A 56042-nucleotide genomic window follows, 5' to 3' on the forward strand; every position below is an offset into this window, starting at 1 on the left:
TGCCAACGCATCTGCGCCCTCAACGCCGCGATCTGGCACAACTGGCTGACCCACGCCCCGATCAAACGATCACTGACCGCCTACGACCACTGACCAGACCACACCACAACCCCCATCAACGATCTAGGCGGAGCCACCGGAAGCTGCCGGTCCGGTTACGCTTCGCGGCATCCCGGCGCGGGGACGGTCCTGCTGCGGGGGTGGGCCATGGACGTCACCGCGCTCTTCCTGACCGGCGCCGGAACGGGGCTGCTGGCCGGAGGGACGACCTGCGCCGCCGTGCAGCTCGGGCTCCTCACGGGCGCGGTCACCGGCGCCCGCCCCACCGGCCCCCCGCCCCCCGGTTGCGCGGCCTCCCCCGCCCGCGCCGGCACCGACGCGCGGGCCGTGGTGACGTTCCTGTCGGCGAAGCTCGTCGCGCACGTCCTGCTCGGCGCCTCGCTGGGGTTGGCGGGCGGCGCCGTCCAGCCGGGCCCGCGTGTGCGGGGCGTCCTGCTCGCGGCCGCCGCGCTGTCCCTCGCACTGTTCGCGCTCGACCTGCTGGGCTTCCGCCCTGCCCGACGCCTCCTGCGCCGCGACCGGCACCGCGGGGCGCCGGAGGCGACGCGCGGCGGGTGGCGGCGGGCCGCCGGGCTGGGCGCGGCCACCGTGGTCGTGCCGTGCGGGCTGACGCTGTCGGCGGAGCTGCTGGCCGTCACGTCCCGGTCGGCGGTGGGCGGCGCCGCGGTGATGGGCGGGTTCGTGCTCGGCACCGCGCCGCTGTTCGGCGCGGTCGGGGTCACGGTCGGGCGGGTCCTCGCGGTGGTGCGGGGGCGCGCCGCCGTCCTGCTGGCCGCCGGGCTGCTCGCCGCCGCCGGCTGGACGCTGCTGTCGGGCCTGCGGCTCGGCGGCTGGCTGCCCGAGCGGGGCGGGACGGCGACGGCGGCCGGCTCGGCGCGGTTCGTCCGGACCGACACCTCCGGCACGCAGCTGGTGACCGTGTGGGCGCTCGACCGGGGGTACCGGCCCTCGCGCGTCACCGCGCGGGCGGGCGTGCACACCGTCCTCGTGCTGCGGACGGACGGCACGCGCGGCCACACGCGGGCGTTCACGATCCCGCAGCGCGGCGAGGACGTGATCCTTCCCGAACACGGCGAGACGCGGATCGACCTGGGCGTCCCCGGGGCGGGCCGGATGCGCTTCGTCTGCGCGTCCGGCCACTACCCCGGCGCGATCACCTTCCGCTAGCCGGCGGTCGCGGCGAGGCGGGCGCAGGCGGCGGCGATGCGGGCGAGCGTGCGGTCGCGGCCGAGGATCTCCAGGGACTCGAACAGCGGCAGGCCGACGGTGCGCCCGGTGACGGCGACGCGGACGGGCGCCTGCGTCTTGCCGAGCTTCAGGCCGTGCTCGGTACCGATCCGCTCCAGCCGGGTCTTCAGCTCCTCGGCGTTCCAGGGCGCGTCGCGGTAGGACTCCTCGGCGGCGGCGAGGATCCGCTCGGCGGGCTCCTTCATGGCCTTGTTCCACGACTGCTCGTCGGCGGGCGGCTCGTCCAGGAACGCGAAGTCGATCATCGGGACGATCTCCGACAGCAGCGCCACCCGGGTCTGGGCCAGCGGCGCCAGCTCGGCGAAGACGGCCACGTCCACGTCGAAGGGGGCCTCCTGCAGGAACGGCAGGCACTCGGCGACGAACTTCTCGGCGGGCAGCGCGCGGATGTACTCGCCGTTGATCGCGCGGAGCTTCTTGACGTCGAAGAAGGCGGGCGAGGTGTTGACGTCCTCGACGCGGAACTCCTCGACGACCACCTCCCACGGGACGATCTCGCGGTCGCCGGAGGGCGCCCAGCCGAGCAGCATCAGGTAGTTGCGCATCGCCTCGGCGAGGTAGCCCTCGGCGCGGTAGTCCTCCAGGGCGACCTTGTCGCGCCGCTTGGACAGCTTCTGCCGCTTCTCGTTCACGACCACCGGCAGGTGCGCCCAGACGGGCGGCTCGGCGCCGAGCGCCTCCCACAGAAGCTGCTGCTTGGGCGCGTTGGACAGGTGCTCCTCGGCGCGCACGACGTGGGTGATCTGCTGGCTCATGTCGTCCACGACGTTGGCCAGTAGGAAGGTCACCGACCCGTCGGCGCGGGCGATGACGAAGTCCTCCAGGACGGCGTTCTCGAAGACGGGCTTGCCGCGCAGCAGGTCGACGACGGTGGTCTGGCCCTCGTCGGGGGTGCGGAAGCGCAGGGCGCGGCCGGGGCCGGGCTCCAGGCTGCGGTCACGGCAGAACCCGTCGTAGCCCTTGTGCTGGTCGCCGGTGCGGGCGGTCACGGCCTCGCGGGAGCAGTCGCAGTAGTAGGCGCGGCCCCGGTCCTTCAGCGTCTGGACGGCGGCGGCGTGCCGGTCGGCGTTGGCGGACTGGAAGTAGGGGCCCTCGTACTGCTCGCCGTCCATGCCGAGCCAGGCCAGCGCGCGGATGATGCCCTCGGTCCACTCGGGGCTGTTGCGCGAGGCGTCGGTGTCCTCGATCCGCAGCACGAGCGTGCCGCCGGACTGCACGGCCATCACCCAGTTGAACAGCGCCGAGCGGGCGCCCCCGACATGGAACATGCCGGTCGGTGACGGAGCGAAGCGTACGCGGATCGAAGAACTCGAAGACATGCCTCAAGGGTAGAGCGCGCGGGGCCCTCCCGCGTCCGGCCCCACGCGCTTCACCCTCATCGGCGCGTCATGGAGGCGGCGGGCTCAGGGCGTCCAGCGCGGGTCGCGGCCCGAGAGGCCGACGACGCGGTCGAGCAGCGGCGCGTCGGCGGCGACCGGCACCTCCTCCCCGAACACCTTGTACCGGCGGCCGAGCTCCACCGTCGTGACCAGGTAGTCCCACTCCGCCTGGACGGTCTCGGCCGCGAACCCCGGCTCGCGGCCGGTGGCGGCGGCGAGGTCCCAGCCGTGCAGGACGAGTTCGCTGAGCAGGAGCCCGCCGACGAACGGCGCGGGCATGCCCTCCGAGAGGCCGCTGAGGCTGGTCTTGCCCTCCCAGGCCGCCGGGTCGTCCCATGCCTCGGCGGTGCCGCGCGCCTGCTCGGCGAACCGGTCGGCCCAGTCCGGCTCGGCGGTGAAGTCGTGGTCCTCCCCGGGCCCGCCCGGGGGCTGGCGGCGCGCGGCCGTCTCGCCCCGCGCGTTCCACAGGCACAGGTGGTTGACCAGGTCGCGGACGCTCCAGCCGGGACAGGGGGACGGGTCGTCCAGCCGGTCCGCCGGGGTCTCGCGCATGATCCGCGCCGCGGCCTCGGCGGCGGGAAGCATCTGGTCCTGGACGCTCATGGCCCCTCCTTCGCTCATATGTTCGAACCAAGCCTAGGGGGAAGCACCCTCCCCTGTCTGCGATACCCGGCTGCGCCTCGTCTGCAATTGCCGGCCACGCCTCGGCGAGCGGCCCGGCGGCCACCTCCAGCCCGGCGGGAACGTCGTACGGGATGCCGCTGGACCCCGGGGCGGACCGCAGGATCGCGGCGAGCAGCGAGCCGTCGCCGCCGCCTAGGTGGGCGACCGCCCCGTAGCGGGCGACGTCGTGCGCGGCGCCGAGGCCGGGCGCGACGGCGCGGGTGCGCTCGGCCATCGCCCGATTGAAAATAACCGAGAATTATTCATTTGCGGCAAAGCACTCAAACAGCCTTATACCGGTCATCCGATGCCACGCGTACTCGCCCGTGGGAAGCGTCTCGGCCATATCGCCCCGGGTCCGCCAATCGTCCGGCGCGTCCGCGCGCGGCACCTGCCCGTGCCCGGTCAGCGCGAACAGGTCGGGGACGCCCTACTCGACGACGCCGAGGCAGGTCGGCGCCCGCAGCGGGCGCGGCAGTGACGGCGCGTGAGCACCGGCCTCCTTCGCCATCTCCGCGCTCGACAGCGGGCCGGGCGCCAGGGCGTCGCCGGCCCCAGTTCGACGGCCACGTAAACGATCTACGCCGGCATGGAACCGAAGGCCGGGTCCATCGGCGGTGATCTCGTCATCGGCCTGCTTCTCCCACCGCCGCCGACGCCAGGTGGCCCTCTCAGCGGCCGTCTTGGACGAATGACACCTGCTCCAAGGGAATGTCGTGACCTGATCGTGATGTCCGCTAACCAAATAGACATTTCTGGTTTATCTAACTATTTGAGACTGGCGGTATCTGCTCCCGATCGAAACGGAGTTATCCGTGAAAATCACGGGAATCACCGCCGTCACCATCTCCGCTCTCAGCGCGGCCGCCTCGCTGGTGGCACCGCTCGCGTCCGCCGCACTCGCCGCTCCGCCGCCCCCGCCCGGGGCGAGCGAGGCGGCCCAGCACCTCGCGGGGCTCACGGTGGAGGCGGAGGGCTCGCTCACCGGCTACAGCCGCGAGAAGTTCCCGCACTGGATCACGCAGTCCGGGACCTGCAACACCCGCGAGGTCGTCCTCAAGCGCGACGGGGAGAACGTGCAGACCGACGCGTCCTGCGCCGCGGTCTCCGGGACGTGGAAGAGCCCCTACGACGGGGCGACCTGGACCCAGGCGTCCGACATCGACATCGACCACATGGTGCCGCTCGCCGAGGCGTGGCGCTCGGGCGCCTCGGCCTGGACGACCTCGCGCCGCCAGGCGTTCGCCAACGACCTGACCAGCTCGCAGCTGTGGGCGGTCACCGACAACGTCAACCAGGCCAAGGGCGACAAGGACCCGGCGAAGTGGTCGCCGCCGCTGTCCTCGTTCCGCTGCATGTACGCGCGGTCCTGGATCGACGTGAAGTACCGGTACGACCTCGCGATCGACTCGGCGGAGAAGACGGCGCTGAACGGCATGCTCGGCAGCTGCTGATCCGTCCGCCGCGTCCCGGCCGGCCGGGGGTCAGAGATCGAGGGCCCTCAGCCAGGCCGCGGCGGCGGAAATGTGCTCGCCGGTGAGTCCGGTCAGCGGGTCGACCTCCACGAGGAGGTGGTCGGCCACGTCCGGCTCGCCGGCGAGGCAGGCGGTGGCGTCCGGCTCGTCCTCGAACCAGACGAACGGGCGCCCCCGCGTCCACGCGGCGACGTGCCGGGCCTTCCACGCGCCGAGCGTCCGCCCCTCCGCGGCGCCGGGGAAGCGCGGGATCGGGACGAACGGCAGCCTCGGCAGCCCCACGCGCGGCGCGATCCACTCGTTGGCGTTGTCGCACCAGTAGCTCGCCCACGCCAGTTCGGCGCCGGTCGACTCGGCCAGCTCCAGCAGTGAGGGGCCGTGCCCCGGGTCGAGCCAGAGCTGGAACGTGATCCCGTTCGGCGAGCACGCGTGCCGCCCGTACCCCTGGTGGGGCCTCTCGAAGGGATTGAGCACACCGTCAACGTCCAGCAGAACCACCGGCGACCCCATACCGGGACCGTACGTCATCGGCGGCCCCGGCGTCGAAGGTCCGGGTGCCGCGAGAACCGGGTGGGATGAGGGGCACCGGAGCGGGCATCGTCCCCGCATGTGCCGACTCTTCGGGATGACCACCGGCGGCCCCCGCGTGCACGCCACGTTCTGGCTGCTGGACGCGCCGGACAGCCTCTCCTCCCAGAGCCGCCGCATGCCCGACGGCACGGGCCTCGGCTGGTTCTCGCTGGGCGAGGAGCCCGTGCGCGACCGCGCCCCGATCGCCGCGTTCCGGGACGCCGACTTCAACGCCGAGGCCCGGCGCGTCGTGTCGCACACGTTCGTCTCCCACGTCCGGTACGCCTCGACCGGCGGGGCCGACGTCCACAACTCGCACCCGTTCGTGATGGACGACCGGCTGTTCGCCCACAACGGCGTGGTCCGCGGGCTGGACACGCTCGGGTCGTGGCTCACCGACGTGGACCGCGCGCCCGTCCAGGGGCAGACCGACTCCGAGCTGGTCTGTGCCTACGTCACCGCGGAGATCCGGCGCCGGGGCGACACGACGGCGGGGCTGGTCGCGGCCGTCCGGCGGATCGCCGCCGAGCTGCCGGTCTTCGCCCTCAACCTGCTGCTGGCCGAGTCGCGGCGGCTGTGGGCGCTGCGCTACCCGGCCACCCACCCGCTCTGGGTGCTGACGCCGGAGCTGGCCGGGCCCGGCGAGCCGGGCGCCGCCCGCCGCCTGGCCGCGGGCCGCGAGCAGGGCGGCATGGAGGTGGCCGCGCACCGCGAGTCGACGCCCGCGTGCGTCCTCGCCAGCGAGCGGCTCGACGACGACCCCGGCTGGCGGGCCCTCTCCCCCGGCGAACTGCTCGTCGTGGACGGCCCCGCCGCGACCTCGCACTTCCCGTTCGAGGCGCCCGCGCACCCGCTCACCGTGGCGGATCTGTCCGAGACCGAGTCCTCGTCGCAAACCTGATCGGCTCCACCCGGACCACGTAGAGTGGACGGCCGGACGAGCGGCCCGAGGAGTCCCGGAGCGATGGAGCACGAACTCACACTGATGGCGGTGCACGCCCATCCCGACGACGAGGTCCTCGGTACCGGCGGGCTGCTGGCGCGCTGCGCCGCGGAGGGCATCCGCACCGTACTGGTCACCTGCACCAACGGCGAGCAGGGCGACGACACCGGCGGCGCCAAGCCCGGCGACCCCGGCCACGACGCCGCCGGGGTGGCGCGGCGGCGCCTCGCCGAGCTGGCCGAGTCGGCCGCGCACCTGCGCATCGACGAGGTGGAGCTGCTCGGCTACCGCGACTCCGGGATGGTCGGCTGGGACACCAACGACGACCCGGCGGCCTTCGCGAACATCCCGCTGGAGGAGTCCGCCGGGCGCCTGGCGGAGCTGATGGAGCGCTACCGCCCCCAGGTCGTCGTCACCTACGACGAGGACGGCGGCTACGGCCACCCCGACCACATCCAGGCGCACCGCATCACCGTCGCCGCCGCGGAGAAGACCGGCGTGCCCGCCAAGCTGTACTACACGGCCATGCCCCGCTCCGGCATCAAGCGGATGTTCGAGTTCGTCAAGGAGGCCGGCATCGAGATCGACTTCGAGCCGCCGGAGGACTTCGGCACCCCCGACGAGCTGATCACCAGCGTCGTGGACGTCTCCGCGCACGTCGAGGCCAAGGTCAAGGCGCTCCAGGCGCACGCCAGCCAGGGCGAGAACATCTTCTTCCTGCGGATGCCCGAGAAGGTGCAGGCCACGATCTTCTCCTCCGAGACGTTCGTCCGGCAGTGGTCGCGCGTCGAGGCGCCCGCCCACGAGGACGACCTGTTCGCCGGCCTCAGGTGACCTTCCGGCGGGCCCGCGCCCGGTAGTGGTCCAGGACGTCCTGGCGCAGCGGGTAGCCGAACCCGGAGCGTTCGAGCCGCAGCGCCAGGGTGTCCTCGCCGACGCCGAGCGAGGCGGCGGCGAGCCGCCGGCCGTACCGCGCGAGCCGCTTGAGCAGGTCGCCGCGCTTGACCTGGCCCGTCCGAGAGCCGGAACGTCTTCAGGTAGGCGATCCGGCCGTCCCGGTCGGCGACGCACTCGCCGATGTGGTTCTCCGAGCGCGGGTCGAAGAGGGCAGGAAGCAGGTCACCTCGAACCCGTCGAGCTACTGGACGGTGCGCGTCCACGTCGTGCCGGATCCCCCCGGGCCATGACCTCGTCGTAGAACCCGGCCCACTCCTCCTCCGCCCGCGTCGCGGCGGCGCGCGGGTCGGCCAGGGTGGAGATCCCGTCGCCGTCCAGGACGGCGGCGCCCCTCCCCCATGAGCCGCGCAGGAGGTCCGGCGAGAGGCGCTGGTCGCCCTCGTCATGGTGGAACTCCCGCTGGCCGGTGGAGGTGATCGCCGCGTTGACGAACATCTGCGCGTCCTCGCACGCGATCGGGGGCGCGAACGGCGAGACCATCGCATTACGAGCGCGTATCGGAAGTCGTGCCGGAGTCCCGCGGCCGGCTCCCGAACCGGTAGCACCGGGAACCGCCGCGAGGCCCTCCGGTTTCGCGCCTCAGGGGCGGTAGGTTCCGAAGTACCATTCGTTGCCGTCCAGGTCGCGGGCCGCGTAGTCGCGGGACCCGTAGTCCTGGTCGGCCAGTTCCCGGAAGATCTCGGCGCCCGCCGCCCGGGCCACGTCGTGGTGCGCGTCGGGATCCTCGACCGCGACGTACACGGCGCTCGTGCCCGGCTTTCCGGTGCCGAACATGAACATTCCGGTGCCGTAGACCATCTCCGCGTGGACGACCTTGCCGGTGTCGTCCTTGTGCACCGAATGCGTCGTGAATCCGAACGCCTTCTCCAGGAATTCCATCGACGCGGCGGGATCGGCGCAATTGATCAGTGGGTAGATGGTCCGGCGGCTCTCGCTGGTCATCTCGTCCTCCCCGTGGATCGTCCTCGGCTGACCCTTCCCATCCTGATCCCGGCGAGACACGCCCGTCTTGGACGAATGTGACCTCCCGGACGCGCGGGCGCGTCCGCCCGGCGTGGAGCCGGGACACGGGGTAGACCTTCAACGACGCCGCGTGCGGCGCCCACGACCAGTCGGAACACGGGCCGGAGGGACGGACGTGCAGCCTGAGCAGATCGACCCCGCGCTGGTGGACTTCGCCGTCCTGGCCCGGTGGATGGACGGGCGGGGCCTGCCGCCCGGCCCGTTCGAGGACGTCGAGCCGCTGACCGGCGGGACGCAGAACACGCTGGTCCGCTTCCGGCGGGGCGGGCGCGGCTACGTGCTGCGGCGCGGCCCGGCCCACCTGCGCGCGCGGACGAACGACGTGCTGCGCCGCGAGGCCCGCGTGCTGGCGGCGCTGGAGGGCACCGACGTCCCGGCGCCGCGCCTGCTGGCCGCCTGCACCGACGAGAGCGTCATGGGCGGCGCCGTCTTCTACCTGATGACGCCGGTCGAGGGCTTCAACGCCACGGTGACCCTCCCCCGCCCGCACGCCCGCGACGCGGCCGTCCGGCGCGAGATGGGGCTCAACGCCGCGCGCGCCCTGGCCGCGCTCGGGGCGGTGGACCACCGCGCCGTCGGCCTCGCCGGCTTCGGCAGGCCGGAGGGGTTCCTGGAGCGGCAGGTGAGCCGCTGGATGTCGGAGCTGGCGTCCTACGGCGCGCTGCCCGGCTACCCCGGCCCCGACATCCCCGGCCTGGACGAGGTCGCCGCCTGGCTCGACGCGCACCGTCCCGCGACGTGGCGCCCGGGGATCATGCACGGCGACTACCACCTCGCCAACCTCATGTACTCCCCGCACGGCCCCGAGGTCGCCGCGATCGTCGACTGGGAGATGTGCACGATCGGCGACCCGCTGCTGGACCTCGGCTGGCTGCTGGCCACCTGGCCGTCCGGCGACGGAGAGGGCGACGGCGACGCGCTCGCCGGGCCGCTCGGCGCCGCGGGCGGGCTGCCCGCCGCGGGCGAGCTGGTCGACGCCTACGCCGGACGGCCCGACGCCGTCGCCGGGCGCGAGCTGTCGGCCATGCCCTGGTACGCGGTGCTCGCCTGTTTCAAGCTCGGCATCGTCCTGGAGGGCACCCACGCCCGCGCGTGCGCGGGGCAGGCACCGAGGCGGACCGGTGACATGCTGCACGGCCTCACGCTCGGGTTCTTCCGCCGCGCCCAGGCCATCATCGCCTCCTGACCGCTTCCGAGGACGGCCGCCTCGCGGCAATGATCATGGTTCTGCGAGGATCGGCGCGCGAAGGAGGCGACATGGAGATCCGCAGGGGCGGCATGCGGGACGTGCCGACGATCATGGTGATGTTCGACGCCGCCGTGGCGTGGCTCGTGGCGAACGGGCGGCCGGACCAGTGGGGCACCGAGCCCTGGTCCGCCGACCCGGCGAAGGTGGAGCGGATCACCGGCATCGTCCGCACCAACGACGTCTGGATGGCGGAGCTGGACGGGCGGCCCGCCGGGGTCATCGCCGTCGGGAAGGAGCCGCCGTCCTACGTCGACGCGGCCGACGAGCCGGAGCTGTACATCAACCTGCTGCTCACCGACCGCGAGTTCACCGGGCGCGGGGTGGGCGGCGCGCTGATCGCCAAGGCCGGCGAGGAGGCCCGCGCCTGGGGCGTCGGGCTGATGCGCGTGGACTGCTACGCGGGCGGGGGCGGTCCGCTGGTCGACTACTACCGGCGGCACGGGTTCGAGCCCGTCCGCACGGTCAAGGTCAAGGAGGCCCCGGTCCAGGTGCTCTCCCAGCGCATCACCGGTTGAGGTCCGTCCTGGGGCGCCGGCGGCGTCACAGCATGGCCCGCACCCCGGCGACGAGCATGGTCAGGACCGACTCGAACAGCGCGTCGGGGGGCTCCCCCGCGGACTCGGCCGCCAGGAGCCGCAGATGCGGGAGCGCCTCGGCCGGCGTGCCGGGCGGCACGCCGGTCCAGCCGGCCGGGTCCAGGCCGAAGGGCGGCCGGTCGTGCACGGCGTCCCAGATCTCGGCGAACCCGGCCACCTGGAGCACGGTGACCGACCAGGCCCGGTAGGCGTCCCGCGGCGAGAGCCCCAGTTCGAGGAAGAAGCCCACCAGGGCGTCGTCGGCCCGCAGGAGGTCGGACGAGGCGAACGGGGTGAGGTCCTCGGCGCGCGCGAGCGCCGGCATGCCCGGATGGGCGCGGTACCACGAGCGCAGCTCCCGGCAGTAGGCCCGCAGGCTCTCGGGCCACCGGTGAGGGTCCAACCGCGGCCGCGGCCGGTCGGACTGGCACACGGCCACCATCTCCGCGAGCAGGTCCCGGCGGTCGGCGACGTAGTTGTAGAGCGCGCGCGGCGAGACCCGCAGACGGGCGCCGACGGCGCGCATCGTCACCTCGGCCGGGCCCGCCTCGGCCAGGATCCCCAGCGCCGCTCGGGCGATCCTCTCCCTGGTCAACGTGGGTCTGCCCTTGCGGAACTCCGGCCGTCTGCGGGTCGCGGCGGCGGGCTCGTCGCGCGCCCGCGCGGAGTCCTCGGCGTCGTCGGATGGGGGCACCCGGCCATCGTAGCGATCACTGAACTTCACACTTGTTGACTTTAAGGACCACACGAGCTTAGGTGAGCCTTACCAAAGTGATCGCAACCGTTCGGGAGGTCGGCATGCAGTGGTCCTCGGTCGTCGGGTACGGGGTGGGCTGCGGGGCGGCGCTCAGCGTGGTGTTCACCGCCGCGGTGTTCGCCGGGGCCGCCCTCAGCAGGGACTTCCTGCTGAACGACTATCCGCCGGCGATTCAGGAGCGGTACGGCAGACCCAAGAGCGCGCGCGGGCGCCGGGTCGCGGTCTGGTTCGGCGTGGTCGTCTGGGGCGTGGCCGGGCTGCCGCTGCTGACCGCGGCGATGGTCGGGCTCGACGGCGCGCTGGACGGCGGTCTGACCTTCCTGCCCGCCGCCCTGTGCGCGGCGCTGGTCTTCGCCACGCTGGCGCTCTGGGACCTGGTCGTCCTCGACTGGATCATCTTCGCCGGGCTGCGTCCCCGCCTGCTGGTCCTGCCCGGGACCGAGGGCATGGCCGAGTACCGGAACCTGCGCTTCCATCTCACCGCCGCGATCAAGGGCAGCCCGCTGATCGCCGTCGTCGGCCTGGTCACCGGGGGCATCGCCGCCCTGCTCGCCTGAACCCTCGGGTACCGGCCGGGTCGGCACGGGACGATCTCCGGGCCGGGGGGCTATTCCTCCCGGGCCGGGCGCAGTACCCGCCGCACACCGTCCCGCAGCCACCGGTGGGCCCCGTCGGCGGTATGGCGCGGGTGCCAGGCCATGCCGATCGTCACCGGCGGCAGCGGTACCGGGATCTCCAGCAGGCGCAGCCCCAGCGCGCGCGCCGCGTCGCCGAGCGGCGAGGGGGGCTCGCCCGGCAGCGCGGCCGGCACCAGGCAGACGACGTCCCCGGCCGCGGCCAGCGCCATCGCCGCCAGATGCCCGGGCAGCACGACGCTGACCCTCCGGCTGAGCCCCCGCTCGCGCAGGGCCGCGTCCAGCGGACCGGTGAAGCGCCCCCGGCGGCTGACCACCACATGCTCGGCCGCGGCGAGCCCGGCGGGCGTCAGGGGTCCCTCGGCGAGGGGGTGCCCCGCCCTGACCCCGGCCGCCATCCGCACCGTGGTCAGCTTCTCGACCCGGGTCTCCGGGTCGACGTGGTCGATCGCGCCGATCTCCAGGTCGACGCGGCCCTCGCGCAGCGCGGGCCCGGCCTCCCACTCCTCGGGCGGCATCCGCAGCGAGACGCCCGGCGCCTCGCGCCGGGCCAGCCCGAGCAGGCCCGGCGCGAGGGCCACGCCGACCAGGTCCGAGGTCTGCACGGTGAAGGTGCGCCGCAGCGCGGCGGGGTCGATCCCGCCGCTCGGGGTGAGCAGCGCCTCCAGCCGGCGCACCACCGCGGCGGCCTCGTCCCGCAGCGCCTCGGCGCGGGGCGTGGGCACCATCGCCTGCCCCGCCCGCACCAGCAGCGGGTCCTGGAGCACCCGGCGCAGCCGGGCCAGGGTGCGGCTCATCGCCGCGGGCGAGGTGCGCAGCCGCGCGGCGGCACGCGTGACGCTCTGCTCGGCCAGCAGGGCATCGAGGGCGATCGCGAGATTGGCGTCGAGGTGCGGAACTTGGCTGCTCAAGGGCGTTATTCCGTTTCAGACAATGATTGGATGCTGAAGTTCCCATTGTGGCAACGCGGTCCGGATCCGCACCCTGAGGGGGCCGTACCGATCCGACACAACCCACGAGGTCTTCATGATCGTCATTACCGCGCCCACCGGGAACATCGGCCGCCGGCTGCTGCCGCTCCTGGTCGAGGCCGCGCCCGCGCGCGGCGAGGAGGTGCGGGTCGTCGTCCGCGACCCCGCCCGGCTCCCCGCGACCGTCCGCGGACGGGTCGAGGTGGTCACCGGCTCGCACGGCGACGCCGCGACCGTCGAGCGCGCCTTCGCCGGGGCCGACGCCGTCTTCTGGCTGGTGCCGCCGGACGCCTCGATCACGCCCGAGGAGGCCTACAGCGGCTTCACCCGCCCGGCCGCGCGGGCGCTCGCCGTCCACCGCGTCGGCCACGTCGTCGGGGTCTCGGCGCTCGGCCGCGGCACCCCGCAGGCCGCCCACGCCGGTCTGGTCACCGCGTCCCTGGCCATGGACGACCTGATCGCCGGCTCCGGCGCCGCCTACCGCGCCCTGGCCGCCCCGTCCTTCTTCGAGAACCTGCTGGAGGAGGTCGACTCGATCCGCGAGCGGGGCGTGTTCACCGACACCGTCGCCGCGGACCGCCCGGCCCCGCTGGTGGCCGCCGCCGACATCGCCGCGAGGGCGGCGGACCTGCTGCTGGACCGCTCCTGGACCGGTGTCGGCAGCGTTCCGGTGCCCGGCCCGCAGGACCTGTCGCCGAACGACATGGCCCGCATCATGACCGAGGAGCTGGGCCGTCCGGTCCGCTACCGCCGGCAGCCGCTGGAGGACTTGCGGTCCGCCATGCTCGCCCACGGCCTCAACGAGGCGTTCGTCGAGGGCATGGTCGCCATGAAGCGCGCCAAGGACCTGGGCCTGGACTCCGGCTTCGACCGCTCCTCGCGGACGGGTCCGGCCACCGGGTTCGCGCGGTGGTGCGCGCGGACGCTCAGGCCCGCCGTCCTCGCCGCGCCGGAGGCAGCCGATGCCCGCTGACCGCACCGAACCGCCGGTCACCGCGTTCATGCTGGTCAAGACCACGCCCGAGTGGCTGGCGATGACCGTGGCCGAACGCGTCCGCGCCTTCACCGCCGAGGTCGTCCCGGTGATCGAGGCCCGCGCCCGCGGCGTCCGCTCCCGCTTCTACGACACCGAGTTCTACTCGGCGCGGGTCACCGACATCTGGGTCTGGGAGGCCGACGACCACGACGCCTACCGGCTGCTGATCGACGCGTTGCGCGAGACCCCCTTCTGGGACCGCTACTTCACCGTCGTGGACCTGCTCGTGGGCACCGAGAACGGCTACGCCCGCACCTACGGCCTGGAGCCGGTGGCCACCATCACCACCTGACGCTCCGACGCGACCGGCCGGTGCAGCCGCCTCCCCGTGGCGGCACCGGCCGGGCGAAGGGCACCGCCCGCCTAGCGGACCCTGCGGATGGTGGCGGCGGCACCGGGCGGGAAGGCCCAGGTCGGGCGGGGCGGCGCGGCGGTCAGGGTGGCGGTCAGGCGGGCGGGGAAGCCGTCCAGGTCGGAGCGCGGGCCGAAGGCGTCGCGCTGCTTGACGCAGGCGCCGGCGCGCACGATCGACTCGGCGCCGACCGCGCTGCCGTCGCAGACGATGGCGCCGGGCTCGACGACGACGCCGCGGCCGATATGGCAGCCGTGGATCATCGCCCCCGGGCCGATGACGGTGTCGTCCTCGATGGTCAGCCGGTTGTCGGGCAGCAGGTGCAGGACGGTGTTCTCCAGGATCTGCACCCGGGAGCCGATGGTCACCGGGCCGTGCGAGTCACCGATGATCTTCACGCCGGCGCCGATCAGGGAGTCGGTGCCGATGGTGACGTCGCCGGTGATCTCGGCCGAGTCGAACAGGACGGTTCCCGCGCCGATCTGCGGGGTCTTGTCGCGGTAGGCGTACAGGCTTCCCATGTGCTCTCCCGCGGTCAGCGGCCCGTGCAGCACGCTGCCGGGGTGGTCGGTCAGGCCGGTCTGGTGGTCGCGAAGCGCGGCGACGCGTTCGCGGTCGGTGTCGTTCGCGGTCCGCAGGACGTGCGGCGGGCGGCCGACGAGCACGGTCTGGGACGGGACGACCGTGCCGGCGGGCACGAGGGTGCCCTCACCGAGGATGCAGCCGTCGCCGAGCCGCGACCCCGGCATCAGGATGGCGCCGTTGCCGATCTCGCACAGGTCTCCGACGGCGGCCCCGACGATCGTCGCCCGATGCCCGAAGACGGTCCGCCGGCCGATCCGGACGGGGTGGTCGGGCGTGCCGATGATCACCCCGTTCTCCAGGACGGCCGAATGGTCGCCGATCCGCACCGCCCCGTCCTCCGACCGGACCACCAGGCCCTGCGCCAGGACGGCGCCCGCCCCCACGTGCACGTCGCCGAGGAGCACGGCCGAGGCGGCGATCTCCGCGGCGGGCTGGTCGCCGATGGGTCTGTTGAGGCTCATGACGTTCCTTCCGTCCCGGCCTCAGTCTCGCCCATCCCTCCATGCGGGCCACCCCCTGCCCCCCTACCAGCCGACCGGTGGACCCGGTCCGAGGGGCGTCAGGCGGTGGGCCTGAGGCGGACGGGCAGGGCGCGGTGGCCGTTGGAGATGAAGGAATCGAGCGGCAGGAGTTCACCCGGCTCCACGGCCGGCTCCATTTCCGGGAACCGCTCGAAAAGCGCGGGCAGCGCCAGCGACGCCTCCAGCCTGGCCAAGGGCGCGCCGAGGCAGTAGTGGACGCCGTGGCCGAACGCCATGTGCTCCTTGTCGGCCCGGGTGACGTCGAAGAGGTCGGCGTCGGCGCCGTGCGCGTCCGGGTCGCGTCCGGCGGCGGCGTAGCAGGCGAGGATCGCCTCGCCCTTGGCGAGCGTGACACCGTCCTCCAGCGGGATGTCCTCGACGGCGAAGCGCAGCGGCAGGTTGGCCACCGGAGGCTCCGCCCGCAGGGTCTCCTCGACGACGTCGTCCCAGGTCGCCCGCCCTGCCCGGACCAGGGCGAGCTGGGTGGGACGGGTCAGCAGGGCGTGGATCGCGTTGTCGAGGAGGTTGACGGTGGTCTCGTGGCCCGCGCTCAGGAACAGCGTGAGCGTGTCGACCAGTTCCTCCTCCGACAGGGGCGAGCCCTCGTCGCGGGCGGCGATCAGGGCCGACGACAGGTCGTCGGTGGGGCGCGCCCGCTTCTCCCGGACGAGCCCGCGCAGGACCTCCCGCATCCGCGGCAGCGCCGCGGCGGCCTCCTCCGGCGCGGCCGTGGTGCGGAAGAACACGTCGACGCAGCGGCGTATCTCCTCGCGCACGCCCGCGTCCTCGACTCCGAACAGCTCGCAGATCACCCTGATCGGCAGCGGATAGGCGTAGCGGTCGCGCAGGTCCACCGGCTCGCCGGGCGCCGCGCCGTCGAGCCCGTCGAGCCCGTCGAGCAGCGCGGCGACGATCGCCTCGACGCGGGGACGCAGCGCGGCGGTGCGGCGCGCGGTGAACGCGCTGGACGCCAGCCGCCGCAGCCGCCGGTGGTCGTCGCCGTAGGCGGTGAGCATGTTGCGCACCGCGACCCAGGCGAACAGCGGCCATCCCGGCCCGACCTCCCCGTTGGTCAGGGGCGGCCAGTGCAGGTAGGCGTCCTTGGAGACCCGGTCGTCGGTCAGCAGCCGCCGCAGCGGTTCCGGACCGCTCACCGCCCACGCCTCCACGCCGCCGGGCAGCACCACGCGCGCCACCGGGCCTCGCGCGCGGATCCGCGCCGCGTCGCCCTGCACGTCACGGCCGGTGGGGTCGATGACGAACGGACCGTCGTCGTCGGAGGTGCGCATCGGGCTCTCCCCGGGGCTGCCTGGTGGTGCCGGGAGCTGGTGGTGCCGGGCGATCGCCGGTCATACCGGCCGCACCGCCCTCAGGCGGTCGGCCGGCGCCGGTCCGCCGCCCGTCATCGCCAGTACTACGCGCGGCCGAGCGGCATTGTCCATACGGTCCGACTGGCCGCAAGAGGCCGGACGGTCGCGGGCCCCTCAGCCGACGGCTCGTCCTCCCCCCTGCGTCCAGGCGGCCAGCCGGTCGAACGCATTCAGGAAGTCGGACTGCATCGGCCGGACGAGCGTGGGGAAGGCGGCCGCGAGTCCATCGGTGTGGCTCCCGCCGGGCACGCGGTGGTAGCGGTGCAGCGCCCCCCGGCCCGCCCCGCGCACCATCTCGTCGTACACGTCGCCGTTCCTGCTGATCGGCGTCAGCACGTCCAGCGTGCCCTGGATGCTGATGAGCGGCCGTCCGATGCGTCCCGTCAGGGAAACGCGTTCCACCGCCTTCCGCACCGCCTTCGGACGCGACCGGAGCCGGTAGTCGGTGTCGCATCCGGAGCCGGTGCCCTCCGCGCAGAACGGCGTCCCCGCCTGGGCGGCCCCGTCGTAGGAGGGGTCGAGCTCCTCCCGGATGACCCGCTGGAAGAAGTCCCACTGGTTCTTGTGGTGGTAGTCCCAGAGCGGCTCCGATCCCGCCGGATATCCGGCGGCGAGCATCTCCTCATGCGCGCCCGGCCTGCCCGCCTTGTACCGGGGGTAGGCGCGGAGCGCGGGCGGAAGCGTGGTCAGCAGGCTCGGACCCTTCGACGCGAACGTCAGCGCGTTCCAGTCGACGCCCCCTGTGTAGAGGCGCGGGTAGCGCTCAAGCTGCGCGCGGACGAGATATCCCCCGGCCGACAGGCCGGCGGCGTAGGTGTGGCGCGGGGCCCGGCCGTACCGCCGCGCCGCGACCTGTTTGGCCGCGATGGTCAGCTGGGCCAGGCGCGTGTGCCACTCCTGGATCGCGTCGCCCGGCCTGCGCCCGTCCTGGTAGATGGCGGGCCCGGTGTTGCCCTTGTCGGTCGCCGCGAACGCGTAGCCCCTGGCCAGGACGTGGTCGCCGATGATCCGGTCGTTGGCGTACTGCTCGCGTACACCGGGCGGGCCGCTCACCACCAGCCCGCCGTTCCAGCGCTCGGGGAGCCGGATGACGAACTGCGCGTCGTGGTTCCAGCCGTGCGTCGGGTTGGTGGCGGACGTGTCAGGGAAGTAGCCGTCGATCTGGATTCCCGGCACACCCGACGGGTTGACCGCCCCGGGCGCCACCAGCCCGGCCCAGTCGGCGGGGTCGGTGTGCCCGCTCGGAACCGTCCCGGCCGTCGTGAGGTCGGGGAGGCACGCGACGACGGAGCGCTCCGCGCCGGGGACGCCGAGCCCCCGTTCACCGCAGCCCGCGTCAGCGACGGCGGCAGGGCTCAGCGTGGATGCGAGCAGGACCGGAACGAGCAGGGCGGTACGCGACACCATGGGGGACTCCTTCGGTAGGGACACCCCGCAACGTAGGAAGCGACGCCCCCACCGGATAAGTGAGAGGTGGCCAGACCCTCGCCGGCCGGACGGCACATGACCTATGGCCAGACCCTCCGCGCGCCCGTAGCCCGCGCGGCGCCCTCACGCGTAGCCTGCGCGCATGGCGACGACGCGCCCCGTGCCCTGGGTGCCACCCCTCCTCTGCCTCGCGGTACTGCTCGGCGGCGTCTACTACGCCCTCGTGGACGCGGGCCCATCGCTGCGCACCGCCGGCTTCGCGGCCTGCGTCCTGGTGGTGATGGGGGTGGACGCCCTCGACCGGCGCGTCCCCGCGCCCGCGCTCCTGGCGGTCCGGACGGCCCTCTACGCGGCGGTCAACGCGCTGGACGCCTCGGGGGTCGCGCGCGTGCTGTTCGTCCTCATCCCCTTCACGGCCTACTTCGCGTTCGGACGCCGCGCCGCGGTCGCGCTCGGCGCCGGATGCGTCGCGGCGATCGTGGCCGCGTACACGCTCTGGGTTCCGGACTGGCAGGTCCGCGCCGCCTACATCTCCGACCTGGTGATGTTCGCCCTCGGCATCGTCCTGGCCGTGACGATGGCCGCCGTCGCCGTCCGCGAGCGGGAGGCCCGCGTCCGGCTGGAGCGGACCATGCGCGAGGTGCGGGACCTGTCCGCCGCCGACGAGCGCAACCGGCTCGCCCGGGAGATCCACGACAGCCTGGGCCATCACCTGACCGCCATCGGCATCCAGTTGGAGAAGGCCGCCGCCTTCGCCGAGCTCGACCCCGCGGCGTCCCGGTCCGCGGTGTCCGACGCCCGCTGGTCGGCCGACCGCGCCCTCACCGAGGTGCGCCGGTCGGTGCGCGCGCTCGGGCCGGACCGGTTCCGGCTGACCGGCGCGCTGACCGATCTGATCGCGCGCCTCAACGACGACCGCCTCGCCGTCACCCTTGAGGTGGTCGGCGACGAGGGGGAACGCCCCCAGGCGGCGCTCACCGCCGTCTACCGGGCCGCCCAGGAGGCGCTGACCAACGCGTGCCGCCACTCAGGCGCCACCCGCATCAAGCTCTCCCTGTCCTATGAGGACTCCGGGGCCAGCCTGGTCGTCACCGACGACGGCCGGGGCTTCGACATGCGGGAGGGATTCGGCATACGCGGGATGCGCGAGCGGATCGGCCGCCTCGGCGGCCGCTTCGAGCTCGCGAGCGCGTCCACCGGCACCACGGTCTCGGTCACGGTCCCCTGGTGAACGGCATCCGGGTCCTTGTGGCGGACGACCAGGAACTCGTCCGTGAGGGAATCGCCTCGCTCCTCGGCCTCCAGCCGGGCATCGACGTGGTCGGCACGGCCCGCGACGGCGCGGAGGCCGTCGAGGCCGCCCCGTCCGCCGACGTGATCCTGATGGACGTGCGCATGCCCGGCATGGACGGTGTCGCGGCCACCGCGGAGGTCCGCCGCAGGACCCCGTCCTGCGGGGTCGTGATGCTCACGACGTTCGACGACGACGAGTACGTCGTCCAGGCCCTGCGCGCGGGCGCCTCCGGGTACCTGCTGAAGAACCTGCCGGCGGCCGAACTCGCGGCCGCGGTGCGGCTGGCCCACTCCGGCGTCACGCAACTCGACTCCGCCGTCGCCCGCCGCCTCGCCGCCGCCCTCCCCGGCCCCGGGTCGCTCACCCCGCGCGAGACCGACGTCCTCCGGCTGATCGCGGCCGGCGCCACCAACAAGGAGATCGCCTCCCGCCTGTACGTCAGCGAGGGAACGGTGAAGAACCACATCTCCCGCATCCTGCAGCGCCTCAACCTGCGCGACCGGACCCAGGCCGCCCTCTACGCCAAGGACCAGGGCCTCCTCTAGCGACACCGGCCGGCCCCCGGGGAGGCCGACCGCGCGGTCGGCCGGGTGTTCGGATGGCGCGATCGTGGAACATAACCCGGCAAGGCCGGTGGAACCGGGCGGTCGGTGACGCCCTTACGCCGCACGGACGGCGACCGAGCCGCTCGCCCCGTTCCACCGGCCCAGAACCGGCCCCAGGTCAGACGGGCCGGCCGGTGAGGGAGCGGCCCGGGTCGTCCGGCGCCGCCGGGGCGGGGTCCGCGTCGGCGAGGTAGTCGTCCGGGTTCGTCTCGTCCTGGCCCTCCGGCGCCCTCACCGCCCGGAGCAGCAGCGTGACCGCCACCACCACGACCATGTTCAGCGCGAACGCGGTCAGCGCGATGTAGCCGGTGTGGCCGACGAACGGGATGTCGTCGAGCGGCGACCCGAAGTGCCTCTGCGTGGGCGAGGACGTGCCGTAGGCGGTCATCGTCCCGTAGGCCATGCCGGCGGCCCAGCCCGCGAGCAGCGCCCACCGGTGCGGCCACCGGGTGAACAGGCCGATCGCGATCGCCGGGAACGTCTGCACGACCCAGATGCCGCCGAGCAGCTGCAAATTGATCGCCAGTGACTTGTCGAACCCGAGGACGAACACCAGCGCGCCGAGCTTGACCAGCAGCGACACCAGCTGCGACACCCGCGTCTCCTCCTCGGGCGTCGCGTCCGGCCGCAGGAACGCGGCGTAGACGTTGCGGGTGAACAGGTTGGACGCGGCGATCGACATGATCGCGGCGGGCACCAGCGCCCCCACCCCGATCGCGGCGAACGCGAGCCCGGCGAACCAGCTCGGGAACACCTGCTCGAACAGCTCGGGCACCGCGAGCTGCGGGTTGCCCGCCGCCTTCACGGCGGCGACGGTGCCCGGGTGGGCGAGGGCCATGTAGCCGAGCAGCGCGAGCAGGCCGAGCAGCAGCGAGTAGGCGGGCAGCAGCGCCGCGTTGCGCCGGATGACGTCGCGGCGCCCGGCGGCGAGCGCGCCGGTCACCGTGTGCGGGTAGATGAACAGCGCCAGCGACGAGCCGAGCGCCAGCGTCCCGTACGCCCAGTGCGTCATGTCGTTGGTGAACAGCGACCCGGCGGGCTTGCCGGTGGCCGGGTTGGGCCTGGCCAGCGCCGTCTCCGCCGTTCCGAAGATCGAGTCCCAGCCGCCGAGCCTCGTCGGGATGTACACGACCGCGACGATGATCACCAGGTAGATCAGCGCGTCCTTGACGAAGGAGATCAGCGCGGGCGCGCGCAGGCCCGAGGTGTAGGTGTAGGCCGCCAGCAGGCCGAACGCGATGAACAGCGGCAGGTCCTTCGCCCAGCCGGAGCCGGTGACGCCCATGACGGTGAGGACCGCCTGGATGCCGACGAGCTGGAGGGCGATGTAGGGCATCATCGCCAGGATCCCGGTGAGCGCGACGGCGAGCCCGAGCGACTTCGACCCGAACCGCCCGCGGACGAAGTCGGCGGCGGTGACGTACCCGTGCCGATGGGCGACCGACCACAGGCGCGGGCCGACCAGGAACACGATCGGATAGGCGATCGCCCCGTAGGGGACGGCCCAGAAGCCCATCGCGCCGCCCGCGAACACCGCCGACGGGACGGCGACGAAGGTGTAGGCGGTGTACAGGTCGCCGCCCAGCAGGAACCAGGTGACGAACGTGCCGAAGCCGCGTCCGCCGAGGCCCCACTCGTCCAGGTGCATGAGGGTCTGGCCGCGCCGCCACCGCGCGGCGGCGAAGCCGACCACGGTCACCACCGCGAAGACGGCGATGAAGATGGCGAGTTCGACGCCCTCGACGTCCTTCACCGCGCACCGCCCCGGCGCCGGGTGAGCAGGTGGGCTCCGCCGATGCAGACGGCGGTGAGCAGCACCCACAGGAGCTGCCACCAGTAGAAGAACGGGAAGCCCGCGAGGCGCGGGCTCTCCTTGGCGTAACTCGGCACCGCCAGGTACACGAGGAACGGGGCGGCGAGCAGCACACCGGCCGCCGCCTTCCTCGCAGCCGTGACGCGGGCGGGGGACGTGTCACTCACGTGCTGACCTCCAGGGCCGGGGGAACGAACGGCCAGGGCGAATCCGCCCTCGGCAAATACTGCGATCCTCGACCGGCGGAAACCAGCCCCCGCGGCGCATCGGTTCGCCGAACCCGAACCAGGTGTCGGATTCCTGCCAGCGCGGCCGTCCGGCCGGGCGGCATGCTCGGGCGCATGGACGAACACCGCGGGGACCGGCGCCGCCGCCCCTTCCGCTTCGGCGTCGTCGGGGAGTCGGTCCGCTCGGCGGACGCGCTGCTGTCGACGGCGCGCCGCGCCGAGGAGCTCGGATACGCCACGCTGACGCTGCGCGACCACTTCGTGGCCGAGCCGTTCGGCGACCAGCTCGCGCCGATGGTCGCGCTGGCCGCCGCGGCGGGCGCGACGCGGACGCTGCGGCTGGGCACGATGGTCGCCTCCAACGACTTCCGGCACCCGGTGATGCTCGCGAAGGAGGCCGCGACGCTGGACCACCTGTCCGGCGGGCGCTTCGAGCTGGGGATGGGCGCGGGGTGGCTGCGCTCGGAGTACGAGCGGGCCGGCATGGCCTTCGACGCGGCCGGGACGCGGGTCGGGCGGCTGGAGGAGTCCCTCCGGATCCTGCGGAGCCTGCTGGCGGGCGAGAAGGCCGACTTCGCCGGGGAGCACTACCGGGTCGACGGGCTGACGGTCTTCCCCGCACCCGCGCGGCGCCCGCCGATCCTGGTCGGCGCGGGCAGCGCCCGCATGCTCGGCATCGGCGGACGGCTCGCCGACACCGTCGGGATCCTCCCCCGCGCCCTCCCCGACGGGACGATCTCCGACGAGATCTCCGAGCGGCTGCCCGAGACCATCGCCCGCAAGGTGGACCTCGTCCGCGAGGCCGCCGGGGACCGCGACGTCGAGCTGAGCATGCTCGTGTCGCCGACGTTCGGCGCCGACCCCCGCGCCGCCGCCGCGAAGGTCGCGGTGCTGCGGGGGTGGGGGGCGTCCTCGATGGAGCTCGTGCTGGACATGCCGTCCCAGTTCGTCGGCCCGCCCGAGCACATCGCCGAGCAGATGGCCGCGCGCCGCGACCGGTACGGGTTCGGCTACTACCTGGTCTCCGACGCGGACATGGAGCGGTTCGCGCCGGTCGTCGCCCTGCTCGGAGCCTGACGCGGGCCGGGGCGCGCCCGCCGGGGCGTGCCTGCCGGGCGTGCCCGCGGGCCCTCGGGGGCCGCTCCCCGTGGGCCCGCGGAACCCGTGCGCGCCGGGGCCCGCGGCCCCGGCGCCGTCCTTCACCCGGTGGTACGCGCCATTCGGCGGTCACGGCTCATGTGGCGGCGAAACCGGCGTTCATGGCCAGGCTGAGCTCGGCCTCGGTGAGCCGGTCCCCCGCCAGCTCGTCGACGACCCGGCCGCGCTGGAAGACCAGGACGCGGTGGCACAGCTCGACCAGCTCGGCGAGGTCGGTGGAGGCGATCAGCACGACCTTCCCGTCGGCGGCGAGGCCGCGGACGATGTCGTGCAGCTCGGTGCGGGCGCCGACGTCCACGCCGCGGGTCGGGTCGTCCAGCGCGAGGACGGCGGGCGCCGCGTCCAGCCACTTGGCCAGCACGACCTTCTGCTGGTTCCCGCCCGACAGGTCGCTCGCCTTCGCGCGCACCTCGCCCCGGACCCGGAGGCGGTCCAGGTGGCCGCGGGACCGCTCGACCAGCCGCGACCGCCGGGGCATGGGCCCGCCGCGCCCCTGGCCGAGCCAGCTCACCGACGTGACGTTCTCCCACAGCGGCTTGTCGAGCATCAGCCCGCGCCCCTTGCGGTCCCCGGTGATGAACGCGACGCCGGAGGTGACCGCCTGCCGCGCCGAGCGGGGCGAGCGCCCGTCCGGCAGCCGGACGGTCCCGGCGGACGGCCGCGCCCGCCCGCACACCGCGTCCAGCACGGCGAGGTGCCCCGAGCCCTGGAGGCCCGCCAGCCCGACGATCTCCCCGGCGGCCGCCCTGACCGACACCTCCCGCAGCCGGCCCGGCACGGTGACGCCGGTGAGGGAGACCGCCGCCCCGCCGGGGCGGGGCGGGGCGGCGGCCGGGGGGATGGCCTCACGGGCGGGCTGCCCGAGCATCGCGGTGACCAGCGAGTCGAGCCCGACGTCGGCGACGGGCGCGCCCGGCAGGACGACCCGGCCGTCCCGCAGGACGGTCACCCGCGTCGCGACGCGCATGACCTCCTCCAGGAAGTGCGAGATGTACAGGACGGCGAGGCCGCGCCCGGCGAGCCGCCGGGTGACGCCCGCGAGCCGGTCGGCGGCGGCGCGGGGCAGCGCCGAGGTCGGCTCGTCCAGGATCAGCACGCGCGGGTCCTGGAGCAGCGCCCGGCAGATCTCCAGCAGCTGCCGGTCGGCCAGCGGCAGCTCGCCCGCCTTCACGCGCGGGTCCAGGTCGAGGCCCAGCTCGTCCAGGACGGGCTGCGCGAGCCTGCGCGTCTCCCGTGCGCTGACGAGGCCGCCCCGGCGCGGCGCCCCGTAGGGGAACAGGTTCTCCAGCACGGTGAGGTCGTCGTAGATCATCAGCTCCTGCGAGACGATCGCGACGCCCTGCCGGGCGGCCTGGCGGGCGTCGGCGAAGCGCACCGGGCGGCCGTCCAGCTCGATCGTGCCGCCGCCGGGCCGCACCACCCCGGAAATGATCTTCACGAGCGTGGACTTGCCCGCGCCGTTCTCGCCGACGAGGGCGTGCACCTCCCCCGCCTCCAGCGCGATCCCGACGCCGTCCAGCGCCGTGACCCCGCCGTAGCGCTTCACCAGGCCGGAGGCCACCAGCATGTCAGCGTGCCTCCTTGAGCGGCCGGATGCTCGCGCCGGTGTTCGCCAGCAGCCTGTCGAGCTGCGGCCTGTACCAGGTGTAGGCGTTCTGGACGTTCTGCTGCCGCTTGATGATCTCGTCGATGTTGCGCTGGTCCATCACGAGTCCGGGCGTCTTGAACCAGCCCTTCGGCAGCTTCCCGTCGTTCTCGCGCACCGACTTGATCAGGACGGCGGTGGAGACGTAGCCCTTGAGGTAGTGCTCGGGGTCGATCCCGGTGAAGTTCGTCCCCTTCTTGATCGCCTCGATGGTCTTGGGGTCGACGTCGAAGCCGGCGGTGAGGTACCTGCCCTTGCGCTGCTCCTTCAGCCGCGCCAGGTTGTAGCTGTCGGCGTCGCCCACGCCGAGGAAGGCCAGCGCGCCCGGGTTGGCGTTGACCTGCGACTGCCACGCGCCGTAGTTCTGCGCCGGGTCGCTGTAGGTCTGGAACGGCCCGAGGACGCGGATGCCCGGCGCCTGCTTGGCGAGCGTGTCCTTGATCCCCTTGGCGCGGCTGTCCAGCACGGGCGCGCCGGGGTTCGGGACGCCGACGACGACCGTCCCCTTCGCGTCCGCGCCGAGCTTCTTCACCGTCTCCTGGGCGAGCAGCCCGCCGAGCTCGTAGTTGTCGTTGCCCACGTAGAAGTCGACCTTGCTGCCGTCGGTCGGCGCGGTGTCGAGCGCGACGATCGGGATGCCCTTGCCGACCGCCTGCGCCGCCGGGCGGGTGAAGATCGGCGGGTCGAGGTTCTCCAGCACGATCCCGTCCGGGTGGGTGACGGTGAGGTTCTGGAAGAGCTGCTGCTCGGCGGGCCCGTCGGTGTTGGGCGGGCCGACGACCTTGAAGTCGACACCGCCGGCCTGCTTGGACGCCTCGGTCGCGCCCTCGTACATCTCGCGGGCGAAGTTCAGGCTGTAGTTGGCGACGGCGATGCCCATCTTGAGCTTCTTGCCCTTCCCCGACCCGCCGCCGTCGTCGTCGCCGCAGGAGGCCGCCAGGCCGGTGCCGAGGGTGAGGGCGACGGCCAGGGCGAGCGGCCCGCGCAGGCGCGGCATCATGGTTTCCTCCCAGGGGAGCGCCCGTCGCCGTCGACGGGGCGGGGATCCCGCACGGCGCGCGGGTCGCGCGTCGCACGCAGGTCACGGACGCGGCGCACCAGCGGCGCGGCGCCGACGGCGACCAGGATCACGCCGCCGGTCGCGAAGGTGGTCCAGTTGATCGGGACCTCGAAGAACACCAGCGCCGCGGTGACGACGCCGAGGATGAGCGTGCCCGCCGCCGCGCCGATGACCGAGCCGCTGCCGCCCTTCAGCGGCGTCCCGCCGATGATCGCGGCGGCGATCGCGGTCAGCTCGTAGCCCTGGCCGATCGTGGGGTCCCCGGCGATGAAGAACGCCAGGGCCAGCACCGCCGCCAGGCCCGCCATCAGCCCCGACAGCGCCAGCGCGGCGATGCGCGTGCGGGTGACGGGCAGCCCGCCGAACTCGGCTGCCTCGGGGTTGGAGCCGATCGCCCGCACCCGCGCGCCGAACCGCGTCCGCGTGAACAGCACGGTCAGCGCGACGACGGCGGCGCCGAACACCCACACCGCGTTCGGGGCGCCGAGGAACTCCTCGCCGCCGAGCACCCGGAAGAACGCGTCGTCCTGCGGCAGGTCGGTGATCTGCTTGCCCTCGGCCAGCGCCAGCCCCACGCCGCGCAGCAGCATGGACGTGGCGAGCGTCACGATGAACGAGGGCAGCCGCAGGTAGGTGGTGACGGCGCCGTTCACCGCGCCGACGAACGCCGACAGCGCCAGCACCACCAGCACCGCGAGCCAGGTGCTCATGCCGTCCCTGATCAGCAGCGCCCCGACGACGACGCCCATCGCGTAGACCCCGCCGACCGACAGGTCCACCTCGCGCATCGCGAGCGCGAACACCATCCCGCACGCCATCAGCCCGACATAGACGGAGTTGTGCGCCGTGGTCAGCAGGTTCCCCGTCTGGAGGAAGTCGGGCTGTAACAGCCCCACTCCGAGGACGAGGAGGACCAGTACCCCGACGACTCCGGCCTCGTCGGGGACCGGGCGGCCTAACCGGGCGCGGCGCGGCGCCGGAGGCCCGTCCCGGTCGCTTGCGGCGGCCGACGCGGCCGACGGCTGTGGTGCGGACATGCGGCCGAGCATGTGACCTGCGCCACTCGACCACAAGTCGCGCGTTTCAGTGAGTGAAAACGGCGCCTTGTCGCTTTCCCGGGCGCGGCCTCACTCTGACGTCCATGAGTGAGACGCCTTCGGGAGACGGAGCGCAGCGGGTCGCCCTGGTGACCGGTGCCGCGGGAGGGCTGGGGCGCGAGTTCGCGATCGCCCTCGCCGCACGAGGGCACCTGGTCGCGGGGCTCGACCTCGCCGACATGTCGGGCACGGCCGAGCTGATCGGCGGTGGACGGTTCCACCCGGTCCGCGCGGACGTGACGGACCCGGACGAGGTCGAGTCCGCCGTCGAGGAGGCCGCCGCCCGCTTCGGCGGCCTGCACATCGTGGTCAACAACGCCGGGATCTACCCGCCGCTGCCGTTCGAGAAGACCACCCTGGAGGACTGGCGGCGCATCATGCGCGTGAACCTGGACGGGCCCTTCCTCGTCTCGCGCGCCGCCCTCCCCCACCTGAAGGCGGCGGGCTGGGGCCGGATCGTCAACATGGTCTCGGCCGTGGTGTTCCTCGGCCCGCCCGACCTGGTCGCCTACACCACGTCCAAGTCGGGGCTCGTCGGGTTCACCCGGGCCCTCGCGAGCGCGGTCGGGGGCGACGGCATCACGGTGAACGCGATCTCCCCGGGCCTGGTCCGCACCGAGACCGCCGCCCGCACCACCGGCGCGGACGGCGGGTTCGAGCGGGTCCGCGACCTCCAGGTCGTCCCGAGGGTCGGGGACCCGGCCGACCTCATCTCCACGCTCCTGTACGTGTGCGACGAGGGCAGCGGCTTCCTCACCGGCCAGACGATCAACGTCGACGGCGGCTCGGCCATGCACTGAGCGGACCGCCACTGAGTGAGCCGACACTGAGTGAGCCGACCGGCCCGGGCGCCGAGCCGGCAGCACGACGGCAGGGCGACCCGGCGACGCCGGACCCGGCCGCGATCAGCAGAACGAAGGGCAGGAAGACGAGACCATGAGGCCGATCGAGGCACTGCTGGAGATCATCCGGGACGAGGGCGTGACCCGGATCTTCGGCAACCCCGGCACGACCGAGCTGCCGCTGATGGACGCCCTGGTGGAGGCACCCGACCTGGAGTACGTCCTCGGGCTCCAGGAGGGCTCCGTCGTCGCCATGGCCGACGGGTACGCGCGCGCGTCGCGCCGCACGGCCTTCGTCAGCCTGCACGTGGCGGCGGGCGTCGCCAACGGGATGATCGGGATGCTGAACGCGCTGCGCTCGCGCACCCCGATGGTGATCGTGGCGGGCCAGCAGGACCGCCGCCACCTCCTCCAGGACCCGATGCTCTCGGGCGACCTCGTGGGGCTGGCGTCGGCGGCGACCAAGTTCGCCTTCGAGGTCCAGCACGCCCGCGACCTGCCGCTCGTGCTGCGGCGCGCGTTCGCGCTCGCGGCGCGCCCGCCCGCGGGCCCGGTGCTGATATCGGTGCCGATGGACCTCCTGGAGGAGGACGTCGACGTCGCCGTCCCGGCCCGCTCCCCCGTGTCGGGGCCGGGCCCGGCCGTGGCGGGCGTCGCCGAGGCCGCCGCCCTGCTGGCCGCCGCCGAGCGTCCCGTGGTGATCGCGGGCGACGGCGTCGGACGCGCCGGAGCCGTCCAGGCGCTGGTCGCCGTCGCCGAGGGCCTCGGCGCGACCGTCTACCACCAGCCGATGAACGACGGCATCGACTTCCCCGGCGGTCACCCCCTCTACGCGGGCATGCTGGCGCCCCGCAACACGGCGATCCGCGAGACCCTCGCCGAGCACGACGCGGCGCTCATCGTCGGCTGCCACGCGTTCATGCCGCACCACTACACGCCGGGCTCGGCCGTCCCGGACGGCCTGGACATCGTCCAGATCGACGAGGACCCGGCCGAGATCGGCCGCAACTTCCCCGTCCGGCACGGCCTCACCGGCGACCTGGCCGCCACGCTCCGGGCCCTCGCCGACCGGCTGGACGTGCCGTCCGCGCCGGACCGCGCGCAGCGGATCGGCGCCGCCACCGACCAGGCCCGCGCCGCCGTCGAGTCCGCCGCCCGCGACGCCTACGGGCCCGTCCCGATGGACCCGGGGGCCGCCGCGCACGCGGTCGCGGCCGGGCTGCCCGCCGACGCGGTCGTCGTCGAGGAGGCGATCACCACCGGGCTGCGGCTGCGCGCCGTCCTGCGACAGGACCGGCCCGGCTCCTACGTCCACACGGTCGGCGGCGGCCTCGGCTGGGGCATCGGCGCCGCCGTCGGCACCCGGCTGGCCGACCCGGACCGCCCCGTCGTCGCGGTGCTCGGCGACGGCTGCGCCATGTTCGGCCTCCAGGGCCTTTGGAGCGCCGCCCGCTACGAGGTCCCGGTAGCGTTCGTCGTCATGAACAACGGCGAGTACCGCACGTTGAAGGACACCCTGGACCAGAGCGGCGGCGCGTCCGCCGAACACGGCCGCTACGTCGGCATGGACCTCACCGGCCCCGCGCTGGACTGGCAGGCCGCCGGGCGCCTGTTCGACATCGACACGGTGCGCCCGGAGTCCGCCGACGCGCTGCGGGACGCGGTCGCCTCCGTCAAGGACCTCACCCGTCCGCTGCTGATCGAGGCGCGCATCACCGGGCACGGCCGATGACGAGGGCCGCCGCCCGGTTCCCGCCCCTTGCGGGCAGGCCCGATCACGTGAACGATCGGAAGATGGACACGCGCGTCGACGGCGACGAGCCGCCGAGGTCGGTGCTGGCCAGGGGCCTCAGCCTGCTGGACGCCTTCGGCTCCGCCGACACCGAGCTGAACCTCACCGAGCTGGCCGCGCGGACGGGGCTGCCCAAGCCCACCGCGCACCGGCTGCTCGGCGAGCTGGTGCGCTGGGGCGGTGTCGAGCGCACCGAGTCGGGCTACCGGCTGAGCATGCGCCTGTTCGTGCTCGGCCAGCGCGCCCCCCGCCCCCGCGGGCTCCGCGAGGCCGCCCTCCCCTACCTGGAGGACCTCTACGAGGCGACGCACGAGAACATCCACCTGGCCGTCCTGGACGGGAACGACACCCTGTTCCTGGAGAAGGTCAGCGGGCGGCGGTCCATGCCCATCGTGTCCCGGGTGGGCGGGCGGCTGCCCGCCTACTGCACCGCGACCGGCAAGCTCTTCCTCGCCCTGGGCCCGCCCGACCGGCTGGAGCGGGTGCTGGCGGCGGGCCTCGTCCACTACACCCCGCACACGATCGTCATGCCGGGCCTGCTCCAGCGGGAGCTGTCCCGGACGCTCACCCGCGGCTACGCCGTCAACCGCGAGGAGTCCGAGGCCGGGGTCTCCGCCGTGGCGGCCCCCATCCTGGACCACCGCCGCCGCGTGATCGCCGCGATCTCGATCACCGGCAACGTCTGCCGCCTGGACCTGGACCGGCTCGCCCCGGCCGTCCGCACGGCGGCGCTGGCGCTGTCCCGCGAGCTGTCCCGCGAACCGGCGGCGGCGCCCTTCCCCCTCCTCCCGCGCCGCTGACCTTCCAGGCACCGGAAACGGGAATGTCCCGCCGATCATGGTGATCGGCGGGACATTCCCGTTCGTACGCCGGCAGCCCTGCCGGATTCGTCGCGCTCGGCAGGTCAGCCGAGGGGGCGCGGGGCGCCGCGCTTGCCTGCGCCCGAGCCCCACTTGAGGACCTCCCACTTGACGCCCTTGATGTGGCCCTCGCCGGTGCCGGCGTTGTACTTGCTGCTCGGCTTCTTGCCGTCCAGCAGGTAGCGGAAGGTGTAGGTGTCGAGGTCCAGCATGACGCCCCGGTGGGACGGGCTGCCGGGGCCGCGGTCGCCCACGAACCCGGTCACGCTGCGGCCGTCGTAGGTCACGCGGACCTTGGTGTGCAGGGGCCAGCTCGGGCTGGCGAACAGGCCCTTCTGCATGGGCTTGCCGCCCGCGGGCGCGCCGGTGTCACCGTTCACGCCGGAACCGTCGTCCCAGAAGTAGGACGCGATGGTCTTGCCGGACAGGAGCGCCTTCGAGGACTTCTTGGCGCGCTTGGCGGAGTCCTTGGACGTGGAGCGGGACTCGGCGGAGTCCTTCTTCCCGCCCTTGTGGGCGGTCTTGTGCTCCTGGGTGTTCATGGCCTGCTGCGACAGCAGTCGCTTGTCGCCGCTGGGAGCGGAGTCGTCGCTGGCCGCTGCCACGCCGGCCACCAGCATCCCGGCCATGGCCGCGCTGGTGATGCCGGTAAGGACGACGTTGATCGCTCGCTTCTGCATGAAGATCCTTCGTTCGGGGTACAGGGCTGCCGTTCCGCACGCCGGAGCACAGGGGCTGGTCCGGGCAGGAGAACGGGTCCGAGACTCGGGACTCGGGAGATGCCGTCGCGAAGAACCCGCCCGCAGGAAGACTGCGGAGGATGGCCCGCGGGCATGGCGGACCGCACCCGCGCCCTGGGGCGCGCGCCCGTCCTTGGGCGTGCGCGGGGAACGGCGCGTACCCCGTCCTTGGGCGTGCGCGCCGGCGCGGGCTTCGAATGAAGCGGGAAGAATGCCGACCGGGGGCTCATGGGCCCCACACGGATGCGGCCGTGCATGGTGCGGCCGCGGTTCGGCGAAGTGATCCCGCCTGGCGGGCGGGAAGCGACGGTTATGCGTTTGGCCAGGTCAACGGTTCATGACCCTGACCTGGCGTCGACTATATACGGCATTACCGAGATTTCTACCAACGGGCGATTTCTTTACCTTTCGAAAGGTAGATCATTTAATCGCCACCCGCCCGATCCGCCTTTCCCACAGGCGATTGAGAACGCTCAACCCTGCACCCACCCGACCCAAGCCAAGGCCAACCCCCACCCCCGGCCCTCACCCCAACACCCCCAACCACCTCACCAACCACACCAGCCCCCAGAGCCCCCACCCGGGCCCATGGGACGAGTGAGGCCGATAAGACCAGTGGGACTGATGAGCCGCTCAGCGGGCGATACAAGGGCAGCCTCCGGAACCCGCCAAGGCGCGGGGCCGCTGTTCGGGGGTTTGGCGGCGCGGCGAGGATGGCGCTCTGGCGCGTCTAGGCAAGGTCTTGGAGTCCTCGACGACGGCCTCGGGGCTGCCTGCCTGGCTCGTGGGTTCGAGGCTAATCGGTGGGGCCCGGCCCAGCGCGCGACCGCCCCTGGGCACGCGAACGAACGCCAAACGGGCCCCCGGAGCACCGAAGGCCCGTTCCTACCGCAGGCGAACCACGAGCTCACCCGGCGGGCAACCCTGGAAGCCCACAACCGAGACGCCCAGAAGCGCCTGAGCGGCGACCTCGCCGCAGCGCCAAACTCACGGGCCGGCCCAGAGAGCGGCCCCCCGGAGGCGGCGGCGGACGTTGCAACCCTGTCCCGATTCGCCGGAGACCCCGTCTACCGCCAGGCACAAGAGCCAGCCAGGCAGGGAGCCTCCGGGACCGAGAGCGGGGTCCGAGCTTCCCCCTGAAAGCGCCACAGACGGGTCTTAGGCAGTCGAGCTCACATGCCAGCCCGCCTTGAGCCCTTCGAACGACACGGAAGGCCCCACCAGCACCGAGACCAGGAGGTCAATTGCCGCCCGTCCGCCCACGCAACAACCGTTCCCAAGGCTCGCCGCGATGGCCCGCCGACCTGAGATCGCACTGCTCGACGGCACCACCGCGCGATGAGCTGGCCCCAACCCCCAGCACCCGTCGATCGAACGACCACGGCGACCAACCAGAAACGCCAAGAGAGCAGACACACCGACCAGGCAGACACAGCGAGCAAGCAGCCCCGGCAAACGAGTGGACCCGGCGAGCGCCTGACCAACGATGAGCCACCGCCCGCCAGGCAACCAACGGCGCCCCGCAACCAGTGCCGCCCGGCAACCAACGGCGCGCTACGACCAGTAGCGGCCGCTAACGTCCTGCAACCACGGCGGCGCTCGACGTTCGGCAACCGGCATGCCACGTTCGGCGTGCGGGAGCGCCCTACAACCAGCGGCGACCGGCAACCAACGGCGACCTGCGTCCCGCGACCCGCGCTCGGCGGCTGGCGGCGTCCTGCGACCAAGGAAGACCGCCAACGTCCTGCGACCACCGGCAGCGCTCGGCGTTCGGCGACCCGCGCTCCACGTCTCGCACTCGGCGACCCGCGCTCGGCGGCTGGGGGCGCTCTACGACCAGTGGCGAACGCTAGCGTCCTGCGACCACCGGCAGCGTTCGGCGTTCGGGTGGAAGGACGCGGGGAACGGGCGATCGGCGGCGATGAGCGACCGGCCGGCCGGGCACGGCGGGCGACTGACCGGTCGGTTGCGAAGCCGGGGGGCCGGCCGGTCAGTAGGTCGGGTAGACCGACGGCGCCAGCGGAGTGGGCCCCGGGAACGTCGGACCGCCGGGAGGCGGCTCGACGAAAGGCGAATCGGCGTACGCCGGTCCTCCGAAGGGCGACTCCGTGTACGCCGGTCCTCCGAAGGGGGAGACCGCGGCCACCATCGGGCCTGTCGCACCGGCGGCCTGAGCCGTCGGCGGCGACGGTGGCTGTACCGGTGGCGGCACGTGGGAGCCGTCGGCGCGGCGCGGCTCCACCGGGGGCGCGGCGGCCCGCTCGACGCGCCGCTCGGCCAGGACGGCCATGAGCGCGCGGGCGGTGTCGGCGTCCATCCGGAGCAGGACGCTGGGCGTCCCGGCCTGGTCGACGAAGGGAGAGACCGAGGGCGCGGCGGCCTGTTGCGGCAGGGCCGCCCGCATCTCCTCGCGGAGATCCTGGGCCAGCCGCAGCGCCTGTCGGTCACTGTCGTTCAAGTGTGCGGTCATCGCGATCTCCGGGGAGTTCACGTGCGGGGGTGCGGGGGGGATCCGGGGTAATCCTGCTAGGAATGCCGTGCAGGTGCAAGAGCTGATGCACGTGCATTTCGACGAATAATCTTGCCGTAACCCCTCCCGCCGACGCTCGTTAACGATCATTCCATCCCCCGCTTGCCGGGCGCCCAGAACGGCTTGACCAGCACCGATCTGCGCGGTCAGCCCCGTTCGTCCACCAGGTGAGCGCGGACGTCCCGCACGGTGCGGGCCTCCCCCGCCACGTATGCGAAACCCGGCTCATCGGGCAACTCCAGCCCGCGCACGGCCTCCACCAGACTCGTGGACGAGGCCGCGGGCGCCTCCCCGCGATACCGCCACGTCAGGCTCTCAGCCCTCGGCAGCGGAAGCCGGTCCTCGGGCCCCTCGACCTCGATCACACCGTGGACGGGTTCGCGGGCGGCCCGCAGCATGGCGCCGAACGGGACGGACGCGGTCTCCTCGCCCACGAGCAGGTGGTAGGCGGCGGGCCGCAGGATGAACCCGCCCTCCGGCTTGCCGAACACGACCGCCTGACCGGGCCGGAGCGCCCTCGCCCAGCGCGCGCCCGGCCCGTCCCCCTCGTGGTCGAGGACGTACAGTTCCAGCACCTCGGCCGAGGCGTCGTAGTCCCACACGGAGTAGGTCCGCAGGGCGTGGCGGACGGCGCCGCTGACCCAGGTTCGGGTGGCGGTGATGTCCGCCACATGCACGCGGACTTGCTGACCGGGCGTCCAGTCCAGGCCCGGCACGTCCCCGATTTGGATCCCGATCCATCGCCCCCGCCCCTCGGCGCGCCGCACCTCTCTCACCCGACCGCGCGCGAACACCAGGTCGAGCAGCCGCCGCCGCACGCCACGCCTGGACGGCCTCGCCTCGACGCTCATCTCACCCTCCCTTGATCTCGACACATCTTGACTCTCAGCCGTCACTTCCGGCGTTCATCCGCCCGCCGGAGGCCGCCATCGCCCATGCTCGAACGCCTGGCGGTCGCCGCGCACTAGAACGCCATTCTGTGGTGAACGTTCACGTACCGCCGGTCAGCGCTGCGACCAGCGGAAATGCCGTCAGGATGCCTCGTGCTTGCCGTGCTGGCCCGTGTCTGGCCCGTCGTTCACGTTTCCGCTGGTCAGCGCGTTGTTGGCGCTGAGTGCGGCGTCAACGGCCGCGTTCGCAGCGGCTTCCATGCCGTCGAACCAGTGCGCGTACGTCGTCCAGAGCATCTGCACCGAGTGCCCCAGCCGCCGTGCGACCTCAGTTGCTGGCACGCCCGAGGCAAGGAGCAGGGACGCGTTTCCGTGTCGCAGGTCGTAGGGCCGCTCCGCGAGCCGGGAGGCCAGCTCCGTAGGGCTCAGAGCGCTTGCGCGTGCCTTGCGCCAGATACGGCGGTAGGTCTGGCCGGTCACCGGCCCGAAGTCGTCCCCCTCCCAGAAGAGGCGCCCGTCCGGTGCCGTGCCGTAGGAGTCCAGGTGCGCGCGCAGGATGGCGACCAGCACGGGCGGGATGGGTACGGGGCGCACCTCACCGGGTGAGCGGTGCTTGAGTTCCCGCCGCTCCCACCGGTCCCCGTCGGATGCCCACGGTGCGATCTCAGGGCGGTTGCCCGACAGCAGCAACGAGCCCCAGCCCTGTTCGGGCAGCGTGCAATCTGTTTCGCACAGCGCCCGCGCCTCACCGGGCCGAGTACCGGCGTAGTACAGGACTGCGAAGAAGGTCGACAGGTGGTCGTTGGCCGTCCGGGTCGCCTTCTCAACCCCCGTGAGGAGGGCCCGCGCCTGAGGAAGGGACGGGATGCGCCGGGGGTCAACGGCATCCGCTCTGCGCCGCCGGTGTGTCTTGACCCCGGGCAGGGGGTTGGCCGCCAGAAGCTGCCGCTCAGCGGCGAAGTCCAGCAGTGCGTGGAGCGTGGAGCGCCGGGCCCGGATGCTGGAGTGCGCGAGCCGCTCGCCATCCAGCCGCAGGGACACCGCCTCCAGCAGCGCCCGCAGAATCACCCGGTCGTTCAGGTCCATCACCGGGCGAGAGGTCGCGGCCAGCCACTTCAGCGCCGCGCGGATGTCGTCGGGACCGTCGCCGATCTGCCCGTCCTGCGCCCAGGCGGGGGGCCGGAGCGCGTACATCGCCAGCGCCCGCCGGAGCACCTTCTCCTCCGGGCGCCGCCGCTTGGCCGCTTTGGGGTTCAGCGATGCCAGCACGATCGGCACCAGCGACCGCACCAGCGCCGCCCGAGTAGCGCCCGCAGCCTCCACCCACCGGGAGGCGATGAAGGAGCGCGCGAGGTCATACACCGTCTCCGCCGACTGGGCCCAGGCCACCGGCTCACCGGTGTCCACAGCGAATACCGCACCGGCCCGAGCCGTCGCCACCAGGTTGGCCCGGTAGCTCTCCGCCAGCGCCTTAGTCGCGAACGAGCGGGAGAACTTCCCCGCATTCACCCGCCACCGCACCTCCCACGGCTTACGCCTATTCGCCCGCTTGCGAATCTGCCAGAACTGCACGTCCTGCGAATTGATCACCGAATCTCCCTTCCCGCTCCGAGCTTGTGAAACCATTCTATAAAATCAGCCCGCTTGATCCGCAGTTCCCTATTCGGCAGCCGGAACGCCTTAGGTCCGCGCCCCGTCTCCAGCCACCGATACACCGTAGAACGGGCTACGTGCAGCTCAGAGGCCAGTTCGCGGACCGTCATGACATCCATCTGGGCCATCAGAAACCACCCCTGAAATTGCGCCTACGGTCCACTCGCAGGCCAAGATCAGCGCCAATGAAGGCAGGTGATCACCGGCCTGAATCGGCCAATTTGCGTCCCCGAATTCCCGGATGCGGCCCTTGACTTTCCAAACCCTGGAATGCAACGGGTTGCGGCGAGCGGCCGCCCACCACCCCGCCGACCGCCGCGCCACTCGGCCATTGCGGGCATTCACCGACTACTGTCGCTGGGGTCCGAGCATTATGGACGCATTCGCGGCCCATTCTTCGCGCGACCCTGCCCCCGACCCCCGCCCGCCGACGCGCAGGCTTAGCCAGGAGCAGGGCCGCAGCACTCACCGCACGCCCGTGACCGCCGCCAGCAGCGGCGCCAGCATCAGCGCAACCGCCCCCGCCACCGCCACCAGCGCCGCCAACGCCCGCACAGGGGGCCAGCACACCCGCACCACGCCCGCAGCGCGCCCCAGGCCCGCATCCACCATGCGCCGACACGCAGTAGCCGCCACCACGGCCCCAGCCAGCGCTACCAGCACCACCCGCAGCGCCACCGCCAAGACCACCCGCGATCCCACCGACACCCGGCGGACCACATTGAGGTCACGCATCACCACCACCTCCCCAGCGCCCGGGACCAGAGCCCAACGGACGCGCCGCCGGAGGGGCCGCCGGAGGAGAGGGACGCGACGGAGGCAGCGGGCCGATCGCACGCCCGCGCGTGAACGCCATCAAGATCCATTCACACGCAATCCGCGTGCCCAGCACCCCCGCCAGACCACCGCCCAGCACCAGCGGCGCGAACCACCACATCCCAGCCCCCGCCCAGGTGGCCATGGACCACACCAGCAGCAAACCCACCAGGCTCCCCGCCACCATCGCGCCCGCGACCACCACGTACAGGACGCTGATCACACGCGGTGTGACCATCCAGCGGAACCGAACATCCGCCAGCCCCCGCAGCAGCCCCGGCGCCCGATACGGCCCCGGCATCAGGACCACCCACACGAGTCGGCCAGCCAACCCACACCCGCCAGCACCAGCCCCAGCAGCACCCCCGACCACCACAGACGCGGATACCGGTCCCGCAGCGGCACCCGCACCCTCACCCGGTAGGTCGTCCGCCCGCCACCGCCCAGCCCCACCCGCAGCAGGATCGGCACCGCCGCCACCGCCGCCACCATCACCAGCACATCAACCATCACCACACACCCCATCTCCGAAATCCCCCGTCGCCCGCATGCCCGGATCCGCCCACGGCGTCAGCAGGTCCGCGTTAGCCCGCGCGGCGGCATGATCACGCGCCAACGTCTCGGCCAGCACCGCATCACCCAGGGAGGCCCAGCCCGACCCCACATACCGCCAGGCCGCCACCAGCACCGTCCCGGGATCCCCGGCCCCAGCCACCCACGGATCACCCTCCGGCCGCGCCCGCACCCGCCACGCCCGCCGCACCTCACCCAACGTCCGCCGCGTGACCGAGTACCACCGCGATTTCGTCGCGAAATGCCCCCGATAGCCGAGGCTGTGCACGTTCTCGGCCAGCCGCAGCGGCCCCGCCTCCTCCCGCCTGGACAGCCGAAAACAGGCCAGCACCAGCAGACCGACGTGGGGGTTGGCCACCTTGCGCAGCACCCGCCCGACCTCACGAGCACCGACCCGCCGCACCGGCAACCCCGCGAACGTGTCACCCGCGCTCTTCGTGGCATATTTCGCCAGGTAGGCCGCTGTCCGGCCGGGATCAGAGATGGTCGCCACATCCATCTCAGGCCCCCAGCGAACAGCCCACTTGCCCTCAATCGGCACCGGCACCCGCACCTTGGCCGCCGCCTCCCGCACCGCCCACTCCAGCGCCGCAGCATCCGCCCAGGACGGAGGCGCGACCACCGCCGACCGCTCCCCACCCACCACGCCATCCAGCCGCACCACCGCATGCAGATGCACCGCCCCGCGCGACTGGAACTCCGCGACTTTGACGTAGCTGACCCGCACCAAGCCACGCACCGCCCGGACCGTGATCGGCATCCCCACCCGCTCACCCGCCACCCGGGCCAGCGCCCGATAGGTGTAGATCAGCGTGCGCCGCCACAGCTCCGGAACCATGGCGTTGAAAAGCACCTGATCCTCGTACGCGTAGCACTCGACACACAGCGCCCGACCCACCAGCCGATCACCCGGCACATGCCGAGCCGCACACCACCGCCGCACACCGTGCTTGCACACCGGCGGACCCACCCGCTTCCGGCACACCTCACCCTCACCCGCCACCGCACGGTGGACCGCCCCGAAACTCGGCGCGGTGAGCGTCACCAGCGCAGCCGGATGATCCGACACCGACACCGGCACCGCATCCATCCCATCCGGCAGGCGCGGCGCACGCCCCCGCAGGCCCGCCGCCACCAACTGCCAGGTATCCCGCCGGTAGACCTCGGCACACGACGGGCACACCGCCGACCGCCTGTCCCCACACGCCAGCAGAAGCGAGCCATCCGGCGCATCCGCCGACGACCACTCCGCCCGCACCTCACCCGTGACCGCATCCGCCGCCGCCACACCACCAGCCACCCGCACCGGCCGCTGACAATGCCCCGCATGCGCCACCTGGCGCTGCCACGCCCGCCACCGCTCCGGATCAGCGACCCGCGCCAACATGCCCGCCAGCACCCCGCCCGGGACACCCGACACCCGCGCGGGGTCCGTGGACGGCAGGACTACGCCCCTACGGGGTGGCCTCCGGCCATCCCGCCGGCTACTCACGCCGCACCGCCCGTACCGGCCCCCGACGCCGGAGCCTCACCCCCCGACAGCCCGTCCCCGCCCGCATCCGGACCCGGATCCGCGCCAGAACCCGCACTGTGACGGCCCCGCCCGCTGTACCCGTGGACGAACCGCCACAGGCACCAAGACAGCGCGTACCAATCCGGGGAATCCGGCTCCACCACCGGAAGCTCGAAAGCGAACAGGGTGTCCGCCACCTCACGCACCAGGTCCACCCACGCATGCCCCGCCGCCTCCGGCTGAGGCGACCCCAGCGGATACACCCGACCCGCCACCACCGCCGCACACGGACACACCCGCTCGGCCAACTCCGTGGAAACCGTCATCTGCCGCTCCCATCATCAAGAGAAAGAAGGAAGGACAGGGCCCCGCGCGGCGGGCACGCTCCCGCCGACCCCGCCCACGCGAGGCCCCAGAGAAGAAAGAAGGAGAAGGAGTCCGGCCGCCGGGGTCACACCCAGCGGTCACCGGCTCTCAGCCGCCGCAGCGCGACCCCGCGCGCCACGATGTCGCGGATCTCGTTGTCATCCAGGTAGAAGCTCTTGCAGCGCCGGGGCATGCTGCCCTCCGCGTGCAGCAGTCCGACCCCGCGCGCCCGCACGTCGATCTGGGAGCAGTCCCACCCGGCCGACGCCATCCCAGCGCCCATGATCGTGTCGCTGGCATCCTTGGTGTTGCAGCGCATTCCCCACCGCAGCGCCACCAAGTCGCGTAGCGAGGTCGGCACCACATCGCCGCTGGGCTTCTGTGTCGCCAGTGCGGCGATGATCCCCGCCGCGCGGCCCCGCGCCACCAGGTCGATCGCCAGGCCGTTGAAGTGCCGCGCGGTCCGGCGGTCGGTGTGCGCGGTGAAGAACCGCAGCTCATCCACCGGCCAGAGAATGGTGGGCGCGTCCTGGGGCCCCAGCACCCGCCGCCCCATCGACTCCAGCAGCGCATACCGCCGGTCCATCTCCTTGATCAGGTCCTCCGCCAGCGCGATCGCCCCGTCGCTGTCGTACTCCAGCCGTGTCATCACCGGCCGCCACAACGCCAGTTCCACCCGCTTGGCGTCCAGGCCCCAGATCTCGCATGTCGGATCCAGCGCCGCCGCACCCAGCACCGTCCCCAGCCCCGCCGACTTGCCCGACTCCGGCTCACCTCCGAACAGGATGTTCTTGCCCCGGAGCCGGACCGTGATCTGATCACCCATGTCATCCACCGCGACCGGGATCGGATCGCGCAGACTGCGTTGACCACCACCGGCCCACGGCCACCGGATCGGCTCGGACACCTGCGGATCACGCGGATTGATGAACGGATCCCGCCGCACGAGGTCGACGTGCGCCAGGTCGGCGCGATCGATGTCACGCGCCACCCGCACCTCGCGCACCCGCAGCGTGGCCGCGACCCGTTCCGCCTCGCCCCCCAGGTCACTGACCGTCGCGCCGCGCGGAACCCGCACCAGCAGCCTGTCACCGGCCGGGACGACCCGATGCCCGCGAATGCGCGGGATGCGGTCATTGATCGTGGCCAGCCCGGCGAACCGCATGGCGCGGTCCCAGTGCCGCCGCAACCGGCCCCGCCGCCAAGTCTCCGCCGCCCGGTGACGCGACCAGGGGACCCCCGCGACCACCAGCACCGGCCAACCCGCCGCCAGCAGGCCGCCGAGCCAGCCCGCCGCCAGCCACCCCGCTACCGCCGCCACCACGAGCACCGCCAGGACTGCCAGCTCACGCCGCCACAACCACGACGGCCGGATGATCCACAGCGTCACCGCCGACCCGGCCGTCAGCCGAGCCCGCACCGGCAGATCCGGACGCTGCACAACCGGGGGCAGCCCGACCTGACCGGGCGCCTGAATACCCGCCCCGCGCCGAGGACCGGTCACCACGCACCGCCCAGCCCGCCGCCGTGCCAGATCCCCGACACCCCATGCGACCCCGCGCCACCGGCCACCCGCCGATCCCACGGCCCCTGATCAACCGCCTGACGCCGGGTCTCCTCCAACCCCGCCGCCAGCCCCCGCCACTCGCGGAGGGTCTCCTCCATCACCGCCCGCACCTGCGGTACCGATCCCGACCGCTGCGCCCACGCCCGCCACGCCTCACACCGCCGCGCGTCCAACTCCCGCCACGTGCCACCCGGGATCAACTCGGTGAGCATGTCCGCCAGCCGCACCCCGCCCACCCGGCGATCCTCAGGGAGCGGCACCCACGCCGACCGGCTGTAGCCGCCCACGTGCACCCACCCGTACGGCGTCGCCCGTCCCGCCCCGACCTCCACACCGACCGGGCGACCATCCGCACCCACCAGACCCGCCCCCACCAGCGCCCCCGAGGCCAGCGCCGCGCCCAGCACCCGGCGCCGCCGCCGCTCAGACACCGGCACCAGCCGCAGCCATGCGGGACCCGCCGGTTCGGTCAGCGAGTAGTGCACCCGCACCGGACCCGTCGCGCTCAGGGTGACCACGTACGAGCACTCGCCCCACGCCCACGCATCCACCGCACCCGCCGACGCCACCGCGTCGCCCGGCAACTCGCCGGACCCCCGCAGCCGGTTCCTGATCCCCATCACTGGCCCGCCTTCCCCGCCGCCTTGCCGGAGCCGCCCGACCCCCGGCCGCAGCACCCGGCACCGGCCCAGGCTCCAGCCGCTCCGCCGTCCACCACTGCACGCTGTCGCCCTTCCGGTCCACCACGTTCAGCCTCAGCCCCATCGGCCGCACGAACGCCCCCTGGCTCAGACCCGGGTCCCCGATCAACCCGACCTTGATCGGCGCCGATCCCTGACCGTCCATCACCAACAGCCGCACCTGAAACAGGGGGCGACCCTCCGAGTCCGTGCGCGGCTCCCTGGTCTCGAAGTCGCGCCTTTGCTCCGGCGCGTCCGCCACCAGCCAGGACATGCCGTCCATGTCGATCTTGAACTCCACCGACCCGCCTCCGTTGCCGCCGCCCGCACCGTGTTTGGTGCGTTCCGTACGTACAAAGATGTGCCAAAGACCGTTGAACTGCAAACCTTGGCGTACACAAGGCGTACAAGCTAGGGTTAGTCGCGGGAAGGTAAAGCGCCAGATCAGCACCACTGGTCAAGACCTGGAGAGTGGCCACATTGGGACACCGAGAGCCCGCCAACTCCCGCACCGGAACCACGCCGCTGCTCTGGTCCACCATCCGGGACCAGATCATCCGCGACATCGTGGAGGGCAAGATCCCTCCCGGCTCATGGCTGCCCACCAACGCCCAGATCCAAGAGCGCTGGGAGGTCTCCAACCGCACCAGCCGCCGCGTACTCCAAGAACTAGAGCAAGCCGGATGGGCCCAAGGCCAAGGCACACGCGGCTACCTCGCCACCGCAGGCCCCGCCCCCCAGCAGATCGGGCAGCCCGCGCTGCCCGCCGCGTTCGCCGACGCGACCCTTCCCGACACCACCCGCCGCGACACCGCACCCGGCGCCCCGCGCCCCGCCCACACCATCCCGATCAACGGCCAGATCCCCGCCGAGTTCGCCCGCCTCCGCATCATCTCCGTCGGCTACGAGCCCGCACCCGCACCCGTCGCCTACGCCCTTAACCTGACCGGCCCCGGCGCCGCCGTATGCGTCCGGCGCCGCCTCGTGGTCACCCCCACCACCGACGCCACCCCCCTTGAAGTGCGCATCTCCTACACACCCGGCGTCCACCCCGACAGCCCACTAGCCAAACCCCAACTCCTGCCCGACACCTGGCCGGACAACCTGGCCACCCACACCGGACACCGCCCCACCACCGCCACCAGCTACATCAGCACCCGCCCAGCCGAAGACTGGGAAGCCGTCGCCCTCCACCTACCACCCGCCACCCCCGCACTCGTCCGCCTTACCACCCTGGCCGCCAGCGGCACCCCGATCGACCAAACCGTCAGCATCTGGCCCGCCGCCACGACCACCATCCAGGCCGAAGGCCACCCCATCGCCTGACCCCCACCGACCCGACACCGGGCCCGTGCCGGGCAGCGGCTTCCACGTCAGCACGGGTCGGCCTGGAAATGCGCGACGGGCCGCCGGCTGACGGCCTCCGGCCGCCCTACGGGTGGCTCCGCCATCAGACGGCACCCCTCCCGCCAGCGAAAAGGGAAGCCGCGGCCCTCCTCGCTCTATTCGGGATACGTGGAGTACGGCGCGCCCAGTGCCCACGCGATGCGCTCGGCTGCCTGTTCGGTGTCGCGTGCGAGTTTGGCCCCCGAGTCGGGCCCGTCTGCCCAGACGTAAGTTTCGCTGTCGCCGTCCCAGGCGATCCGGCGCGCCGGTCGGTCCAGGTAACTCACGTGCAGTCGTAGGCCGAGTTTGCCGGGTACCTCGGGGGTCCGGGCGCAGGTGACGGCGATGTGCGGGGCCCGTAGCCGGAGGATGTCGCGGAGCGCGTCGAGGGGCCCGTAGGGGGCGGTCAGTTCGTCCTGCATCGGGCCTTCCTCGGGGGTGGGGGCGCGGCGGCACGTTCCCCGGGCGGGGGGACGCACCGCCGCGCGTTCAAGGGCCCGCCCGCCCAGGTGATGCGCCCCGGGCGGGCGGGTGGCACGGACCCCGGATGCGTCCGTGCCGGTCGTGCAGCCTCACCTACACGCTCCCCAGCGCCGAAATGAGGCCAACGGCTGCACGACGTCGGTGGGCGCGGCGGTCCGCTCCGCGCCATTCGGCGGACCGCCGCGCCCGGTCATCGAGTCAGCCCATCGGTTCGGGCTTGGTGGTGCGCCGGAGCCTCGCACGAAGCTCGTTGGGGGTTGCGGTGTGGAAGGTCGCCCGCTCGTCCAGGCGTTCGCTAGCCAGTGGCCCGCGCGTGGCCGACCACCGATCTTCCCCCGGAGGATGGGTGTGGGCGATCGACCAATCGGGGAAGTCGGCGCGCAGTGCCGCCAACTCCTGATCAGGGGTGAGCGGTGGGGGCGTGCTCATCGCGGGTCGTCCTGCTCGTGCTGGTGAACGGGCGTGATGCCGAAGGCCGCTGCTGCGGTGTCGGCTGCCTCCTCGGCATCCGTGGCGAGCGCCCGGCCTTTGTCTGCTCCGTCCGACCACGTGTAGGCATCGCCGTCCCAGCGGATGCGGCGGATGTCATAGCCGTGCCGCAGACGCAGGTGGGTGCCCGGTTCCGCCGCCCTTGGCGTGTCCTCAGGTTCGTCGGGGGAGGGGGCCGGGATGTACTGGCATTCCGCCGCGATCTGCGGGTACCGCCGCCGGACAGCGGCATACAGCGCATCCACCTCGCCGAAGGGGGTCACCTGCGGCCGGTTCTGCGCGGCGGTGATGATGACCGTGGCCTCAGTGATGTGGTCGCCAGGCGCGATCGCCTCTCCATCGCTCCCGAAGAACCACATCCGGTCGCCGTCGATCGAGCGCGGCTTGCAAGTGACGGTTGCGGGACGCGCCTCCGGGTCCTCACGGTCGGCCACCTCCAGAGCCGCCACGAGGTCGCCCCGAACGCCGTGCCCCTGAAGCGCGTACATCAGGGTGGCGAGCGGTTGGTAGCCGAGTAGCTGTTCGGTGGCGTCGTGACGTTCGGTCCCGTCCGCCGTGCCTGTGTCCTCTACGCTTCCCATCAGCCGGAGACTCCTTCCGGTCAGGCCCCGGCCGGTGGGTCAGATCACCGCGTCCGGGGCCGCCTTGTCTGTGGGCGGGGCCACGCACCGAGGGCCTTGCTCGGACCACACGGGAACTTCAGGTGGTTGGTGCGTGGCCCCGCGCTATCGAGTGAAGCGACCTGCGTGCAGGCGGACAACACGCATGCGACTATGTGAATGTGTATACGGCCTGCTCAGGGGTTGCGTGAAATGACTGGATCACCCGAGTGTTCCGAATGCGGGAAAGACCTCAATCGCTACAGCCCTGGTGAACGCTGTGGATCATGCGCCTGGGAGGCCCGCGCCCGGCTAGGTGAACCTCCGGCCCTCCCGGGGGACTTCTGGACCGAAGGGCCGATACGGGAGGCTCTGACGCGCAGGGATCTTCATACGGTGCTGCGGATCTATCTGGACGCAACCGGGCTGACGCAGGAGGCCGTAGGGTTTCTGATCGACACTCAGCAGGCCAACGTTTCCCGGATTCTGCGCGGGATCCGGAAGCGCTACTCGATCGAGGACGTCGAATCATTTCGCGACGGGCTCCGCATCCCCGGTCAGTTACTCGGTCTTCAACCGGGTCGTCACGAAGACGCCGGGATCCCGTTGGACACGGAACGCGACTCCAAGCCAGAACCCCCAGAACCGCAGAGGTTCCCCCAGGACCAGGATGCCGCTGCTACGGGTACCGTGACCATTGTCATCAATCCCGACCTTTGGGACGGCGACATGGAGCGTCGCGCACTGCTACAACTCGCTGCCCTGGGGGTAGGCGCAGGGGCGCTTGGTTCCACTGGGGAACAGGTCCGCCAACTGCTCGCCCTGGCGCTGAACAGCGAACACCGTGATCTGGAGGATTGGCATCTGACCCTCTCAGATCGCTTGTACGCGATACTTACTCGGCCGCCTGCCCAGGCACGTGATGGGCTGTTGATCGACCTAGTCGCAATCCAGCGTCAGTTGGAGATCGCAGAGCCGAGCGAAGCGATCGAGTTGTGGCGGGTCGTGGCTGCGCTTTCCATGCTGCACGCCGACACGCTCACTCGTCTTGGCGATCATGACGCAGCCATCCATTGGTGGCGGACGGCCAGGGCTGCTGCTGACCGGACCGGCGATCTCGATCTACGACTCATGGTCCGCTGCGAAGAGGCCGAGTTTGGGCTGTACGGCCAACGTGATCCGGCGACCATCCTGCAACTGATCGACGCTGCGGAACGGCTCGCCGGACCTACGCCGTCCTGCCGGAAGGTAGACCTTGCCGGAACGCGCGCCAAAGCGCTCACACTGCAAGGCAGGCACAGCGAAGCCATGGTGGCGTTGAACTCCTTCGTCAACGCTGCTGGGGAACAGATGCGAGGTGGCATCCTGCCGAGCCACCGGAGCGACAACGTGGTGCACTTCACGGCGAGTTGGGTCCACGCAGCAGCTGGCCGTGAGCCGGAGGCCGACGAGAAACGCGGAATCGTGCTAGCTAACACCCGTGGCTACCAGTTCGCCGCGAATGTCCGTCTCCATGAGGCCCTTTGCGTCGTGGTCAACGGCGGGACCGACACCGGCGCCCGGCAGGCTACGGAGATCCTCGCCGGGCTTCCTCCAGCTCAGCGGAGCCACATGATCCTTGAGACAGGGAAGACGGTGCTGCGCGCCGTCCCGATCGAACGGCGGGACCATCCCGCAGTGCGGGACCTACGCGCCCTGACCGCCTGACCGCTGCCTTCCGTAGCCGTGTGAGGAGTTTCCCTACTAGGTCAAGGAGTCCCCGCCCACGACTCGCGCTCGCTCGCTAGCTCGCGAGCGCTCGTCTCCCACCCAATGAACCCCACACCACCCCGAGACCCGTCGTCGCTGACGCTCTCTTCCTGTTCGCGGTGTGCGCCTGCGGGTTCGTGCTTCCGGGGGGAGGGGGGCCGCATTCGCGCCCCCCTCCCCCCTGGCCCCCTCTCCCCCCGGCCTCGCCGCCTCGCTTCGCTCGCGGCTTCGGCCACCCCCCACGTCGTCCGCAGGTGCTCCCGCTCCGGCTACTACGGGTCGCCGCTGGCTCAGGCGGTCACGGATCGTCGGGGACGGCAGCCCGGGTCGCCAACGGCGACCCGGGCTTTGCCGATGCTGCGGGCGGCGCTAGCGCGCCGTCCTCGCCCGGCCGCCCGGCCGCCGTGCCTCCCTGCTACCGCCCCTCCGTCCGCACCCACCCACGCCCACGTCTCCCGCAGCACCCGCAGCGCTCACCCCTGCGACTCCGCGACGCGCTGACCGGCGCCGCCACTCACCCAGGCGGCATCACCAAGGAGTCGAGCCACCCAGGGATGTCGAGGCACTCACGCCATCCCCCCGCCCGCACTCACCCGCAGGCGCACACCAAGCCACGCTCACCCATCGCCGTCCTCGCCCCGCGACGCCTGCTTACGCTCCACCAACCCCAGCTTGACCAGTTCCGACCTGATCCCTCCGCGCGTCCGCCCCAGCGCTTCCATCAACTCGCGCATGCTCGCCTTTGCTCCGTACAGCCGCGCCAGCTTCTCGCGATCTTCCCTCGTCCAAGCACGCCCATGGTTGGCGCTCCGACCCTTCAGCTCGGCCGTCCGCACCTCAGGGCCCCGATCCACCACCCGCACACTCGCCACCGGCACATCACACAGCGCCTCACCCCTGGCACCCACCAGGACCAGGCGCGCCGCATCCACCGTCAACTCCTTGACCAGGGTCCCGTCAAAATCCTGCTCCGCCACGAACACCACCCGCACCCGCATCCCTCACACCTTCCACAGCAGCCGTCCCCCCGACCTACACACTCAAATACCCGCCCAGCACGGCCCCCACGCGACCCCAAAAGGCCACGCCCGCAAGCCAGCGGGCACGGTGAGGACCGACCCGCCGCACCCCTCGCCCCCCAGTGGCCGGGGTTGAGCTGGTCCCAGTAGTCCAGCAGGCGCCCAAAGTGCGCCCCTTGACCGGTCCGCGCGGGCAGGATTGGGCATCGCGCGACTAGAACAAGGTGTGTTCGTCCACCTCCGCAGCCGCCCGGATGTCCTGTTCAGATTTCCCAATCATTTTGCGCAAGCTCGCGCCCGTCAGGTTCGCGCCCGTCAGGTTCGCGCCCGTCAGGTCCGCGACCGCCAGGTTCGCGCCCGTCAGGTTCGCGCCCTTCAGGTTCGCGCCCATCAGGTTCGCGCCCATCGGGACCGCACCTATCAGGACCGCGCGTATCAGGTCCGCGTCCGTCAGGTCCGCGCCGATCAGGTCCGCGCCCATCAGGTCCGCGCGCGTCAGGTCCGCGCCGATCAGGTCCGCGCCCATCAGGACCGCGCGCGTCAGAACCACGCCTGTCAGGTCCGCGCCCTTCAAGACCGCGTTCGTCAGGTCCGCGCCCTTCAAGACCGCGTTCGTCAGGTTCGCGCCCGTCAGGTTCGTGCCCTTCAGGTTCGCGCCCATCAGGTTCGCGCCCGCCAGGTTCGCGCCCTCCAAGCGGGCGCGGACGAGGTGAAGGTGACTGAGGGTGAGGGTGCGGCGTTCGGGACGGCGCGGTCGTACGCCGAGCGTGGTCAGTACGGCTTGAACGTCGGCGTCCGGCTCGGCAGGAAGTGGTGCGCGGCTGGCCAGGCTCGGACCGCCGTCATCACGAGCCCGTGGCGCACGGCGACGCAGGAACGCCTCCAGAACCTCCACCACGTCATCGTGGTGGGGCCGGGAATCGGCGGCGACATGGGCCAGGGCATAGATGCCACCCAGACGGGCGTCGATATTCTCGGAACCGAGCCGTTCCAGGGCCTTGGTGAACCGGTCCGTCACCTGCCCCAAATGACTCAAACGGTAGTTGCGGGCGGTGTACAGCAACGAGATCGCCACCACCACCGCACCACCGGCCGACACCACCAGCAACCGCGCGTTATGCCGGTCCTTGGGATCAGACACCCCCATCCAGTCCGGCATCCGCCACAACGCCACCGCATACACCACCGCCAGCACGGCCAAGCCCACCCCGGCCAGCGCCACACCGACGAACCGGGCGCGAGGCCGCGCGAACTCATACTGTGCCCGGCGGTGTAACCGCTTCACCCAATCGCTCATACCGCTCGGACGCCCCAACCCCACCCCACGTTCACGAAATGACCGGCCCGCGCCGCACCCGGCCACACCAGCCGATATCCGGCCGATCGGTTAGGCAGACGGTAGGAGATCGCCGAGGCCCGCTCAACGCCCCAGCAGGCGCACACAGTTGCCGCTCATACGATTCCCAACCAACCCCGACCCCCGCCCCTTGCAACGACCCGCCTCCGGCGTAGGGCTCTACCCATAAGAGATGTGCGGCCCTGCCAGCGCGCTAAGCCACCCCGTCGCAGGCCGGGCAGAGTGCCCACACACCAACCCCGCGACGGTCCGACGAGCGCGCGGCGGCCGGGCACGGCCTTGACCGGGGACCCCTCCGGCGGCCTGCCCCGGGCCGATGTGGGCAGCCCAGGGGCAGCCCGGAGCCCGGCGAGGCTAGCAGGCCGCCGCCCCGGTCAAGGCCGCACCCGTCCGCCCAGGTGACCGCCCGCAGCACCCCAACCCCGCGCAACCCCTTCACCGTCCGCCCGTGCCGCTGACCGGCAGCCGCCACCACCACGCACACCCCCCGCCCCCAGCGAAAGGCGGCCGCCGGCCCGCTCCCCGACACCGCTTGGCACCCCCACCCCCCGCACGGCATCCTGGAACCGCAGCGAGGAGGAGACGACCCGATGAGCGAAGACCCAGCCGACATCATCGCCGACCAACTACGGCGATCCGGCGAAACCGGCACCGTCTACCACTCGCCCGCCCAACGCGAGCGCCTACGTGCCGCCGGACGCCAAGCCGGACGCCAGCTAGGCCGCCCGGTCCGCACTTTCGACACCGCCGCCCGCCATCCACGCTGCGACACCGACCAGTGCGGAACCGTGCACATCGTCCTCGCAGACTGGGGAACCAACCCCCTGGAACGCCAGCTCGCCCAGACCCGCGCCAACAAGGCCATCGATCGCGAGCTAGGCGCATAACCAGCAAGAATCCCCCCACGCTGGCCCGCGCATGGCCCGCGAACAGCGAGCAACACCGGAAGCCAGCGAGCGCCAGTGAGACAAGATCAACCTTTCGCCCGCGCAGAACCAGCAAACCCCCAGGTCAACCCACATCCTTACACGCAGCAGGGCGGCACCCGATCTCTCGGATACCGCCCCGCAACCCGCCAGTTTTTCTGTGGAAAAGCCGGTGGGACGTCCGCCCCGTCAGGGCGTCCGAGGCTCACGTTCGCGGGGCGGCGTGCCCAGGGCGACGACCACGGCGGCGACGCACACGACCACCGCGACCAGCCGGTAGCCCGTGGCCATGGCCTCGGTGAAGGCATCGACGACCTGCGCATGCGTGGACGGTCCGGCTCCCGCCGCGTCGGCGGCCGCGAGCGCCTCGCCCGCCGAGTGCGCGTGCCCCGACAGGGCGGGCGGCAGTTCGTCCGCGAAACGGCCGGTGAGGACCGTCCCGAGGACGGCGACACCGAGCGCGCTCCCGATCTCCCGCGCCGCCCCGTTCAGCCCGGAGCCGAGCCCGGCACGGCTCGACGGGAGCGCGCCCATCACCCCCACCGAGAGTGAGGGCACGCACAGGCCCATGCCCAGGGACATGACGACCAGGTCCGCCGCGTAGAGCGCGTAGGGGGTGGACGCGTCCGCCAGGGAGAGCAGCCCCAGCCCTGCCGCCAGGGTCAGGAGGCCGAACGCCACCACCGGGCGGGCGCCGAACCGCCGCGCCAGACCGACGCTCCGCTTGGACATCACGATCATCCCGACGACGAGAGGCGCGATCGCCACGCCGGTCACCAGCGGGGAGTAGCCCTTCGCGTACTGCAAGTACTGGGCGTTGACGAAGAACAGAGCGAAAAGGCCGAAGAAAGCCAGGGCGATTCCGAGTACCCCACTGCGCAGGGGCGCGATCGCGAAGACGCGAGGATCGAGCAGAGGATGCTCGGCACGCAGCGCATGCAGGATGAATCCCGCGAGCAGAAGGGCGGCGCAGCAGAAGCCTCCGAGCACCGGCGCGGACGTCCAGCCGCGCTCAGGACCCTCGATGATCCCGAACAGCAGCGTGAACAGGGCGGCGGTGAGGAGCACGGTGCCCACCAGGTCGAGGTCGGCCGGGTGCCTGTCGCCGCGAGGCGCGAGCCGCGCGACGAGGACGCCGAGAACGGCCGCGAGGGGAGCGCTGAACAGGAACAGCGCCTGCCAGGGCAGCCACTGGAGGACCGCTCCCCCGCCAAGGTTTCCGACGGCTCCCGCGATACCCGTGGCCGCCGTCCAAGTCGCGATGGCCTGCGGCCTGCGTGGGGGCTCTGTCACCTGAAGCAGCAGGGACAGGGTCGCGGGCATGATCAGGGCGGCGCCCATGCCGGTGACGAGCCGTCCGGCCACCAGGACGCCGACGCCGGGAGCGGCGGCCGACACCAGGCAGCCGGCGGTGAAGACGCCGAGGCCCGCGAGCAGGACCCCCTTGCGCCCGTACCGGTCGCCGAGAGCCCCGGCAGGGATCAGCAAACAGCCGAAGACCAGCACGTAGGAGTCGACGATCCAGAGGAGGCCGGTGGAGCCGGGCGCGAGGGAACTCGCCGACAGTTTGGGGATGGCCAGGTTGATGGCGGCGACCGTCGCCACGACCAGGACGACGCACGCGGACATCAGGGGTGTCATCCCGCGCGCGGAGGCCCGGCCACGTTCGGGTGGCGAGGCGATGCGGGCAGCATCCAGTGTCATGGGGATTCCTTGCGGGTCGATCGGAGGACGCGTGGAGCCGCGTCCATAGGGGCGGAGGGGATATCCAGGCCGCGCGCGCCGCCTCCGTGCCCCCAACGTAAGGTGGGGCTGACTTGCTTTCAAATGCATCTTTTGCAGATGAGGAATGCGTCCTGTGCAATCCAGACTGGACCTGAACCTGCTTGTGGCGCTGGACGCCCTGCTGGAAGAGGGCAGCGTCAGCGGTGCGGCCGAGCGGCTCCACCTGTCGGGTCCGGCGATGAGCCGGACGCTCGGACGCATACGGAAAGCCCTGGGCGATCCCGTGCTCGTCCGAGCCGGCCGGGCGATGGCGCCGACGCCGCGCGCCCTGGCCATCCGAGGTGAGGTCCACGAGCTCGTCCAGCGCGCTCGGACGCTCTTCGCAGCGGAAGACGACCTCGACCCTGCGGAACTGTCCGGCACCTTCAGCCTCCAGGCGGAGGAGGGCACCGTCGCCGTCCTGGCCGGTCCCTTGCTGGAGCGCGTCGGACGTGAGGCTCCGGACCTGACCCTGCGGTTCCTGGGGGAAGGCCCGCGCGACACCCACGACCTCAGGCGCGACACCGTCGACCTGGAGATCGGCGTCATCAGCGAAGCGGCGCAGACACGTACCGAGCCGCTCCTGGAGGACCGCTTCAAATCGGTGGTCCGGCCTGGGCACCCCCTCCTCGGCCGCGAGGTGACACTGGACGAGTGGGCCGCCGTACCCCAGCTCACCAACACCCGGCGTGGGCGCCTCCAAGGCCCGATGGACGAACTGCTGGCGGAGACTGGCCGGGAACGGCATCTGGCGGGGACGGTGCCCACGGTGAGCACGGCCCTGTTGATCGTCCAGGAGACGGACCTGATGGGCTTCGCCGCGGAGCGGTTGCACCGGCGCCTGGTGGACCGCCTCGGGCTCGTATGGGTGCCCGTCCCGTTCGAGCTGCCGCCCCTGCACCTGTCCATGGGATGGCATGCGCGCTACGACGCCGATCCCGCGCACGCATGGCTACGGCGCTGCGTCCGCGAGGTGGTGCACGGCATCGCCGACGACACCGGCACGCCACCGCCGGCTTAGGGCGGCGCCCGATGCCGACGACACGACATGGCCATCGGGGCGCGCTCCTCCAGCGAAGGGCGCCCGTTCGCCGGTGACTCCGTGATGCACGACGGACACACGATGGCCAGCGACCCAGGTCAAGGCGTCGTGCTCCTGCGGCGATGTCGGTCGGCGCGGATAGGGTCGGGCAGCCAACGAGGTGTCCCGGCGGCGTCCGGGTCTGCGGGAGGACGGTCACGATGACGGAGACTCTGAGCGTCCGGGCGTTGAACCGGGCCACGCTCGCACGGCAGCTCCTGCTCGCGCGGGAATCCGTGCCGGTCGCCGAGGCTGTGGCGCGGCTGTGCGGAATGCAGGCGCAGGAACCCAAGCCGCCTTTCCTCGGTCTGTGGACCCGCATAAGCGACTTCCAGGCTGCCGATCTGCATGCCGCGGTGCACGACCGAACACTTGTCCGAGCGACCATGATGCGCGCCACTCTGCACTTGGTGACAGCGACCGATTACACAGCGTTCCGCAGTGCGATACAGCCGATGCTGGACGGGGCCATGCGCGTCCTGGGCGATCGGGCGGAAGGACTCGATCTGGAGCAGGTCGTCCCCGCGGCAAGGGCCCTCCTCGAAAAGCGGCCTCGCACCTTCAACGACGTGCGTGCGCTGCTCCAGGCCGAATTCCCGGACGTCAATGACCGCGCTCTCGGCTACGCGGTCCGGATGTGCGTACCGTTGGTGATGGTTCCGACACAGGACAGATGGGCCTTCCCCCGTACATCGGAATTCGCCCTCGCCGACACCTGGCTGGATACGCCGCCGGCCGCCGCGCCGGAAGCCGACGCGTTGATGCTGCGCTACCTGGCGGCGTTCGGCCCGGCCTCGGCGGCGGACGCGCAGGCCTGGTCCGGGCTGACCGCGCTCGGCGAGGTCTTCGAACGCCTCCGCCCCGACCTCCGCGTCTTCGCTGATGACAAGGATCGGGAACTGTTCGACCTCCCCGATGCGCCTCGTCCGCCCGAGGACGCCCCCGCCCCGGCGCGCTTCCTCCCGGAGTTCGACAATCTCGTCCTCGCCCACGCCGACCGCAGGCGTGTGATCTCCGACAGGGACCGCCCGTCCCTCACGTCGAAGAACCTCCGCGTCCGTTCCGTGTTCCTGTGGGACGGCTTCGCGCACGGCATCTGGGACATGGTGTATAAGCGCAGGGTCGCCACAATGACACTGCGCCCGTTCGAACCTCTGCCTTCCGGAGCCGTCGAGAGCCTCACAACCGAAGGGCACTCGCTGCTCCGCTTCACCGAACCCGACGCCAAGGAAACCGTGGTGGCGGTGGCGGAGGACTGACCCACCCATGGCGGTCCTCTGATTCCGTGAGATCCGGGGTGGTCCACAGGACCATCTCCGCGACGCTCCGTGCAACTCTCGATTTCGCGTCTCGACGGCCGTCCCCCTATCCTGACCTGGCCGAGATTCCGCTCCGTCACGCACCGTTATGAAGCTGCGGACGCACAAAACTTCGAATAGTGATCAATCCGATATCTATGCTGATTGAAAGATCCACCGAACCGGCGCAAGCTTGCTCCGACGTAGGGAATGCCCCGCCCGTTCCTCCGACCGACCGCCGACAGGACATGACGATGTTCGAGATCTGGGAGACGAGTGAGCCGGCGCGGCTCATCAGCGACGCGGGCAGCCTGGAGGTCGCTCTAGAGAAGGTGGACACGATGTGCCGGCTCAGGCACGACCAGGCCGTCGCGCACGTCGGAGAGGCCGGGGAGGGTTACCACTTCGAGATCCGGGGCCAGGACGGCAAGCCCCTGGCACGGCTCAGCTACGTCCCGGACACCTCCCGCGCCTACCAGAGCGTGGTCGTCGAGGAGATGCGCGGCCAGGAGCACCACGCCGAGTAGAGCCCTGCCCGCGGAACCCCTTCACCAGAGCGCCCCTGGCCGACCGGCCAGGGGCGCTGACTTTCGCCTCGAACCGTCCACGAACAGTTCCGTCCACCAGCGACGGCGGCGTACTCCGCATGGCAGGATCGTCGTGGCCTACTGACGAGTCACGAGAAGACGGGAGCGCCGGGTGCGGAAGGCGTGGTGGAAGCCACGATCGGGTGATGCGGCGGGTCTCCCCGACGCCGCGGGCTTCGTCGAGGACCCGCCGTCCCCCACCGAGGAGATCGGGGAGCTGGTGGCCGAGGCGCTGCGCGCCCTCCCCCGCGCCGACGAGACCCTGTTCGCCGGCCTCATCCAGGCGCTCGCGCAACGCGCGGACCCACCCGGCTGGCCCCGTGTCGCCGACCGGTGCCTGGCCGCGCGGCTGCTGCGGTCGGTCGCCACCGCGTGGGAGCGGGGCTGGCAGCCGGCCGACGTGGTCAGGTACGTAGGACGCCGCCGCACGGCCCGGCACGCGCGCCTGGCGACCGACGCGATCGCCGCCCAGATGCGCTCCTACGCCGCCACGACGGTGGACGAGCAGTGGCGCGAACAGCTCGCCGTCCTCGGAGCCGAGGTGTGGTGGGAGCACGACGACGCCTACCCCGAGTCCTGGTGCGAACGCGAAGGCGTCGACCGCACGGCCTTCGTCACCAGCGCCATCGAACTCGTCCACCTGCTGGAGGGCCTGCCTCGTCTGGCGAGCATCGGCCCTCCGCCGGGCACACCCCGCACGCACGCGCCCTCACGGGACCGCGTCCGCGATGTCGACCAGCGGATGCTCGCCAAGGTACGGGCCCTGCTCGCCAAGGCCGAATCCACGGAGTTCCCAGAGGAGGCGGAGGCGCTGAGCGCGCGCGCTCAGGAGCTCATAGCCCGGCACAGCATCGACCACGCTTTGCTGGCCGCGGAGACCGGAAACCCGGGCGGGCCCGCCGGACGGCGCATCGCCGTGGACAATCCCTATGACGCGCCCAAGGCCGTCCTGCTCACCGTGGTGGCGGACGCCAACAGATGCCGCGCGGTCTGGCACAGGGAGCTGGGTTTCTCCACCGTTCTGGGGTTCCCGGCCGATCTGGCCGCGGTGGAGATGCTGTTCACATCGCTGCTGGTGCAGGCGACGGCGGCCATGGTCCACGCGGGCCCCAGACGGGACGCGCGTGGCCGGTCACGAACCCGTTCGTTCCGTCACGCCTTCCTCAACGCCTATGCGGCCCGCATCGGGGAGCGGCTGCGTGGGGCGGCCGACGAGGCGACGAGCCGGGCGGCGGCGAGCACGGACGGAGAGGATCTGCTTCCCGTCCTCGCCGCACGTGACCAGGCCGTCGAACTGGCCGTCGAGAAGATGTTCCCCAACCTGGCCAAGAGCCGGGCGGGTTCGGTCTCCAACTACGAGGGATGGGTGGCGGGACGGGCTGCCGCCGATCTCGCCAGCCTGAACGGCCGCTCCGAGGTCACCGGAGCCTTCCGCCGTTCCTAGCGCACGGGGTCCCCCCGGGGGGCGAGGGGGACATCCGGCCATCTTGCTTGCTTCTCTTCTCTCGGGAGCGGTTCAGTCCTTCTTGCGGCGGGTGTTGCCACCCCGCCCGCGCAACTGGATACCCGCTTCCTTCAGGACGTTGTAGATGAATCCGTACGAGCGGCCGGTCTCGGCGGCCAGATCGCGGATGCTCTCGCCGGCCACGTAGCGCGGGGCGAGCTCCGCGGCAAGCCGCGTCCGCTCGGCACCGGTGACACGGGTGCCCCTCGACAGCGTTCGGGTCACGGAGACCTCCTGTTCCGAGCTGGGCGGCGGGGTCGTCCCCGCAGCTCACAGCTGCAT

Annotated in this window: 54 protein-coding genes and 1 pseudogene; 23 read left to right on the forward strand and 32 right to left on the reverse strand. The window is 72.3% G+C overall.

Translation table 11 applies throughout. From position 1 onward, the window contains the following. Positions 1–93 (forward strand): annotated as a pseudogene (locus tag GNZ18_RS44230) (IS982 family transposase); the annotation flags it as partial. 114 nt (positions 94–207) lie between these two features. After that, positions 208–1227 carry an urease accessory protein UreH domain-containing protein gene (locus GNZ18_RS38980; RefSeq protein ID WP_156222326.1) on the forward strand — a complete coding sequence of 340 codons (1020 nt, stop codon included), beginning with the start codon at positions 208–210 and terminating at the stop codon, positions 1225–1227. On the opposite strand, the gene gltX is transcribed toward GNZ18_RS38980, so the two are convergent. Together gltX and GNZ18_RS38990 are read right to left on the reverse strand one after the other, a co-directional pair. Continuing rightward, complete coding sequence (gene gltX, locus GNZ18_RS38985; RefSeq protein WP_156222328.1) at positions 1224–2627, reverse strand: glutamate--tRNA ligase; 1404 nt, start codon at positions 2625–2627, stop codon at positions 1224–1226. The two genes, GNZ18_RS38980 and gltX, sit on opposite strands and share 4 nt — an antisense overlap. Before the next feature lie 84 nt (positions 2628–2711). Continuing rightward, positions 2712–3290, reverse strand: a complete 579-nt coding sequence (locus GNZ18_RS38990; protein ID WP_156222330.1) for a TIGR03086 family metal-binding protein — start codon at positions 3288–3290, stop codon at positions 2712–2714. Between the two features lie 875 nt (positions 3291–4165). Here GNZ18_RS38990 and GNZ18_RS38995 point away from each other — a divergent pair. After that, positions 4166–4804 carry a GmrSD restriction endonuclease domain-containing protein gene (locus GNZ18_RS38995; RefSeq protein WP_312875006.1) on the forward strand — a complete coding sequence of 213 codons (639 nt, stop codon included), beginning with the start codon at positions 4166–4168 and terminating at the stop codon, positions 4802–4804. 30 nt (positions 4805–4834) lie between these two features. Here GNZ18_RS38995 and GNZ18_RS39000 read toward each other — a convergent pair whose 3' ends face one another. Then, positions 4835–5335 carry an HAD domain-containing protein gene (locus GNZ18_RS39000; protein ID WP_156222334.1) on the reverse strand — a complete coding sequence of 167 codons (501 nt, stop codon included), beginning with the start codon at positions 5333–5335 and terminating at the stop codon, positions 4835–4837. A 97-nt stretch (positions 5336–5432) separates the two neighbouring features. Between GNZ18_RS39000 and GNZ18_RS39005 the strand changes: the two genes are divergently transcribed. After that, positions 5433–6296, forward strand: a complete 864-nt coding sequence (locus GNZ18_RS39005; protein ID WP_156222336.1) for a class II glutamine amidotransferase — start codon at positions 5433–5435, stop codon at positions 6294–6296. A gap of 63 nt (positions 6297–6359) precedes the next feature. Next, entirely contained in the window at positions 6360–7172 is an 813-nt protein-coding gene (locus tag GNZ18_RS39010) for a PIG-L family deacetylase (protein ID WP_156222338.1), read from the forward strand. Between the two features lie 285 nt (positions 7173–7457). Here GNZ18_RS39010 and GNZ18_RS39015 read toward each other — a convergent pair whose 3' ends face one another. Further along, a complete protein-coding gene (locus GNZ18_RS39015; RefSeq protein WP_156222340.1) occupies positions 7458–7775 on the reverse strand; it encodes a hypothetical protein in 318 nt (105 codons plus the stop codon). Positions 7776–7874: 99 nt separating this feature from the next. Continuing rightward, positions 7875–8237: a VOC family protein gene (locus tag GNZ18_RS39020; protein WP_156222342.1), complete on the reverse strand. Its 363-nt coding sequence runs from the start codon at positions 8235–8237 to the stop codon at positions 7875–7877. A gap of 196 nt (positions 8238–8433) precedes the next feature. Between GNZ18_RS39020 and GNZ18_RS39025 the strand changes: the two genes are divergently transcribed. Beyond that, positions 8434–9504, forward strand: coding sequence for a phosphotransferase family protein (locus GNZ18_RS39025; RefSeq protein WP_312875007.1), 1071 nt, complete (start codon positions 8434–8436; stop codon positions 9502–9504). Positions 9505–9575: 71 nt separating this feature from the next. Continuing rightward, positions 9576–10082: a GNAT family N-acetyltransferase gene (locus GNZ18_RS39030; protein WP_156222344.1), complete on the forward strand. Its 507-nt coding sequence runs from the start codon at positions 9576–9578 to the stop codon at positions 10080–10082. A gap of 25 nt (positions 10083–10107) precedes the next feature. On the opposite strand, the gene GNZ18_RS39035 is transcribed toward GNZ18_RS39030, so the two are convergent. Next, entirely contained in the window at positions 10108–10836 is a 729-nt protein-coding gene (locus GNZ18_RS39035) for a TetR/AcrR family transcriptional regulator (RefSeq protein ID WP_156222346.1), read from the reverse strand. Positions 10837–10913: 77 nt separating this feature from the next. Between GNZ18_RS39035 and GNZ18_RS39040 the strand changes: the two genes are divergently transcribed. Continuing rightward, entirely contained in the window at positions 10914–11456 is a 543-nt protein-coding gene (locus GNZ18_RS39040) for a hypothetical protein (protein ID WP_156222348.1), read from the forward strand. Positions 11457–11506: 50 nt separating this feature from the next. Here GNZ18_RS39040 and GNZ18_RS39045 read toward each other — a convergent pair whose 3' ends face one another. Continuing rightward, positions 11507–12445 (reverse strand): LysR family transcriptional regulator, encoded by a 939-nt coding sequence (locus GNZ18_RS39045; protein ID WP_156222350.1) that lies wholly within the window; start codon positions 12443–12445, stop codon positions 11507–11509. Between the two features lie 115 nt (positions 12446–12560). Between GNZ18_RS39045 and GNZ18_RS39050 the strand changes: the two genes are divergently transcribed. Continuing rightward, positions 12561–13478, forward strand: a complete 918-nt coding sequence (locus GNZ18_RS39050; RefSeq protein WP_156222352.1) for an NAD(P)H-binding protein — start codon at positions 12561–12563, stop codon at positions 13476–13478. Next, positions 13468–13833, forward strand: a complete 366-nt coding sequence (locus GNZ18_RS39055) for a darcynin family protein (protein WP_156222354.1) — start codon at positions 13468–13470, stop codon at positions 13831–13833. The genes GNZ18_RS39050 and GNZ18_RS39055 overlap by 11 nt, the downstream gene beginning before the upstream one ends. A gap of 71 nt (positions 13834–13904) precedes the next feature. On the opposite strand, the gene GNZ18_RS39060 is transcribed toward GNZ18_RS39055, so the two are convergent. The 3 genes from GNZ18_RS39060 to GNZ18_RS39070 all read right to left on the reverse strand — a co-directional run bounded on the left by GNZ18_RS39060 (position 13905) and on the right by GNZ18_RS39070 (position 17776). Beyond that, entirely contained in the window at positions 13905–14939 is a 1035-nt protein-coding gene (locus GNZ18_RS39060) for a gamma carbonic anhydrase family protein (RefSeq protein WP_156222356.1), read from the reverse strand. A 98-nt stretch (positions 14940–15037) separates the two neighbouring features. Beyond that, a complete protein-coding gene (locus GNZ18_RS39065) occupies positions 15038–16288 on the reverse strand; it encodes a cytochrome P450 family protein (RefSeq protein ID WP_156222358.1) in 1251 nt (416 codons plus the stop codon). Between the two features lie 195 nt (positions 16289–16483). Next, positions 16484–17776 carry a tannase/feruloyl esterase family alpha/beta hydrolase gene (locus tag GNZ18_RS39070; protein ID WP_156222360.1) on the reverse strand — a complete coding sequence of 431 codons (1293 nt, stop codon included), beginning with the start codon at positions 17774–17776 and terminating at the stop codon, positions 16484–16486. 163 nt (positions 17777–17939) lie between these two features. Here GNZ18_RS39070 and GNZ18_RS39075 point away from each other — a divergent pair, with 163 nt between their 5' ends. Both GNZ18_RS39075 and GNZ18_RS39080 read left to right on the forward strand, forming a co-directional pair. Further along, complete coding sequence (locus tag GNZ18_RS39075) at positions 17940–19028, forward strand: sensor histidine kinase (protein WP_156222362.1); 1089 nt, start codon at positions 17940–17942, stop codon at positions 19026–19028. Beyond that, the gene (locus GNZ18_RS39080; RefSeq protein ID WP_214621025.1) at positions 19025–19636 is read left to right on the forward strand and encodes a response regulator transcription factor; all 612 of its coding nucleotides are present in this window, start codon (positions 19025–19027) and stop codon (positions 19634–19636) included. The genes GNZ18_RS39075 and GNZ18_RS39080 overlap by 4 nt, the downstream gene beginning before the upstream one ends. Before the next feature lie 178 nt (positions 19637–19814). On the opposite strand, the gene mctP is transcribed toward GNZ18_RS39080, so the two are convergent. Together mctP and GNZ18_RS42885 are read right to left on the reverse strand one after the other, a co-directional pair. Beyond that, complete coding sequence (gene mctP / locus GNZ18_RS39085) at positions 19815–21449, reverse strand: monocarboxylate uptake permease MctP (RefSeq protein WP_312875008.1); 1635 nt, start codon at positions 21447–21449, stop codon at positions 19815–19817. Continuing rightward, positions 21446–21676: a DUF3311 domain-containing protein gene (locus GNZ18_RS42885; protein ID WP_214621023.1), complete on the reverse strand. Its 231-nt coding sequence runs from the start codon at positions 21674–21676 to the stop codon at positions 21446–21448. Before GNZ18_RS42885 ends, mctP begins: the two co-directional genes overlap by 4 nt. Positions 21677–21850: 174 nt before the next feature. Here GNZ18_RS42885 and GNZ18_RS39095 point away from each other — a divergent pair, with 174 nt between their 5' ends. After that, a complete protein-coding gene (locus GNZ18_RS39095) occupies positions 21851–22813 on the forward strand; it encodes a TIGR03621 family F420-dependent LLM class oxidoreductase (RefSeq protein WP_173391023.1) in 963 nt (320 codons plus the stop codon). Between the two features lie 157 nt (positions 22814–22970). Here the strand turns inward: GNZ18_RS39095 and GNZ18_RS39100 are convergent, their stop codons facing one another. The 3 genes from GNZ18_RS39100 to GNZ18_RS39110 are packed head-to-tail and all read right to left on the reverse strand — an operon-like array spanning position 22971 to position 26636. Then, positions 22971–24461, reverse strand: coding sequence for a sugar ABC transporter ATP-binding protein (locus tag GNZ18_RS39100; RefSeq protein WP_156222368.1), 1491 nt, complete (start codon positions 24459–24461; stop codon positions 22971–22973). Position 24462: 1 nt separating this feature from the next. Beyond that, the gene (locus tag GNZ18_RS39105) at positions 24463–25539 is read right to left on the reverse strand and encodes a sugar ABC transporter substrate-binding protein (RefSeq protein ID WP_156222370.1); all 1077 of its coding nucleotides are present in this window, start codon (positions 25537–25539) and stop codon (positions 24463–24465) included. Further along, positions 25536–26636: an ABC transporter permease gene (locus GNZ18_RS39110; RefSeq protein ID WP_156222372.1), complete on the reverse strand. Its 1101-nt coding sequence runs from the start codon at positions 26634–26636 to the stop codon at positions 25536–25538. Before GNZ18_RS39110 ends, GNZ18_RS39105 begins: the two co-directional genes overlap by 4 nt. A gap of 104 nt (positions 26637–26740) precedes the next feature. Here GNZ18_RS39110 and GNZ18_RS39115 point away from each other — a divergent pair, with 104 nt between their 5' ends. The 3 genes from GNZ18_RS39115 (at position 26741) to GNZ18_RS39125 (ending at position 30130) form a co-directional block, all read left to right on the forward strand. Further along, entirely contained in the window at positions 26741–27496 is a 756-nt protein-coding gene (locus GNZ18_RS39115; protein ID WP_156222374.1) for an SDR family NAD(P)-dependent oxidoreductase, read from the forward strand. A gap of 136 nt (positions 27497–27632) precedes the next feature. Next, positions 27633–29270, forward strand: coding sequence for a thiamine pyrophosphate-binding protein (locus tag GNZ18_RS39120; protein WP_156222376.1), 1638 nt, complete (start codon positions 27633–27635; stop codon positions 29268–29270). Between the two features lie 62 nt (positions 29271–29332). Next, positions 29333–30130, forward strand: coding sequence for an IclR family transcriptional regulator (locus GNZ18_RS39125; RefSeq protein WP_156222378.1), 798 nt, complete (start codon positions 29333–29335; stop codon positions 30128–30130). A gap of 104 nt (positions 30131–30234) precedes the next feature. Here the strand turns inward: GNZ18_RS39125 and GNZ18_RS39130 are convergent, their stop codons facing one another. The 11 genes from GNZ18_RS39130 to GNZ18_RS43470 all read right to left on the reverse strand — a co-directional run bounded on the left by GNZ18_RS39130 (position 30235) and on the right by GNZ18_RS43470 (position 41458). Next, a complete protein-coding gene (locus GNZ18_RS39130) occupies positions 30235–30870 on the reverse strand; it encodes an RlpA-like double-psi beta-barrel domain-containing protein (RefSeq protein ID WP_156222380.1) in 636 nt (211 codons plus the stop codon). Positions 30871–32920: 2050 nt separating this feature from the next. Next, the gene (locus GNZ18_RS39135; protein ID WP_156222382.1) at positions 32921–33400 is read right to left on the reverse strand and encodes a hypothetical protein; all 480 of its coding nucleotides are present in this window, start codon (positions 33398–33400) and stop codon (positions 32921–32923) included. A 206-nt stretch (positions 33401–33606) separates the two neighbouring features. Continuing rightward, on the reverse strand, positions 33607–34311 hold the full coding sequence (locus tag GNZ18_RS39140; protein ID WP_156222383.1) for a siderophore-interacting protein: 705 nt from the start codon (positions 34309–34311) through the stop codon (positions 33607–33609). Positions 34312–34491: 180 nt separating this feature from the next. Beyond that, positions 34492–35940 carry a tyrosine-type recombinase/integrase gene (locus GNZ18_RS39145; RefSeq protein ID WP_156222385.1) on the reverse strand — a complete coding sequence of 483 codons (1449 nt, stop codon included), beginning with the start codon at positions 35938–35940 and terminating at the stop codon, positions 34492–34494. Then, a complete protein-coding gene (locus tag GNZ18_RS39150; protein ID WP_216651582.1) occupies positions 35937–36131 on the reverse strand; it encodes a helix-turn-helix transcriptional regulator in 195 nt (64 codons plus the stop codon). Before GNZ18_RS39150 ends, GNZ18_RS39145 begins: the two co-directional genes overlap by 4 nt. 337 nt (positions 36132–36468) lie before the next feature. Continuing rightward, a complete protein-coding gene (locus GNZ18_RS39155) occupies positions 36469–36741 on the reverse strand; it encodes a hypothetical protein (protein WP_156222388.1) in 273 nt (90 codons plus the stop codon). Then, entirely contained in the window at positions 36731–37120 is a 390-nt protein-coding gene (locus tag GNZ18_RS44190; protein WP_156222390.1) for a DUF4282 domain-containing protein, read from the reverse strand. The genes GNZ18_RS39155 and GNZ18_RS44190 overlap by 11 nt, the downstream gene beginning before the upstream one ends. Continuing rightward, positions 37120–37329 (reverse strand): hypothetical protein, encoded by a 210-nt coding sequence (locus GNZ18_RS39165; protein WP_156222392.1) that lies wholly within the window; start codon positions 37327–37329, stop codon positions 37120–37122. Before GNZ18_RS39165 ends, GNZ18_RS44190 begins: the two co-directional genes overlap by 1 nt. Next, complete coding sequence (locus GNZ18_RS39170; RefSeq protein WP_156222394.1) at positions 37322–38779, reverse strand: replication initiator; 1458 nt, start codon at positions 38777–38779, stop codon at positions 37322–37324. Before GNZ18_RS39170 ends, GNZ18_RS39165 begins: the two co-directional genes overlap by 8 nt. A gap of 577 nt (positions 38780–39356) precedes the next feature. Beyond that, entirely contained in the window at positions 39357–40691 is a 1335-nt protein-coding gene (locus GNZ18_RS42890; RefSeq protein WP_156222396.1) for an FtsK/SpoIIIE domain-containing protein, read from the reverse strand. An 80-nt stretch (positions 40692–40771) separates the two neighbouring features. Further along, a complete protein-coding gene (locus GNZ18_RS43470; RefSeq protein ID WP_156222398.1) occupies positions 40772–41458 on the reverse strand; it encodes a hypothetical protein in 687 nt (228 codons plus the stop codon). A gap of 540 nt (positions 41459–41998) precedes the next feature. Here GNZ18_RS43470 and GNZ18_RS39185 point away from each other — a divergent pair. Beyond that, entirely contained in the window at positions 41999–42844 is an 846-nt protein-coding gene (locus GNZ18_RS39185) for a GntR family transcriptional regulator (RefSeq protein ID WP_156222400.1), read from the forward strand. A 176-nt stretch (positions 42845–43020) separates the two neighbouring features. Here the strand turns inward: GNZ18_RS39185 and GNZ18_RS39190 are convergent, their stop codons facing one another. Both GNZ18_RS39190 and GNZ18_RS39195 read right to left on the reverse strand, forming a co-directional pair. Then, positions 43021–43326 carry a hypothetical protein gene (locus GNZ18_RS39190; protein ID WP_156222402.1) on the reverse strand — a complete coding sequence of 102 codons (306 nt, stop codon included), beginning with the start codon at positions 43324–43326 and terminating at the stop codon, positions 43021–43023. A 486-nt stretch (positions 43327–43812) separates the two neighbouring features. Beyond that, positions 43813–44457 (reverse strand): hypothetical protein, encoded by a 645-nt coding sequence (locus GNZ18_RS39195; protein WP_156222404.1) that lies wholly within the window; start codon positions 44455–44457, stop codon positions 43813–43815. 414 nt (positions 44458–44871) lie between these two features. On the opposite strand from GNZ18_RS39195, the gene GNZ18_RS39200 reads away from it, so the two are divergent. Continuing rightward, positions 44872–46182: a hypothetical protein gene (locus GNZ18_RS39200; protein ID WP_156222406.1), complete on the forward strand. Its 1311-nt coding sequence runs from the start codon at positions 44872–44874 to the stop codon at positions 46180–46182. A 659-nt stretch (positions 46183–46841) separates the two neighbouring features. Here the strand turns inward: GNZ18_RS39200 and GNZ18_RS39205 are convergent. Together GNZ18_RS39205 and GNZ18_RS39210 are read right to left on the reverse strand one after the other, a co-directional pair. Continuing rightward, entirely contained in the window at positions 46842–47222 is a 381-nt protein-coding gene (locus GNZ18_RS39205) for a hypothetical protein (RefSeq protein ID WP_156222408.1), read from the reverse strand. A 235-nt stretch (positions 47223–47457) separates the two neighbouring features. Further along, positions 47458–48540 carry a pentapeptide repeat-containing protein gene (locus GNZ18_RS39210; protein ID WP_156222410.1) on the reverse strand — a complete coding sequence of 361 codons (1083 nt, stop codon included), beginning with the start codon at positions 48538–48540 and terminating at the stop codon, positions 47458–47460. A gap of 650 nt (positions 48541–49190) precedes the next feature. Between GNZ18_RS39210 and GNZ18_RS39215 the strand changes: the two genes are divergently transcribed. Further along, positions 49191–49487, forward strand: coding sequence for a hypothetical protein (locus GNZ18_RS39215; RefSeq protein WP_156222412.1), 297 nt, complete (start codon positions 49191–49193; stop codon positions 49485–49487). Positions 49488–49715: 228 nt separating this feature from the next. Here GNZ18_RS39215 and GNZ18_RS39220 read toward each other — a convergent pair whose 3' ends face one another. Next, the gene (locus GNZ18_RS39220; protein WP_216651583.1) at positions 49716–51230 is read right to left on the reverse strand and encodes an MFS transporter; all 1515 of its coding nucleotides are present in this window, start codon (positions 51228–51230) and stop codon (positions 49716–49718) included. Between the two features lie 154 nt (positions 51231–51384). Here GNZ18_RS39220 and GNZ18_RS39225 point away from each other — a divergent pair, with 154 nt between their 5' ends. From GNZ18_RS39225 to GNZ18_RS39240, 4 genes are all read left to right on the forward strand, one after another. Then, positions 51385–52311, forward strand: coding sequence for a LysR family transcriptional regulator (locus tag GNZ18_RS39225; RefSeq protein ID WP_312875009.1), 927 nt, complete (start codon positions 51385–51387; stop codon positions 52309–52311). A gap of 221 nt (positions 52312–52532) precedes the next feature. Continuing rightward, complete coding sequence (locus tag GNZ18_RS39230) at positions 52533–53630, forward strand: winged helix DNA-binding domain-containing protein (protein ID WP_156222416.1); 1098 nt, start codon at positions 52533–52535, stop codon at positions 53628–53630. Between the two features lie 293 nt (positions 53631–53923). Then, positions 53924–54196, forward strand: coding sequence for a hypothetical protein (locus GNZ18_RS39235; RefSeq protein ID WP_156222418.1), 273 nt, complete (start codon positions 53924–53926; stop codon positions 54194–54196). Between the two features lie 172 nt (positions 54197–54368). Then, positions 54369–55700, forward strand: coding sequence for a DUF2786 domain-containing protein (locus GNZ18_RS39240; protein WP_312875010.1), 1332 nt, complete (start codon positions 54369–54371; stop codon positions 55698–55700). 72 nt (positions 55701–55772) lie between these two features. Here GNZ18_RS39240 and GNZ18_RS39245 read toward each other — a convergent pair whose 3' ends face one another. Continuing rightward, positions 55773–55985: a helix-turn-helix domain-containing protein gene (locus GNZ18_RS39245; RefSeq protein ID WP_214621012.1), complete on the reverse strand. Its 213-nt coding sequence runs from the start codon at positions 55983–55985 to the stop codon at positions 55773–55775. Positions 55986–56042: the final 57 nt, after the last annotated feature.

Source organism: Actinomadura litoris (assembly GCF_009733595.1).
Taxonomy (GTDB): Bacteria; Actinomycetota; Actinomycetes; order Streptosporangiales; family Streptosporangiaceae; genus Spirillospora; species Spirillospora litoris.

What these genes read in the sequence shown, in the direction of transcription:
- GNZ18_RS39115 (WP_156222374.1), top strand. Translation starts at nt 26,741, where the DNA reads ATGAGTGAGACGCCTTCGGGAGACGGAGCGCAGCGGGTCGCCCTGGTG.
- GNZ18_RS44190 (WP_156222390.1), bottom strand. Translation starts at nt 37,120, where the DNA reads ATGCCGGGGCCGTATCGGGCGCCGGGGCTGCTGCGGGGGCTGGCGGAT.
- GNZ18_RS39100 (WP_156222368.1), bottom strand. Translation starts at nt 24,461, where the DNA reads ATGCTGGTGGCCTCCGGCCTGGTGAAGCGCTACGGCGGGGTCACGGCG.
- GNZ18_RS39210 (WP_156222410.1), bottom strand. Translation starts at nt 48,540, where the DNA reads ATGAGCGATTGGGTGAAGCGGTTACACCGCCGGGCACAGTATGAGTTC.
- GNZ18_RS39230 (WP_156222416.1), top strand. Translation starts at nt 52,533, where the DNA reads ATGACGGAGACTCTGAGCGTCCGGGCGTTGAACCGGGCCACGCTCGCA.
- GNZ18_RS39020 (WP_156222342.1), bottom strand. Translation starts at nt 8,237, where the DNA reads ATGACCAGCGAGAGCCGCCGGACCATCTACCCACTGATCAATTGCGCC.
- gltX (WP_156222328.1), bottom strand. Translation starts at nt 2,627, where the DNA reads ATGTCTTCGAGTTCTTCGATCCGCGTACGCTTCGCTCCGTCACCGACC.
- GNZ18_RS39170 (WP_156222394.1), bottom strand. Translation starts at nt 38,779, where the DNA reads ATGTTGGCGCGGGTCGCTGATCCGGAGCGGTGGCGGGCGTGGCAGCGC.
- GNZ18_RS39125 (WP_156222378.1), top strand. Translation starts at nt 29,333, where the DNA reads ATGGACACGCGCGTCGACGGCGACGAGCCGCCGAGGTCGGTGCTGGCC.
- GNZ18_RS39135 (WP_156222382.1), bottom strand. Translation starts at nt 33,400, where the DNA reads ATGACCGCACACTTGAACGACAGTGACCGACAGGCGCTGCGGCTGGCC.
- GNZ18_RS39140 (WP_156222383.1), bottom strand. Translation starts at nt 34,311, where the DNA reads ATGAGCGTCGAGGCGAGGCCGTCCAGGCGTGGCGTGCGGCGGCGGCTG.
- GNZ18_RS39015 (WP_156222340.1), bottom strand. Translation starts at nt 7,775, where the DNA reads ATGGTCTCGCCGTTCGCGCCCCCGATCGCGTGCGAGGACGCGCAGATG.
- GNZ18_RS39060 (WP_156222356.1), bottom strand. Translation starts at nt 14,939, where the DNA reads ATGAGCCTCAACAGACCCATCGGCGACCAGCCCGCCGCGGAGATCGCC.
- GNZ18_RS39220 (WP_216651583.1), bottom strand. Translation starts at nt 51,230, where the DNA reads ATGACACTGGATGCTGCCCGCATCGCCTCGCCACCCGAACGTGGCCGG.
- GNZ18_RS39165 (WP_156222392.1), bottom strand. Translation starts at nt 37,329, where the DNA reads ATGGTTGATGTGCTGGTGATGGTGGCGGCGGTGGCGGCGGTGCCGATC.
- GNZ18_RS39105 (WP_156222370.1), bottom strand. Translation starts at nt 25,539, where the DNA reads ATGATGCCGCGCCTGCGCGGGCCGCTCGCCCTGGCCGTCGCCCTCACC.
- GNZ18_RS43470 (WP_156222398.1), bottom strand. Translation starts at nt 41,458, where the DNA reads ATGGGGATCAGGAACCGGCTGCGGGGGTCCGGCGAGTTGCCGGGCGAC.
- GNZ18_RS39120 (WP_156222376.1), top strand. Translation starts at nt 27,633, where the DNA reads ATGAGGCCGATCGAGGCACTGCTGGAGATCATCCGGGACGAGGGCGTG.
- GNZ18_RS39150 (WP_216651582.1), bottom strand. Translation starts at nt 36,131, where the DNA reads ATGGCCCAGATGGATGTCATGACGGTCCGCGAACTGGCCTCTGAGCTG.
- GNZ18_RS39205 (WP_156222408.1), bottom strand. Translation starts at nt 47,222, where the DNA reads ATGCGGGTGCGGGTGGTGTTCGTGGCGGAGCAGGATTTTGACGGGACC.
- GNZ18_RS39235 (WP_156222418.1), top strand. Translation starts at nt 53,924, where the DNA reads ATGTTCGAGATCTGGGAGACGAGTGAGCCGGCGCGGCTCATCAGCGAC.
- GNZ18_RS39010 (WP_156222338.1), top strand. Translation starts at nt 6,360, where the DNA reads ATGGAGCACGAACTCACACTGATGGCGGTGCACGCCCATCCCGACGAC.
- GNZ18_RS39195 (WP_156222404.1), bottom strand. Translation starts at nt 44,457, where the DNA reads ATGGGAAGCGTAGAGGACACAGGCACGGCGGACGGGACCGAACGTCAC.
- GNZ18_RS39000 (WP_156222334.1), bottom strand. Translation starts at nt 5,335, where the DNA reads ATGGGGTCGCCGGTGGTTCTGCTGGACGTTGACGGTGTGCTCAATCCC.
- GNZ18_RS39215 (WP_156222412.1), top strand. Translation starts at nt 49,191, where the DNA reads ATGAGCGAAGACCCAGCCGACATCATCGCCGACCAACTACGGCGATCC.
- GNZ18_RS39075 (WP_156222362.1), top strand. Translation starts at nt 17,940, where the DNA reads ATGGCGACGACGCGCCCCGTGCCCTGGGTGCCACCCCTCCTCTGCCTC.
- GNZ18_RS39030 (WP_156222344.1), top strand. Translation starts at nt 9,576, where the DNA reads ATGGAGATCCGCAGGGGCGGCATGCGGGACGTGCCGACGATCATGGTG.
- GNZ18_RS39065 (WP_156222358.1), bottom strand. Translation starts at nt 16,288, where the DNA reads ATGCGCACCTCCGACGACGACGGTCCGTTCGTCATCGACCCCACCGGC.
- GNZ18_RS38980 (WP_156222326.1), top strand. Translation starts at nt 208, where the DNA reads ATGGACGTCACCGCGCTCTTCCTGACCGGCGCCGGAACGGGGCTGCTG.
- GNZ18_RS38990 (WP_156222330.1), bottom strand. Translation starts at nt 3,290, where the DNA reads ATGAGCGTCCAGGACCAGATGCTTCCCGCCGCCGAGGCCGCGGCGCGG.
- GNZ18_RS39005 (WP_156222336.1), top strand. Translation starts at nt 5,433, where the DNA reads ATGTGCCGACTCTTCGGGATGACCACCGGCGGCCCCCGCGTGCACGCC.
- GNZ18_RS39130 (WP_156222380.1), bottom strand. Translation starts at nt 30,870, where the DNA reads ATGCAGAAGCGAGCGATCAACGTCGTCCTTACCGGCATCACCAGCGCG.
- GNZ18_RS39095 (WP_173391023.1), top strand. Translation starts at nt 21,851, where the DNA reads ATGGACGAACACCGCGGGGACCGGCGCCGCCGCCCCTTCCGCTTCGGC.
- GNZ18_RS39055 (WP_156222354.1), top strand. Translation starts at nt 13,468, where the DNA reads ATGCCCGCTGACCGCACCGAACCGCCGGTCACCGCGTTCATGCTGGTC.
- GNZ18_RS39050 (WP_156222352.1), top strand. Translation starts at nt 12,561, where the DNA reads ATGATCGTCATTACCGCGCCCACCGGGAACATCGGCCGCCGGCTGCTG.
- GNZ18_RS39110 (WP_156222372.1), bottom strand. Translation starts at nt 26,636, where the DNA reads ATGTCCGCACCACAGCCGTCGGCCGCGTCGGCCGCCGCAAGCGACCGG.
- GNZ18_RS39070 (WP_156222360.1), bottom strand. Translation starts at nt 17,776, where the DNA reads ATGGTGTCGCGTACCGCCCTGCTCGTTCCGGTCCTGCTCGCATCCACG.
- GNZ18_RS39190 (WP_156222402.1), bottom strand. Translation starts at nt 43,326, where the DNA reads ATGCAGGACGAACTGACCGCCCCCTACGGGCCCCTCGACGCGCTCCGC.